The sequence below is a fragment of the Pseudomonas taiwanensis genome (assembly GCF_013393345.1).
In the GTDB taxonomy this organism is placed as follows: Bacteria; Pseudomonadota; Gammaproteobacteria; order Pseudomonadales; family Pseudomonadaceae; genus Metapseudomonas; species Metapseudomonas resinovorans_C.
The window spans coordinates 396856-452797 of record NZ_QJRF01000061.1 but is presented as its reverse complement, the minus strand read 5'-3'; the positions used below and the strand labels follow the sequence as shown (position 1 = coordinate 452797).

54 protein-coding genes and 1 riboswitch (2 of these 55 running past the window's edge) are annotated in these 55942 nt (G+C 64.8%); of the genes, 30 read left to right on the top strand and 24 right to left on the bottom strand.

Annotation, left to right across the window (positions count from 1 at the left end; translation table 11 throughout):
* On the top strand, positions 1-768 hold the 3' portion of the coding sequence (locus DM872_RS16545; protein WP_179060498.1) for an NAD-dependent epimerase/dehydratase family protein. Its footprint begins 216 nt before the window's first position; the window shows 768 of its 984 coding nt (coding positions 217-984); its start codon lies off the left edge, out of view; it ends in the stop codon at positions 766-768.
* Here the strand turns inward: DM872_RS16545 and DM872_RS16540 are convergent, their stop codons facing one another.
* The 5 genes from DM872_RS16540 to DM872_RS16520 all read right to left on the bottom strand — a co-directional run bounded on the left by DM872_RS16540 (position 769) and on the right by DM872_RS16520 (position 5815).
* The gene (locus tag DM872_RS16540; protein WP_179060497.1) at positions 769-1212 is read right to left on the bottom strand and encodes a ketosteroid isomerase-related protein; all 444 of its coding nucleotides are present in this window, start codon (positions 1210-1212) and stop codon (positions 769-771) included.
* A gap of 177 nt (positions 1213-1389) precedes the next feature.
* Complete coding sequence (locus DM872_RS16535; protein ID WP_179060561.1) at positions 1390-1971, bottom strand: TMEM165/GDT1 family protein; 582 nt, start codon at positions 1969-1971, stop codon at positions 1390-1392.
* A gap of 93 nt (positions 1972-2064) precedes the next feature.
* Positions 2065-2185: riboswitch (yybP-ykoY riboswitch) on the bottom strand.
* 48 nt (positions 2186-2233) lie between these two features.
* Positions 2234-3712, bottom strand: a complete 1479-nt coding sequence (locus DM872_RS16530; protein ID WP_373273718.1) for an amino acid permease — start codon at positions 3710-3712, stop codon at positions 2234-2236.
* A 90-nt stretch (positions 3713-3802) separates the two neighbouring features.
* On the bottom strand, positions 3803-4801 hold the full coding sequence (locus tag DM872_RS16525) for a class I SAM-dependent methyltransferase (protein ID WP_179060496.1): 999 nt from the start codon (positions 4799-4801) through the stop codon (positions 3803-3805).
* Between the two features lie 51 nt (positions 4802-4852).
* Positions 4853-5815: a 2-hydroxyacid dehydrogenase gene (locus DM872_RS16520; RefSeq protein WP_179060495.1), complete on the bottom strand. Its 963-nt coding sequence runs from the start codon at positions 5813-5815 to the stop codon at positions 4853-4855.
* 78 nt (positions 5816-5893) lie between these two features.
* Here DM872_RS16520 and DM872_RS16515 point away from each other — a divergent pair, with 78 nt between their 5' ends.
* Positions 5894-6523: a LysE family translocator gene (locus DM872_RS16515; RefSeq protein ID WP_179060494.1), complete on the top strand. Its 630-nt coding sequence runs from the start codon at positions 5894-5896 to the stop codon at positions 6521-6523.
* Between the two features lie 137 nt (positions 6524-6660).
* On the opposite strand, the gene DM872_RS16510 is transcribed toward DM872_RS16515, so the two are convergent.
* Positions 6661-7440 carry an AraC family transcriptional regulator gene (locus DM872_RS16510; protein ID WP_179060493.1) on the bottom strand — a complete coding sequence of 260 codons (780 nt, stop codon included), beginning with the start codon at positions 7438-7440 and terminating at the stop codon, positions 6661-6663.
* 83 nt (positions 7441-7523) lie between these two features.
* Here DM872_RS16510 and DM872_RS16505 point away from each other — a divergent pair, with 83 nt between their 5' ends.
* Positions 7524-8708, top strand: coding sequence for an MFS transporter (locus DM872_RS16505; RefSeq protein ID WP_179060492.1), 1185 nt, complete (start codon positions 7524-7526; stop codon positions 8706-8708).
* A gap of 285 nt (positions 8709-8993) precedes the next feature.
* On the opposite strand, the gene DM872_RS16500 is transcribed toward DM872_RS16505, so the two are convergent.
* Positions 8994-10169 carry a thiolase family protein gene (locus DM872_RS16500; RefSeq protein WP_179060491.1) on the bottom strand — a complete coding sequence of 392 codons (1176 nt, stop codon included), beginning with the start codon at positions 10167-10169 and terminating at the stop codon, positions 8994-8996.
* A 179-nt stretch (positions 10170-10348) separates the two neighbouring features.
* On the opposite strand from DM872_RS16500, the gene DM872_RS16495 reads away from it, so the two are divergent.
* The 4 genes from DM872_RS16495 (at position 10349) to DM872_RS16480 (ending at position 18531) form a co-directional block, all read left to right on the top strand.
* On the top strand, positions 10349-12031 hold the full coding sequence (locus DM872_RS16495) for a fatty acid--CoA ligase (RefSeq protein WP_179060490.1): 1683 nt from the start codon (positions 10349-10351) through the stop codon (positions 12029-12031).
* A gap of 273 nt (positions 12032-12304) precedes the next feature.
* The gene (locus DM872_RS16490) at positions 12305-14257 is read left to right on the top strand and encodes a DUF1302 domain-containing protein (RefSeq protein WP_179060489.1); all 1953 of its coding nucleotides are present in this window, start codon (positions 12305-12307) and stop codon (positions 14255-14257) included.
* 31 nt (positions 14258-14288) lie between these two features.
* Positions 14289-15656 (top strand): DUF1329 domain-containing protein, encoded by a 1368-nt coding sequence (locus DM872_RS16485; RefSeq protein WP_179060488.1) that lies wholly within the window; start codon positions 14289-14291, stop codon positions 15654-15656.
* A gap of 151 nt (positions 15657-15807) precedes the next feature.
* A complete protein-coding gene (locus tag DM872_RS16480) occupies positions 15808-18531 on the top strand; it encodes a LuxR C-terminal-related transcriptional regulator (protein ID WP_179060487.1) in 2724 nt (907 codons plus the stop codon).
* On the opposite strand, the gene DM872_RS16475 is transcribed toward DM872_RS16480, so the two are convergent.
* Entirely contained in the window at positions 18520-19380 is an 861-nt protein-coding gene (locus DM872_RS16475) for a hypothetical protein (RefSeq protein ID WP_179060486.1), read from the bottom strand. The genes DM872_RS16480 and DM872_RS16475 overlap by 12 nt on opposite strands.
* Positions 19381-19470: 90 nt before the next feature.
* Here DM872_RS16475 and DM872_RS16470 point away from each other — a divergent pair, with 90 nt between their 5' ends.
* Together DM872_RS16470 and DM872_RS16465 are read left to right on the top strand one after the other, a co-directional pair.
* Positions 19471-20133 (top strand): TetR/AcrR family transcriptional regulator, encoded by a 663-nt coding sequence (locus DM872_RS16470; protein WP_179060485.1) that lies wholly within the window; start codon positions 19471-19473, stop codon positions 20131-20133.
* A gap of 89 nt (positions 20134-20222) precedes the next feature.
* Positions 20223-21164: an alpha/beta fold hydrolase gene (locus DM872_RS16465; RefSeq protein ID WP_179060484.1), complete on the top strand. Its 942-nt coding sequence runs from the start codon at positions 20223-20225 to the stop codon at positions 21162-21164.
* 277 nt (positions 21165-21441) lie between these two features.
* Here DM872_RS16465 and DM872_RS16460 read toward each other — a convergent pair whose 3' ends face one another.
* Positions 21442-22278, bottom strand: coding sequence for a metal-dependent hydrolase (locus DM872_RS16460; protein WP_179060483.1), 837 nt, complete (start codon positions 22276-22278; stop codon positions 21442-21444).
* Between the two features lie 122 nt (positions 22279-22400).
* On the opposite strand from DM872_RS16460, the gene DM872_RS16455 reads away from it, so the two are divergent.
* The 6 genes from DM872_RS16455 to DM872_RS16430 all read left to right on the top strand — a co-directional run bounded on the left by DM872_RS16455 (position 22401) and on the right by DM872_RS16430 (position 31375).
* Positions 22401-23420, top strand: coding sequence for an AraC family transcriptional regulator (locus DM872_RS16455; protein WP_179060482.1), 1020 nt, complete (start codon positions 22401-22403; stop codon positions 23418-23420).
* Positions 23421-23470: 50 nt separating this feature from the next.
* The gene (locus tag DM872_RS16450; protein WP_179060481.1) at positions 23471-24112 is read left to right on the top strand and encodes an MBL fold metallo-hydrolase; all 642 of its coding nucleotides are present in this window, start codon (positions 23471-23473) and stop codon (positions 24110-24112) included.
* 80 nt (positions 24113-24192) lie between these two features.
* Entirely contained in the window at positions 24193-24894 is a 702-nt protein-coding gene (locus DM872_RS16445) for an OmpA family protein (RefSeq protein ID WP_179060480.1), read from the top strand.
* 198 nt (positions 24895-25092) lie between these two features.
* Positions 25093-28821 (top strand): response regulator, encoded by a 3729-nt coding sequence (locus DM872_RS16440; RefSeq protein WP_179060479.1) that lies wholly within the window; start codon positions 25093-25095, stop codon positions 28819-28821.
* On the top strand, positions 28802-30958 hold the full coding sequence (locus tag DM872_RS16435) for a putative bifunctional diguanylate cyclase/phosphodiesterase (protein WP_179060478.1): 2157 nt from the start codon (positions 28802-28804) through the stop codon (positions 30956-30958). Before DM872_RS16440 ends, DM872_RS16435 begins: the two co-directional genes overlap by 20 nt.
* Before the next feature lie 102 nt (positions 30959-31060).
* On the top strand, positions 31061-31375 hold the full coding sequence (locus DM872_RS16430; protein WP_179060477.1) for an EthD family reductase: 315 nt from the start codon (positions 31061-31063) through the stop codon (positions 31373-31375).
* A 43-nt stretch (positions 31376-31418) separates the two neighbouring features.
* On the opposite strand, the gene DM872_RS16425 is transcribed toward DM872_RS16430, so the two are convergent.
* From DM872_RS16425 to DM872_RS16410, 4 genes are all read right to left on the bottom strand, one after another.
* Positions 31419-32324 carry an acyltransferase gene (locus DM872_RS16425; RefSeq protein ID WP_179060476.1) on the bottom strand — a complete coding sequence of 302 codons (906 nt, stop codon included), beginning with the start codon at positions 32322-32324 and terminating at the stop codon, positions 31419-31421.
* 289 nt (positions 32325-32613) lie between these two features.
* The gene (gene pta, locus DM872_RS16420; protein WP_179060475.1) at positions 32614-34650 is read right to left on the bottom strand and encodes a phosphate acetyltransferase; all 2037 of its coding nucleotides are present in this window, start codon (positions 34648-34650) and stop codon (positions 32614-32616) included.
* Between the two features lie 22 nt (positions 34651-34672).
* The gene (locus tag DM872_RS16415) at positions 34673-35839 is read right to left on the bottom strand and encodes an acetate/propionate family kinase (RefSeq protein ID WP_179060474.1); all 1167 of its coding nucleotides are present in this window, start codon (positions 35837-35839) and stop codon (positions 34673-34675) included.
* Positions 35839-36165 carry a DUF3565 domain-containing protein gene (locus DM872_RS16410; RefSeq protein ID WP_179060473.1) on the bottom strand — a complete coding sequence of 109 codons (327 nt, stop codon included), beginning with the start codon at positions 36163-36165 and terminating at the stop codon, positions 35839-35841. Before DM872_RS16410 ends, DM872_RS16415 begins: the two co-directional genes overlap by 1 nt.
* Here DM872_RS16410 and DM872_RS16405 point away from each other — a divergent pair.
* The 5 genes from DM872_RS16405 (at position 36134) to DM872_RS16385 (ending at position 40444) form a co-directional block, all read left to right on the top strand.
* Positions 36134-36619, top strand: a complete 486-nt coding sequence (locus DM872_RS16405) for an FKBP-type peptidyl-prolyl cis-trans isomerase (RefSeq protein WP_179060472.1) — start codon at positions 36134-36136, stop codon at positions 36617-36619. The two genes, DM872_RS16410 and DM872_RS16405, sit on opposite strands and share 32 nt — an antisense overlap.
* A gap of 126 nt (positions 36620-36745) precedes the next feature.
* The gene (locus DM872_RS16400) at positions 36746-37228 is read left to right on the top strand and encodes a glutathione peroxidase (RefSeq protein WP_179060471.1); all 483 of its coding nucleotides are present in this window, start codon (positions 36746-36748) and stop codon (positions 37226-37228) included.
* A gap of 190 nt (positions 37229-37418) precedes the next feature.
* Positions 37419-38009 carry a TetR/AcrR family transcriptional regulator gene (locus DM872_RS16395; RefSeq protein ID WP_256873415.1) on the top strand — a complete coding sequence of 197 codons (591 nt, stop codon included), beginning with the start codon at positions 37419-37421 and terminating at the stop codon, positions 38007-38009.
* A gap of 57 nt (positions 38010-38066) precedes the next feature.
* The gene (locus tag DM872_RS16390; protein ID WP_179060469.1) at positions 38067-39176 is read left to right on the top strand and encodes an NADH:flavin oxidoreductase; all 1110 of its coding nucleotides are present in this window, start codon (positions 38067-38069) and stop codon (positions 39174-39176) included.
* A gap of 308 nt (positions 39177-39484) precedes the next feature.
* Complete coding sequence (locus DM872_RS16385) at positions 39485-40444, top strand: DegV family protein (RefSeq protein ID WP_179060468.1); 960 nt, start codon at positions 39485-39487, stop codon at positions 40442-40444.
* Here DM872_RS16385 and DM872_RS16380 read toward each other — a convergent pair.
* Positions 40441-41628 carry a glycosyltransferase family 4 protein gene (locus DM872_RS16380; RefSeq protein WP_179060467.1) on the bottom strand — a complete coding sequence of 396 codons (1188 nt, stop codon included), beginning with the start codon at positions 41626-41628 and terminating at the stop codon, positions 40441-40443. The genes DM872_RS16385 and DM872_RS16380 overlap by 4 nt on opposite strands.
* A gap of 387 nt (positions 41629-42015) precedes the next feature.
* Here DM872_RS16380 and DM872_RS16375 point away from each other — a divergent pair, with 387 nt between their 5' ends.
* Positions 42016-42378 (top strand): hypothetical protein, encoded by a 363-nt coding sequence (locus DM872_RS16375; protein ID WP_179060466.1) that lies wholly within the window; start codon positions 42016-42018, stop codon positions 42376-42378.
* Between the two features lie 55 nt (positions 42379-42433).
* Positions 42434-43108, top strand: coding sequence for a hypothetical protein (locus tag DM872_RS16370; RefSeq protein WP_179060465.1), 675 nt, complete (start codon positions 42434-42436; stop codon positions 43106-43108).
* A gap of 138 nt (positions 43109-43246) precedes the next feature.
* On the opposite strand, the gene cysZ is transcribed toward DM872_RS16370, so the two are convergent.
* Positions 43247-44014 carry a sulfate transporter CysZ gene (cysZ, locus tag DM872_RS16365; protein WP_179060464.1) on the bottom strand — a complete coding sequence of 256 codons (768 nt, stop codon included), beginning with the start codon at positions 44012-44014 and terminating at the stop codon, positions 43247-43249.
* A gap of 298 nt (positions 44015-44312) precedes the next feature.
* Here cysZ and trxB point away from each other — a divergent pair, with 298 nt between their 5' ends.
* Positions 44313-45260: a thioredoxin-disulfide reductase gene (gene trxB / locus DM872_RS16360; RefSeq protein WP_179060463.1), complete on the top strand. Its 948-nt coding sequence runs from the start codon at positions 44313-44315 to the stop codon at positions 45258-45260.
* Between the two features lie 542 nt (positions 45261-45802).
* Here trxB and DM872_RS16355 read toward each other — a convergent pair.
* The 7 genes from DM872_RS16355 to DM872_RS16325 all read right to left on the bottom strand — a co-directional run bounded on the left by DM872_RS16355 (position 45803) and on the right by DM872_RS16325 (position 49598).
* Positions 45803-46390 (bottom strand): putative glycolipid-binding domain-containing protein, encoded by a 588-nt coding sequence (locus DM872_RS16355; RefSeq protein WP_179060462.1) that lies wholly within the window; start codon positions 46388-46390, stop codon positions 45803-45805.
* A 170-nt stretch (positions 46391-46560) separates the two neighbouring features.
* Complete coding sequence (locus DM872_RS16350; protein WP_179060461.1) at positions 46561-46902, bottom strand: HopJ type III effector protein; 342 nt, start codon at positions 46900-46902, stop codon at positions 46561-46563.
* The gene (locus DM872_RS16345) at positions 46899-47192 is read right to left on the bottom strand and encodes a DUF1244 domain-containing protein (protein WP_077525889.1); all 294 of its coding nucleotides are present in this window, start codon (positions 47190-47192) and stop codon (positions 46899-46901) included. The genes DM872_RS16350 and DM872_RS16345 overlap by 4 nt, the downstream gene beginning before the upstream one ends.
* A gap of 87 nt (positions 47193-47279) precedes the next feature.
* Complete coding sequence (folX, locus tag DM872_RS16340) at positions 47280-47651, bottom strand: dihydroneopterin triphosphate 2'-epimerase (RefSeq protein ID WP_077525888.1); 372 nt, start codon at positions 47649-47651, stop codon at positions 47280-47282.
* A 3-nt stretch (positions 47652-47654) separates the two neighbouring features.
* Positions 47655-48215 carry a GTP cyclohydrolase I FolE gene (folE, locus tag DM872_RS16335; protein WP_179060460.1) on the bottom strand — a complete coding sequence of 187 codons (561 nt, stop codon included), beginning with the start codon at positions 48213-48215 and terminating at the stop codon, positions 47655-47657.
* Between the two features lie 22 nt (positions 48216-48237).
* Positions 48238-48948 carry a dihydromonapterin reductase gene (folM, locus tag DM872_RS16330; RefSeq protein ID WP_179060459.1) on the bottom strand — a complete coding sequence of 237 codons (711 nt, stop codon included), beginning with the start codon at positions 48946-48948 and terminating at the stop codon, positions 48238-48240.
* 80 nt (positions 48949-49028) lie between these two features.
* Entirely contained in the window at positions 49029-49598 is a 570-nt protein-coding gene (locus tag DM872_RS16325; protein ID WP_179060458.1) for an antibiotic biosynthesis monooxygenase, read from the bottom strand.
* A gap of 233 nt (positions 49599-49831) precedes the next feature.
* Here DM872_RS16325 and DM872_RS16320 point away from each other — a divergent pair, with 233 nt between their 5' ends.
* Complete coding sequence (locus DM872_RS16320) at positions 49832-50779, top strand: MerR family transcriptional regulator (protein WP_179060559.1); 948 nt, start codon at positions 49832-49834, stop codon at positions 50777-50779.
* Between the two features lie 64 nt (positions 50780-50843).
* Here DM872_RS16320 and DM872_RS16315 read toward each other — a convergent pair whose 3' ends face one another.
* The gene (locus DM872_RS16315; RefSeq protein ID WP_077525874.1) at positions 50844-51290 is read right to left on the bottom strand and encodes a PAS domain-containing protein; all 447 of its coding nucleotides are present in this window, start codon (positions 51288-51290) and stop codon (positions 50844-50846) included.
* A 103-nt stretch (positions 51291-51393) separates the two neighbouring features.
* Between DM872_RS16315 and DM872_RS16310 the strand changes: the two genes are divergently transcribed.
* Positions 51394-51843 carry a flavodoxin gene (locus DM872_RS16310; RefSeq protein ID WP_179060457.1) on the top strand — a complete coding sequence of 150 codons (450 nt, stop codon included), beginning with the start codon at positions 51394-51396 and terminating at the stop codon, positions 51841-51843.
* Positions 51843-52301 (top strand): cupin domain-containing protein, encoded by a 459-nt coding sequence (locus DM872_RS16305; RefSeq protein WP_179060456.1) that lies wholly within the window; start codon positions 51843-51845, stop codon positions 52299-52301. Before DM872_RS16310 ends, DM872_RS16305 begins: the two co-directional genes overlap by 1 nt.
* Before the next feature lie 241 nt (positions 52302-52542).
* Here the strand turns inward: DM872_RS16305 and DM872_RS16300 are convergent, their stop codons facing one another.
* The gene (locus DM872_RS16300; RefSeq protein ID WP_179060455.1) at positions 52543-53481 is read right to left on the bottom strand and encodes a LysR family transcriptional regulator; all 939 of its coding nucleotides are present in this window, start codon (positions 53479-53481) and stop codon (positions 52543-52545) included.
* Between the two features lie 96 nt (positions 53482-53577).
* Between DM872_RS16300 and DM872_RS16295 the strand changes: the two genes are divergently transcribed.
* From DM872_RS16295 to DM872_RS16280, 4 genes are all read left to right on the top strand, one after another.
* Positions 53578-53964: a CidA/LrgA family protein gene (locus DM872_RS16295; protein ID WP_179060454.1), complete on the top strand. Its 387-nt coding sequence runs from the start codon at positions 53578-53580 to the stop codon at positions 53962-53964.
* Complete coding sequence (locus tag DM872_RS16290) at positions 53954-54640, top strand: LrgB family protein (protein ID WP_179060453.1); 687 nt, start codon at positions 53954-53956, stop codon at positions 54638-54640. Before DM872_RS16295 ends, DM872_RS16290 begins: the two co-directional genes overlap by 11 nt.
* Before the next feature lie 94 nt (positions 54641-54734).
* A complete protein-coding gene (locus DM872_RS16285; RefSeq protein ID WP_179060452.1) occupies positions 54735-55517 on the top strand; it encodes a class II aldolase/adducin family protein in 783 nt (260 codons plus the stop codon).
* A gap of 50 nt (positions 55518-55567) precedes the next feature.
* Positions 55568-55942, top strand: partial view of an alpha/beta fold hydrolase gene (locus DM872_RS16280; protein ID WP_179060558.1) — the beginning only. It continues 450 nt past the right edge of the window; 375 of the gene's 825 nt are visible here — the first part of the coding sequence; its start codon is at positions 55568-55570; its stop codon lies beyond the right edge, outside the window.

Genomic DNA, 55942 nt, shown 5'->3' with positions numbered 1-55942 from the left:
GCCGGCTACCCGAAACGGCCGCGTCGCTGGCAGGAGGAAGTCTCCAGCGCCCTCGACCAGACCAACCATTTCTACGCGGCCTGCCTCGCTGCCCATGTCCCGCGCATTCTCTATACCGGCGCCGCGATTGCGCTGCCGCGACATCCCGAAGGCCTGCCGGGCCACGAAGGACTGTTCTACGAAGGAATGCCGCGCTGGAAGAACCCCTACCTGTTGAGCAAATGGGCGCTCGATGAGCAGGCCCGTGAGCAGGCGCGCAGTGGCCTGCCGGTGATCATCGGGATTCCTGGCATGTGCCTGGGCGAGTTCGACGTCGGGCCGAGCACGGGGCGCATCATCACCGCCATGGCGCAAGGCTGGATGACCCATTACGTACCCGGCCGGCGTAACTTGCTGGATGCCGCCGACGCCGGGCGCGGTCTGCTGCTGGCGCTGGAGAAGGGGCGGGTAGGCGAGCGCTACCTGCTCACCGGGCAGAACATTGAGCTCGCCGAGCTGACTGAACGTATCGCCAGACTGCTCGGGGTCCAGCCGCCGCAACCCATGCCGCTGGCGATGGCCAAGGGCATTGCCGTGCTCGGGCGTTTGCGCTATCGGCTGTCTGGCGAAATGCCGAAACTGGATGACACCGCCATCGCCGTAATGGCGGGTGGGCAGTTCCTCGATGGCAGCAAGGCGCGCAATGAGCTGGGATTCGTTGCGGAGACGCCGCTGGAGGTCACCCTGGAACGCACCATCGGGTGGTTCCGGGCCAACGGCTATCTCTAGTCAGGGGAGGGCTTTCTCGGCCAGGGGCTGGGTCGCAAGACCGAGTTGGGCGCGGAAGCTTTCCATGTCGAACATGGTGCAGATCTCCTGCACTTCACCCACGCTGTTCAGGGTCCAGAAGGCCATGGCCGAGATACTGAGGATCTTGTCGCTGGGCGGATATCCCAGGGCGGGCTTCTGGATGCTGCCGATCAGGGTGCACCAGGTCACCACCTTGTTGCCTTCGGCGATGCATTCCTCCACCACCACTTCCAGGTCCGGCATGGCGTCGCGGATGTTCGCCACCATCTGGCCATAGGCGGCGCTGTTCAAGGCGCGGCCGATGAAAGAGCTCTTGTAGAGGAAATCCTTGCTCTGAAGCTGCTCGGCCAGGGCCAGGCGACCCTTGTTCCACGACAGCTCGATGTGCTGGCGAACCAGCCGCTTCATATCGTCCAGTGACACGATGCGCTCCCCTGCGCCTTGATCCAGCGCGCCACTTTACCAGTACGGCCGTTCCAGCCATTGGCCGAAACGCCGCCGGTTGGTGGCAATTTCGCAGGATGTGGCGGGTTGCGCTCAACTTGAGCGGAGCGATACCCATCAATCCAAGCGGCTGATGGGTATCGCTGCGAGGGGCCGTCAGATGATTCCGCTGAGCTTCAGCGCTTCGTACACGGCGTAAACGGCCAGGGCCGCGAAGGCGACGGCAGCCAGGCGGCGGATCAAGGTCAGCGGCAGGCGGTCGGCGGCGAAGTTGCCGGCCAGCACCACCGGCACGTTGGCGATCAGCATGCCGAGGGTGGTCCCCATCACCACCATGACGAAATCCGGGTACTGGGCCGCCAGCATCACCGTCGCGACCTGGGTCTTGTCGCCCATTTCCGCCAGGAAGAAGGCGATCAGCGTGGTGACGAAGGGGCCGTACTTCTTCAGGCCGGATTCTTCGTCGTCATCCAGTTTGTCCGGCACCAGGGTCCACAGGGCCACTGCGGCGAACGAGGCGGCGAGGACCCAACTGAGGGTGGCGGCGGAGAAGAAGCTGGCAACCCAGGAGCCCACGGCGCCGGCGGCGAAGTGGTTGGCCAGGGTGGCAGCGACGATGCCCCAGATGATCGGCCAGGGTTTGCGGAAGCGGGCGGCGAGCAGAAGCGCGAGCAACTGAGTCTTGTCACCGATTTCGGCGAGGGCAACGATCAGCGTCGGGACGAAGAGGGATTCCAGCATCAGGGTTCCTACGGGGGCGGGTCGACTAATCACCATGACACACGCAATCTGCCCACCCCGGGTCAGGTTGTGTGTGTCATAGGTCTTGTCAAACCGCTGGCCTGTCTGTGCAGGCTCGGGGTCGCATGCGCCATGGTCTGTGGACCAAGTATGTTGACGCACGCCGGGCGAGCAGGGCGCTCGCGGGAGACTACTCCCCTAGGACGGGGCGCATTTTGCACAAGCCGGGTCGCCCCGGCAAGCACGAAATGCCGGTCGGTCAGTCGTCGCCGCCGCCGCGCACATCCATCTCCGAATAGCGCACCAGGCGGCTGCCTTTCTTCATGCGATAGCCCAGCCAGATCACGAGGAACAGCGGCAGGCTGATGTAGGTAGCGGCCAGGCCGGCCCAGTCGATCTTGTCGCCGAAGAAGGCCTGGTAGTTCTGCCCGAGGGTGATCAGCAGGCACAGGGTGAAGGCGAACAGCGGCCCGAAGGGGAACAGCTTGGCGCGATAGGGCAGGTCTTCCAGTCGCCCGCCCTGGGTCAGGTAGCCCTTGCGGAAACGGTAATGGGAGATGGCAATGCCCAACCAGGCGATGAATCCGCACATGCCGGAAGTATTCAGCAGCCAGGTGTAGAGGGTGCTGTCGCCCACGATGGAGGTGAAGAAGCACAGCGCGCCCACCAGGGTGGTGGCGTAAAGGGCGTTGCGCGGAACGCCGTTGGCCGACAGGCGTCCGAACAGCTTCGGTGCCTTGCCCTGCAGCGCCAGGTTGTAAAGCATGCGGGTGGACGCATACATGCCGGAGTTGCCGGCGGAGAGGATGGCCGTGAGGATCACCGCGTTCATCACGCTGGCGGCGGCAGCGAAACCGGCACGCTCGAAGAGCAGGGTGAAGGGCGACACGCTGATATCGCTGGCGTCGTTCTTCAGCAGGTTCGGATCGGTGTAGGGAATCAACACGCCGATCACGAAGATCGCCAGGATGTAGAACATCAGGATGCGCCAGAACACCTGGCGGATGGCGATGGGAATGTTCTTCTTCGGGTTTTCCGACTCGCCCGCGGCGATGCCGATCAACTCGGTGCCCTGGAACGAGAAGCCCGCGATCATCGCCACCCCGACCATGGCCTGCAGGCCGCCGACGAAGGGCGCGTCACCTTGGGTGAAGTTGCTGAAACCGGGCGATTCGATGCCGCCCATGATGCCGAAGATGGTGGCCAGGCCGATGCCGATGAACACCACGACCGTCACCACCTTGATCAGGGCGAACCAGAACTCGCTCTCGCCGAATCCCCTCACCGAGACGAAGTTGAGCAGGAACATCAGCCCGAGGAACAGGGCGCTCCAGTACAGGCCCGATACCTCTGGCAGCCAGAAACTCATGATCAGCTGCGCCGCCACCAGTTCCGCGGCGATGGTCACCGCCCAGTTGTACCAATAGTTCCAGCCCAGGGCGAAGCCGAAGCCATCGTCGACGAACCGGCTGCCGTAGGTGCTGAACGAGCCGGAAACCGGTATGTGGGCGGCCATCTCGCCGAGGCTGGTCATGAGGAAGTAGACCATCAGGCCGATCAGTGCATAGGCCAGCAGGGCGCCACCCGGGCCGGCGGTGGCGACGGTGGCGCCGGAGGCGACGAACAGACCGGTGCCGATGGAGCCGCCGATGGCGATCATGTTCAGGTGGCGGGGTTTGAGGGAGCGGTGCAGCCCATCCTTGGCGGGAGTGGCGCTGGCAGTGTTCAGATCGGTCACGAAAATCTCCAGGTCCCCCCGGTCGAAACCAGGAGGAGGGCGGCTATCGGGTGCCGCTTGAGTATGGATAAAAGGGCGGGGCCCGCCAGGTCAGCCCCGGCGGGCGCGGTAGATGCGGAAGCCATCACCCTCGGCGAGGGTCTGGCAGGGGCCGAGATGGTACTCGATAAGCGGTGGGTATTTGAGGAAGCTGTTGGCCACGATGCGCAGTTCGCCACCGGGCAGCAGGTGATTGCGAGCCTCCCGGAGCAGGTCCTCGCTGGCCTGGTAGTCGGTATGTACGCCCTGGTGGAACGGCGGGTTGCTGATGATCGCCGTCAGGTCGGCAGGAGCGCCGTGGATACCATCGGTGGCGATCACGTCGCCTTCCAGGCCATTGGCGATCAGCGTCAGGCGGCTGCTGGCAACGGCGAAGGCGTCCACGTCCAGCAGGGTCAGTTGGCTCTGTGGATAACGTCGCTTGAGCCACGCACCCAGCACGCCGGCACCGCAGCCGAAGTCCAGCAGGTGGCCATTGGGCAGGCCGTCCAGTTGCTGCAGCAGCAGGGCGCTGCCGCGGTCCAGCCGGCCATGGCTGAACACGCCGGGCAGGCTGACCACTTCCAGCGGGCCGTCGGCCAGGTCCAGCGAGTAGTGCTGGGCCAGGGTTTCCAGGTCGGGGGCGGCGGGGGCCTGTTCGATGTGCACCTGCCAGAGTTGGCAATGGCGCGCGCTGTCCAGCTTGCGTGGCTTGCCGAACGCAGCCAGTTGTTTGGCCGCGCGTTCGATGCCGCCGCGTTTCTCGCCGACGAGGAAGAGCTCGCCGCCGGGCAGGCGGGCCGCAAGCGCGGCGAGCAGGTAGTCGGCCAGCTCACGCGACTTGGGCAGGAAGAGCACCGCAGCGGTGAACGGGGTTTCCGGCGGCGTGGTGCCGAAATGGCTACGCCCGGCGAAGCGGGCTTCGAGGACTGCCTGGTCGCCGGCGTGCCAGCTCCAGCCGCTGGCCTGCGGCAGGGTGCCGAGCAGGTCGTCGGAGGGTAAACCGGCCAGCAATACTGCGCCTTGGAACAGATCGGCCTGTCGAAGCAGGACTTCGCTGCGTGGGTCCATCTAAAGGAGATCCTGATAAAAGCAGCGAATTTTATCAGGAAGTTGTAGGAACTAGCTGACGACTCTGACAGGCGATTCCTTCAACCAAGCAGCGCCGTTCTCCGCAAGTTGCTGCACGATGCGCTGCCGGGCCTCGCGACTGCCCCAGGCACTATGCGGGGTGACGATCAGGCGCGGGATATCGGGGGCCAGTAGCGCGTTGCCATCCCGAGGCGGTTCCTGGGTCAGCACATCCGTCGCGGCGCCGCCCAGATGGCCGCTGCGCAGCGCGGCGGCCAGGGCGTCTTCGTTCACCAGACCGCCACGGGCGGTGTTCACCAGCAGGGCACCCGGCTTCATCAGGGCGAGTTCGGCGGCGCCGATCATGTCGCGGGTCTGCTCGTTGAGCGGGCAATGCAGGGTCAGGGCATCCACCTGGGGCAAGAGTTCGTGCAGGGGCAGGCGATCGGCGCGAGGCGGGCGGCCCGGTAGCTGGCCAAGCAGCACGCGCATGCCGAAGGCCTCTGCAAGCTTTGCCACCGCGCCACCCAGTTCACCGTGGCCGAGCAGGCCGAGGGTCTTGCCTTCCAGCTCGAAGATCGGGAAATCCAGGAGGCAGAACTGGCTGGACTGCTGCCAGCGACCAGCGCGCACGGCCGCTTGGTAGTCCGGCAGGCTGGTGGTCAGGGCCAGCAGCAGCGCCAACGTGTGCTGGGCCACCGAGGGCGTGCCGTAGGCCTGGCAGTTGCAGACCGTGATGCCATGGGCGCGTGCCGCATCGAGGTCGATGTTGTTGGTGCCGGTGGCGGCCACCAGGATCAGCTTGAGGTCCGGATTGGCGGCCATGGCGGCGGCATCGATACGGACCTTGTTGCTGATCGCCACCTGGGCGCCGCGCAAGCGTTCGGCGACTTCATCAGTAGCAGTCTGCGCGTGCAGCTCCAGTTGGCCGAAGGCCTGCCGCAGCGGAGCCAGGTCGAGGTCGCCGAGGTCGAGGGAGGCGTGATCGAGGAAGACGGCGCGGCTGCTGTTCATGCGGGGCTGTACCTTTTGCGAGTCCGTGGGAAGGCGTAAGGTTGCCAGCCTACCAAAGCTTGTTACATCGGAGGTCGCATGTACTGGACGGAATTCCTCACCGTCGCCCTGATCCACCTGCTGGCTGTGGCCAGCCCCGGACCGGATTTCGCCATCGTGGTACGCGAGAGCGTGGCCCACGGGCGCCGCGCCGGTACCTGGACCGCGCTGGGGGTAGGCACCGGCATCTTCGTGCATGTGGCCTATTCGCTGCTGGGCATCGGCCTGATCGTGTCCCAGTCGATCATGCTGTTCAACGCGCTGAAGTGGGCGGCGGCAGCCTATCTGCTGTACATCGGCATCAAGGCCTTGCGGGCCAAGCCGGCTGACCCCGTTGCCGCCGAGGCCGCGCTCATGGCCGGCGAACGCAGCCCGCGCGGAGCCTTCGTTACCGGCTTCGTCACCAATGGCCTGAATCCCAAGGCGACGCTGTTCTTCCTGTCGCTGTTCACCGTGGTCATCAACCCGCACACGCCGCTGGCGATCCAGGCCGGCTACGGCGTCTACCTGGCCTTCGCCACCGCAGCCTGGTTCAGCCTCGTGGCGCTGCTGTTCAGCCAGCGCCGGGTGCGCGCCGGCTTCGCGCGCATGGGGCACTGGTTCGACCGGCTGATGGGGACGGTGCTGGTGGGGTTGGGCGTGAAGCTGGCCTTTACCGAGCTGAAGTGATTCCGCATCTGGCGGTCCTTCGGCCCGCTTGGCGAATGAATTTTCTTTTCTGTAGGAGCGAGCTTGCTCGCGAAAGAGCGTGCTCGGACGGTTCGCGAGCAAGCTCGCTCCTACAAGTCGGGTCAGGAGCCAGGCTTTTATTCCTTCTCCAGCGCGGCCAGCTGCCCCAGGCTGGCCACATATTCCCTCGGATTCTTGCCCAGCAGGCGCCGGAACATGGCGCTGAAGGCACGGCCGCTGCCGTAACCCAGATCGACGGCCACTTTCTGCACGCTCTGGCCTGACAACAGGCGGGGCAGTGCCTCGGTCAGTCGCAGCTGCTGGCGCCAGTCGTTGAAGCTCATGCCCAGCTCTCGGGCGAACAGCCGGGCCAGGGTGCGGCTGCTGGCGCCGACTTCCAGCCCCCAGTCTTCCAGCGTGCGGTCCTGTTCCGGCGCCTTCAGCAGGGCCAGGCAGATGGCACGCAGGCGCCGGTCCTCCGGCACTGGCAGGTGCAGGGGCATATGCTCCAAGGCGGCGATTTCGTGGAGCACCAGCCGTTGCACCAGGAGCCTGTGTTCGGCGGCGTCCATCTCTTCCAGTTGAACGGCGCGCAGGATCAGTTCCCGCAGCAGCGGTGAGACCGCCAGCACGCAGCAACCATCGAGGGAGACGGGGGCTGCCCCGGCATCGATGAACAGGGTGCGCATCTGCACCTGCCCGGCCATGAAGATCTGGTGCTCCACGCCCGGCGGAATCCACACCGCCTGGGTCGGCGGTATCACCCAGGCGCCGGCCGCGGTAACCAGGCGCATCAGGCCGCGTGCGGCGTAGAGGAACTGCGCTTCGTCATGGCGGTGAAGTTCGACATGGGCACCGTCCTGATAGTCGCGCGCGACTGCGCTCAGGCGGCCTTGTTGGTGGAGTCTGATCAGCATGTCCGATTCGATGACTTCTATGGCCGGTTGCTTTGTTGTGGACAATCTAGCATGACCCTTCCTCCCATAAGAACGTCGCCGTCATGAATCGCCCCCGCACCGTTATCCGCTTCATCAACGCCGCCCATGTGATCGACCACATGTTCATGCTCATCTTCCCGGCTGCCGTGCTCGGCATGGGGCGTGACTTCGGACTTGCCTACGGCGAGCTGATCGGCCTGTCGCTCGGCGGATTCATCGCCTTCGGTGCGTGCTCGCTACCTGCCGGGTGGTTGGGTGATCGCTGGAGCCGGCGGCAGATGATGCTGCTGTTCTTCCTGGGGATTGGGACCGCGGCCATCTTCACGGGTCTGAGTACCTCGGTTTCGGCCCTGGTGGCGGGCCTTACCCTGGTCGGGGTGTTCGCCGCCATCTATCACCCGGTGGGCACGGCGATGCTGGTGGCCCATGCGGAGAATCGCGGACGGGAGATCGGCGTCAACGGCATGTGGGGCAATCTGGGCGTGGCCTTTGCGGCGTTGCTGACCGGCTTTCTTACGGCGCGCTTCGGCTGGCGCGTGGCATTCATCCTGCCGGGCGCTGTGGCCATCCTGTTGGGCTGCTGGTTCGCCTGGTGCGTGAAGGACGAAGCCCCACCGGCCCTCGCCGCCGGAGCCAAGCGCACGGGGAGCGGCATGCGCGTGTCGATGCCGCTGGTATTCGGCGTGCTGGCTCTGGTCACCGCCACGGGTGGAGTGGTGTTCAACGCGTCCACCGTGACCTATCCCAAGCTGTTCCAGGAGCGTCTGCATGACCTCTTCGCTGCACCGGAAACCCTCGGCCTGGTGGTCAGCCTGGCCTATGCCTTCGGCGCCATCGCGCAGTTGCTGATCGGCCGGGTAATCGACCATGTCAGCCTGAAAGTGCCCTTCGTCCTGCTGACCCTCTGCCAGGCACCGCTTTTGCTGGCGATGGCCTGGGCTGACGGCTGGGTGGTGATCCTGCTGGGCGCGGCCTTCATGTTCGTGGTGTTCGGCCAGGTGACGGTGAACGATTCGATGGTGGCCAACTTCGTCGCCCCGCAGTGGCAGGCCCGGGTGTTCGCGCTGCGCTACTTCGTTTCCTTCGGCGCCAGCGCGGCGGCAATCCCGATGATCGCGTTCATCGAACCGAGGGAGGGCCTGACGGGCTTGTACCTGGTGCTGGTCGGGTTTGCCGTGCTGACCTTCGCGGCAGCGCTGGTGTTTCCGAGGACACCGGCGCATGTGCCGAAGGTCGTGGCAGCCTGACGCTTCCCTCACCCCCGGCCCCTCTCCCAGAGGGAGAGGGGTCGCTCGCGCCTGAAACTTCGAGAGATTCTGCCGTTCATCAATGGCCTGGATATGCGACGGGACCAAGGCGCGCTCGGAGTGTCGACCCCCTCTCCCTGAGGGAGAGGGTTGGGGTGAGGGGGCGATGTAGCTGCGCGGCTCGGTGCATCTACTGGAGATGGCGGCCTTGCGTGTCCATCGCGCGGTGATGGTCCATAAAAAAAGCGCAGCCAAAGCTGCGCTTTTTTCTTCCAGCAATCGCTCTTACAGCAGCTCGATCGCCACCGCAGTCGCTTCACCGCCGCCGATGCACAGCGAGGCGATGCCGCGCTTGCCGCCCTTGTTACGCAGGGCGTTGATCAGGGTGATGATGATGCGCGAGCCGGTGGAGCCCACCGGGTGGCCCTGGGCGCAGGCGCCGCCGTAGACGTTGACCTTGGCATGGTCCAGGCCGTGCTCGCGCATGGCCAGCATGGTCACCATGGCGAAGGCTTCGTTGATCTCGAACAGGTCCACGTCGTCCTTGTTCCAGCCGGTCTTCTTGAACAGGTTGGTCATGGCGCCGATGGGGGCGAGGGTGAACTCGGCCGGGTCCTGGCTCTGGGTCGCGTGGCCGACGATCTTGGCCAGCGGCTTGAGGCCACGGCGTTGGGCTTCTTCGGCAGTCATCAGGACCAGTGCGCTGGCGCCATCGGAAATGGAGCTGGCGTTGGCGGCGGTGATGGTGCCGTCCTTGCGGAAGGCGGGTTTCAGGCCGGGGATCTTGTCGAGATTGGCGGTCAGCGGTTGCTCGTCGTCCTTGACCACGACCTCACCCTTACGGGTGGTGACGGTCACCGGAACGATTTCGGCGGCCAGGGAACCATCGGCGATGGCGGCCTGGGCACGCTTGAGGGATTCGATGGCGTAGGCGTCCATCTCTTCACGGGTGACGCTGTACTTGTCGGCGGTTTCCTGGGCGAACGAGCCCATCAGGCGGCCGGTGCGGGCATCTTCCAGGCCATCGAGGAACATGTGGTCCTTGATTTCGCCGTGGCCCATGCGCAGGCCGGTGCGGGCCTTTTCCAGCACGTAGGGGGCGTTGGACATGCTTTCCATGCCGCCGGCCACCATCACCGAGTTGCTGCCGGCCTTGAGCAGGTCGTGGGCCAGCATCACGGCCTTCATGCCGGAGCCGCAGAGCTTGTTGATGGTGGTGCAACCGGTGGCGGCGGGCAGGCCGGCGTTCAGGGCCGCCTGGCGGGCCGGGCCCTGCTTGAGGCCGGCGGGCAGCACGTTGCCCATGATCACTTCCTGCACGTCGGCCGGCTGGATGCCGGCGCGGCTGACGGCCTCGCGTATGGCCAGCGCTCCAAGGTCCACGGCGGAAACGCCGGACAGGCTGCCCTGGAAGCCGCCCATGGGAGTACGGGCGCCACTGACGATAACGATATCGGACATCTCGAACCTACCTATCTGGATAACTGGCCGCGACCGGCCGGAGCCTCGAATTCTATCTCGTGACCAGAAAGCTAAAAAGAGTCACCCATCAAATCACTCTTTTGACTGATTTGCGGCTGGCCGATGCGACCTAAAGTCGAGAACAACCAAAAAGTCCTCAACCTCGCCAGGTGTGCCTCATGCTTCAGACCCGCGTCATCAAGCCCGCCGAAAACGCCTACGTCTATCCCCTGCTGATCAAGCGCCTGCTGATGTCCGGCAGCCGCTACGAGAAGACCCGCGAGATCGTCTACCGCGACCGTATCCGCTACAGCTACGCGACCTTCAACGAGCGCGTCGCGCGCCTGGCCAACGTGCTCACCGAGGCGGGTGTGAAGGCCGGCGATACCGTTGCCGTGATGGATTGGGACAGCCACCGCTACCTGGAATGCATGTTCGCCATCCCGATGATTGGCGCGGTGTTGCACACCATCAACATCCGCCTTTCGCCGGACCAGATCCTCTACACCATGAACCACGCCGACGACCGCTTCGTGCTGGTCAACAGCGAGTTCCTGCCGATCTTCAACGCCATCGGCAGCCAGCTGACCACGGTTGAAAAGACCCTGCTGCTCACCGACGGCAGCGACCACGACGCCGACCTGCCGAACCTGGTAGGCGAGTACGAGACCCTGCTGGCCGCCGCGAGCCCGAAGTACGACTTCCCCGACTTCGATGAGAACTCGGTCGCCACCACCTTCTACACCACCGGCACCACCGGCAATCCCAAGGGCGTCTACTTCACCCATCGCCAGCTGGTGCTGCACACCCTGTCCATGGCTTCCACCATCGGCGCGCTGGACAGCATCCGCCTGATGGGCACCGATGATGTCTACATGCCCATCACCCCGATGTTCCACGTGCATGCCTGGGGCGTGCCCTACGTGGCCACCATGCTCGGGGTGAAGCAGGTGTATCCCGGCCGCTACGAGCCGGACATGCTCTGCAAGCTGATCCGCGAAGAGAAGGTCACCTTCTCCCACTGCGTACCGACCATCCTGCAAATGGTGATGAATGCGCCCACTGCCCAGGGATACGACTTCGGCGGCTTGAAGCTGATCATCGGCGGCAGCGCGCTGAATCGCACCCTGTACGAAACCGCGAAGTCCCGTGGCATCCAGCTCACCGCCGCCTACGGCATGTCCGAGACCTGCCCGCTGATCTCGGTGGCGCACCTCAACGAAGAATTGCTGGCCGGCAGCGAGGATGAGCGCATCACCTACCGCATCAAGGCTGGTGTGCCGGTCCCGCTGGTCGAAGCGGCCATCATGGATGCCGAGGGCCAGTTCCAGCCGGTGGACGGCGAATCCCAGGGTGAGCTGGTGCTGCGTGCGCCCTGGCTGACCTACGGCTATTTCAACGAAGCACAGAAGAGCGAGGAGCTCTGGGAACACGGCTGGCTGCACACCGGCGACGTGGCCACGCTGGACGGCATGGGCTACATCGATATCCGTGACCGCATCAAGGACGTGATCAAGACCGGCGGCGAGTGGATCTCTTCCCTGGAGCTGGAAGACCTGATCAGTCGTCACCCGGCGGTACGTGAAGTGGCCGTGGTGGGCGTACCCGATCCGCAGTGGGGTGAACGTCCGTTCGCCCTCGTGGTGGTTCGTGACAATCAGGCCCTCGACGCCAAGGTTCTGAAGGAACACCTCAAGCCGTTCGTTGAGCAAGGTCACATCAATAAGTGGGCTATTCCCAGCCAGATCGCCGTTGTTACTGAAATTCCCAAGACCAGCGTGGGCAAACTGGACAAGAAACGCATTCGTGTCGACATCGCCCAATGGCAGGCCGCCGGAAGCACTTTCCTGTCCGCACTCTGACCGTTCGTCTCCCGTTCCTGAGAAGCCCAGGCCGCGCCTTGCGCGGCCTGGGCTTTTTCTTGCCCCGCCAACCAAGCAAACGCTTGGCTTGTTAATTGCTGCGTTCCGACAATTACTGGCTATCTTTCCTACCGAAGGATCGGACTAGTCCGTCGGAAGGTGCGAGCCAGAGTGCCTGGGGGTTCCAAATCACACTTTCGAGGGATCAAGCGCTAATACCCGCTGGCTATAGTCCGCAACCATCAATAACAAAAAACACATGGAGTAGCGTCGATGACAACAACCACAACGTTCTGGCGCCTGGCGAAATTGCCATTGGCCGTCAGCCTCGCTTCCACGCTTGCAGCTCCGGCATTCGGCGTGACGTTCAACATCGGTGAAATCGAAGGTCAGTTCGACTCTTCGCTGTCCGTGGGGGCCAGCTGGTCGATGCGGGGGGCCGACAAGGACCTGATCGGCGTGAACAACGGTGGGGACGGCCTGTCCCAGACCTCCGACGACTCCCACCTGAACTTCAAGAAGGGCGAGACCTTCTCGAAGATCTTCAAGGGCATCCATGACCTCGAACTGAAATACGGCGACACCGGCGTCTTCGTTCGTGGCAAGTACTGGTACGACTTCGAGCTGAAGGACGAGAGCCGTCTGTTCAAGGACATCGACGACAGCAACCGTAAGGAAGGCGCCAAGTCTTCTGGCGCCGAACTGCTCGACGCCTTCGTCTACCACAACTACAACATCGCCGATCTGCCGGGCAGCGTGCGTCTGGGCAAGCAGGTGGTGAGCTGGGGTGAAAGCACCTTCATCGGCAACAGCATCAACTCCATCAACCCGGTAGACGTGTCCGCATTCCGTCGTCCGGGCGCCGAGATCAAGGAAGGCCTGATCCCGGTGAACATGTTCTATGTGTCCCAGAGCCTGACCGACAACCTGTCCGCCGAGGCCTTCTACCAGCTCGAGTGGGACCAGACCGTCGTCGACAACTGCGGCACCTTCTTCGCCCAGCCGGACGTGATCGCCGACGGCTGCGACCAGAACCTGGCGGTGCTGCGTACCCAGCAAGGGCTGAACAATGCCCTGCAGGCTGCCGGTCTGCCGGCCGCCGCGCGCAACAACGTCATCAACACCCTGCAAGCCCGTGGCGTGCAGTGGGGCAACCCGGACGAGGGCGCCATCGTCAAGCGTGGTCCGGACCGCGATGCCCGCGATGACGGTCAATGGGGTACCGCCTTCCGCTACTTCGCCGAGGAACTGGATACCGAGTTCGGCCTGTACTTCATGAACTACCACAGCCGCAACCCGTACTTCAGCGGTCGTGGCGGACCGGCCGCAGCCTACTCGCCCACCGCACTGGGTCAGGCGCTGGGCGGCGCGCTCGTCGGTACCATTCCGGGTGCTGCGATTCCGGGCACGGTCAATGCCCTGGTACCGCAACTGCTGCCGCTGGTCGTTGCCGGCAACAGCGAGTACTACGTCGAGTACCCGGAAGACATCCGCCTCTATGGCCTGAGCTTCTCCACCACCCTGCCCACCGGTACCGCCTGGAGCGGTGAGGTCAGCTACCGTCCCAACCTGCCGGTACAGCTGAACACCACCGACATCCTGTTCTCCGGCCTGAGCCCGCTGAACCCGAACGTATCGGTACTCTCCGGTCGCCCGAACACCGACCAGCCCGGCTACCGCCGCAAGGAAGTCACCCAGTTCCAGACCACCTTCACTCACTTCTTCGACCAGGTCATGGGCGCCAGCCGTCTGACCCTGGTGGGCGAAGTTGGTGTCGTTCACGTGGGTGGCCTGGAGCACACGACCGAAGCGCGCTATGGCCGTGATCCGGTATATGGCCCCGGTCCGCTGCCGGCTGGTCAGTGCCGTGCGCTCAACCTGAGCACCCTGGGTAGCCCCACTGCCGAAAACCTCACCAAGTACTGCGAGGACGACGGTTTCGTCACCACGACCGCGTGGGGCTATCGCGCCCGTGCCGTGTGGGACTACAACGACGTGTTTGCCGGTATCAACCTGAAGCCCAGCATCGCCTGGTCCCATGACGTGGACGGCTACGGCCCGAACGGCGTGTTCAACGAAGGCAACAAGGCCGTGAGCCTGGGCCTGGATGCCGAATACCAGAACACCTACACCGCTAGCCTTGCCTACACCGACTTCTTCGGCGGCACGTACAACACCTCGATCGATCGCGATTTCCTCGCGCTCAGCTTCGGCGTGAACTTCTAAGCGGTCTGGAAATTTGAGGAAGACGATGAAAATGAAAACAACAAAGAGTCTGCTGCAAACCGGCGTTCTGGCGCTGTCCATGCTGGCCACTGGTGTCATGGCTGCGGTATCCGCCGATGAAGCGGCCAAGCTGGGTTCCACCCTGACCCCGCTGGGCGCGGAAAAGGCCGGCAACGCCGATGGTTCCATCCCCGAGTGGACCGGCGGCCTGCCGAAGAATGCCGGCAACGCCGATGGCCGTGGTTTCCTGTCGGACCCCTTCGCCAGTGAGCAGCCGCTGTTCACCATCACCGCGCAGAACGTCGATCAATACAAAGACAAGCTGACCCCCGGCCAGCTGGCGATGTTCAAGCGCTACCCCGACACCTACAAGATGCCGGTGTTCAAGACTCACCGTTCGGCCACCGTTCCGGCGGACGTGCTCGAGGCCACCCAGTACAACGCCACCCACACCAAGCTGGTGGAAGGCGGCAACGGCCTGGAAGACTTCCGCACCGCCAACCCCTTCCCGATTCCGCAGAACGGCCTGGAAGCGATCTGGAACCACATCACCCGCTATCGCGGCGGCAGCGTGCGTCGTCTGGTGACCCAGGCCACCCCGCAGCCGAACGGCTCCTACAGCCTGGTGTACTTCCAGGACGAGTTCACCTTCCGCGACAAGCTGAAGGACTACGACGCCAGCAAGCCGAGCAACGTGCTGTTCTACTTCAAGCAGCGTGTGACGGCTCCGTCCCGCCTGGCCGGTAACGTGCTGCTGGTGCACGAGACCCTCAACCAGGTGAAGGAGCCGCGCCTGGCCTGGCTCTACAACGCCGGTCAACGTCGCGTGCGCCGCGCACCGCAGGTGTCCTACGACGGTCCGGGTACCGCCGCCGACGGTCTGCGTACGTCCGACAACTTCGACATGTACAACGGTGCGCCGGACCGCTACGACTGGAAGCTGGAAGGCAAGAAGGAGATCTACATCCCATACAACAGCTACAAGCTGGATGGCCCGAACCTGAAGTACGCCGACATCATCAAGGCCGGCCACATCAACCAGGACCTGACCCGCTACGAGCTGCACCGCGTATGGCATGTAGTGGCCACCCTGAAGCCGGGCGAGCGCCACATCTACGCCAAGCGTGACTTCTACATCGACGAAGACACCTGGCAGGCCGCCGCCATCGACCATTACGACGGTCGCGGCACCCTGTGGCGTGTAGCCGAGGCCCATTCCCAGTACTACTACAACCACCAGGTGCCGTGGTACACGCTGGAAAGCCTCTACGACCTGCTGTCCGGCCGCTATCTGGCGCTGGGCATGAAAAACGAAGAGAAGCAGTCCTACGACTTCGGCTACACCGCTGGCGAAAGCGATTACACCCCGGCGGCCCTGCGCCAGGCGGGCGTTCGCTGATAGCTGCAACACCCTGTTGCGAAGCCGGCCTCCGGGCCGGCTTTTTCTTGTCTGTACTTCCTTCCCGGTGGGGCTTCTATTGGCTTCCCCGAACAGCTAGGCTCGTTCGAGCTCGCTCCCCCGCACGTACAACATTCCTAGAAGCTGGGTGATGACCGTACTGACCAGTTCGCGCTCCATTTCGTCGACCGCTGCCATCGTGGCGGACGCACGCTTTTTCCGCCCGCCGCGTCCTGCCGGCCATGTCCCGCGTCCGCGCCTCTGCGAGCGGCTTGCCGCCGGCCTCGACGGCCGCCTGCTGATGCTCAGCGCCCCGGCCGGCTTCGGCAAAAGCTCCCTGGCCATCGAATTCTGCGAAGACCTGCCCGAAGGCTGGCAAAGCCTCTGGCTCAGCTTGAGCCGGCGCGATAGCGATCCGGGGCGTTTCCTCGAACGCCTGCTGGATGGCCTGCGCCAGTTCTATCCGGGCCTGGGTGACGAGGCCATGGGGCACCTGAAGATGCGCCAGCGCCACCAGCCCTTCGCCTTCGAGCAATGGCTGGATGGCCTGCTCGACGAAGTCGCCGAGCGCCTGGATGCCAACCAGCCACTGCTGCTGGTGCTGGACGACTATCACCTGGCGCAGAACGCAGTGCTCGACCGCTGCCTGCAATTCCTCCTCAACCACCTGCCCGATGGCTGGGTACTGCTGGTCACCAGTCGCCAGCGCCCGGACTGGCACCTGGCGCGCTTGCGTCTGTCGCGTCACCTGCTGGAACTCAACGAACAGGACCTGCGCCTCACCGAGGAGGAGTGCCTGGCGCTGCTGACCAGCCAGGGCGCCAAGCTGGACGGCGACGACCTCGAAGGCCTGCTGCAACGCAGTGAAGGCTGGGTCGCGGGTCTGCGCTTGTGGCTGCTCGCCGGCCAGGAAGCGCCGGCCGTCGCGGGGGGGGAGCAAGCCGCCCATGGCGATGAAAGCCTGATTCGCGAATACCTGCTGGAGGAAGTCATCGAGCGCCAGCCGCCCGAAGTACAGGGCTTCCTGTTCGAGACCGCCCGCTTCGAGCGCTTCTGCGCGGAACTCTGCGATGCCGTGCGTGAAAGCCACGACAGCGCCTCGATCCTTCGCCACCTGCAGGCTCACCAGGTGTTCCTGGTGCCGCTGGATGAGCAGGGCCAATGGTTCCGCTACCACCACCTGTTCTCCGACTTGTTGCGGACTCGCGGAACCCCGAGCCTGACGCCTTCCGGCATGCACTTGCGCGCCTGCCGCTGGTTCAGCGCACGCGGGCTGCTGGATGAAGCGGTGGAACAGGCCTTGCGCGCCGGCCAGCCCGATGTGGCGGCCTCGCTGGTGCAGAACCTGTCCGAAGAGCAGCTGCTGGCCAACCAGAACATCGCCATGCTGCTGCGCTGGAAGATGGACTTGCCTGACAGCCTGCTGTCCAGTACGCCGCGCCTGATCGTGCTCTACAGCCTGGCCCTGGGCCTGGCCTGCCAGCTGGATGCCGCAGAAGAACTGGCCGGCAATCTGGCGCGCTTCCTGCCAGCACCGGACGCCGCGCAACAACGCAGCCTGCTGGTGCAATGGCAGGCAATCAACGGGCTGATCGCCCGTGGCCGTGGCGACATCGAGCGCGCGGAGAATTCCTGTACCGAGGCCCTGACCGCGTTGTCGCCGGAAAACTACGGCCAGCGTCATCTCTGCCTGTCCCTGCTGGGCAACATCGCCCTGGTGCGCGGCGATCTCTGGCGCGCCCGTGGCCTCAATCGAGAAGCGCTGGAAATGGCCCAGCGCGGCGCCAATCCGCTGTTCGAGTCACTGGTCCATTACGACCGTGCCCGCGTCCTGCAGGTGCGGGGCGAAACGCTGCGGGCCCAGGCCGAAGTGCAAAAGGGCCTGGAGCGCCTACGTGGTGTGGACGTCCCACGGGCCTGTGTGGCCAGGGCACGGCTGATGCTCTACCAGGGCTTCCTGCTGTGCATGCGCATGGAGCATCAGGCCGCGCGCGTCAGCCTGCAGTCGGGCATCGCCGAAGCCCGTGCCTGCCGCGATATCAGCCTGTTGATCGGGCACTGCGCCCTCGCCGCTCTCGAAGGGCGCGAAGGGCGTTTCGCCGCCGCGTTCGCGCAACTGGCCGAGGCTGAGCGGCTGATGCACATCTGGGACGTCCCGCCGGTGTATTACCTGGCGATGATCACCCTGTCCAAATGCGAACTCTGGCTGGCGCAGGGGCAGCTCGAACTGGCGGAAGCCTGGCTGCCGCGCCTCGAAGAAACCTATGCGGGCGAACAGGCGGCCGCGGCGCCGGAGTTCCACCCGTTGCTACCGCTCTGCATCGAGCAGCAATCGGCTGCGTTGTGCCGGGCGCAAGGCAAGGCTGCCGAAGCAGAGACACGGCTCCGGGCCTTGCTGGAGAAGTCCGAAAGCCAGGGAATCATGCATGTGGCGTTGGGGGCTCGCCTGCAACTGGTGAGCCTGCTGCGCTCCAGTCGCGAGCGAGAAGCGGCGGCCTTGCTCGATCGTGCCCTGGAAACCCTGCAAAGCGGTGCCCTGCTGCCTTATCGGGAATTGCTGGAACAGCATCCGCAGTGGTTGCGTGAGCAACTGGCGACCCGCTCGCCGGACACAGTGCGGGAGTTGCTCGACCTGCTGCCGGGTGCCGAGGTTGTGCTTCCGGTGGATGCCGGTGCCGCCGAGGCATTGAGTTCGCGGGAACTGGCGGTGCTGCAACTGATCGCCCAGGGCTGCTCCAACCAGGAGATCAGCGAGCGCCTGTTCATTTCCCTGCATACGGTGAAAAGCCACGCCCGCCACATCAACAGCAAGCTTGGCGTGGAGCGCCGTACCCAGGCGGTGGCCCGGGCCAAGGCGCTCGGTCTACTGCGCTGAGGCCGCTGGCGGTACCGAGAGGTCGAGTGCCGGCCCGGCCGGTTTTGTCGGAACGGGCTTGGCCAACTGGGCATCCACGTCCTGCTGGATGCTGACCAGCACCGGCAGCAGGTCGGCCATGTTCGCGCGCACCTCATCGTATCGATGCTTCTCCGCCAACTCGGCCACCCGCGCCAGCAGTTGCCCACGCACATCCGCCGGCAAGTGCACGAACAGCTCCGGCAATTGCTTGGCCAGTTCGGCGCTGTAGAGCACCAGGTCCTCACGATTGAACTGGCGAGTCAGGCCCAGGTAGTCCAGCGCGCTGGAAGCCAGCATGGCGGCGGCGGCCTTGGTTTCCTGCAGGCCCTGAAGGCGAATCTGGCTGGTCTGTTCCTTCTCGGAAAGCGTCATCCAGAACTCCACCGTAAGGGTGAAGAGGATGGCCTGTTGGCGCAGGGAATAGGTCATCAGGCCCAGCGCCTCGGCACCGTAGGGTTGTTGTGCGGCCTTGAAGTCGAAGTACAGGCGCATCAGCTCCTTGAGCTGGAAGAGCACTTCGCGCGCCTCGTTCTGCCGCAGCTCCAGTGGCGCGTAGATGTTCAACTGCGGCTTGAAGTTCGCCTCGCTGACCATGCGCGTGTAGATGGGACCGGTGAACTCGCCGCTGCGCCGCGGCAGGGCGTTGACCTGGGTGGTATCGATTTTCTGCAGGGCCTGGATCAACTGGTGGTAGTCGGCGCTGGACCAGGGGCGCTGGATGTCCGGGATCTTCTGCCCCAGGTAGAAAAGCTCGGCGGCCGGCGCGCGCAGGGCGAAAACCAGCAAAAGGATGGCCAGCGGCCAGAGCAGGGGGCGTGATAGCGTCATCGATCTGGACAATCCTGCGGGGAAGGGCCGGCCAAGAGTAGCGAGGCCGCAATGCGCCGTCACCCGCGCCTTGGTTGGGGAAGCGGGCTGATGGAAACGAGCGAGCAGGGCGCCGTACGCGCGGTGTTCGAGGACCTGGGCGGTTTCAATGCCGTGCGCCAGCAGGGCGAAGGCGAAGGGCCGCTGGTGGGGCACCTGCTGCGGGCCAATATCCAGCTGGCGGCGATCCCGGTGTTCGCCCGCAAGGGCATTGCCGAAACCACGGTGAACGACCTGCTGGACGCCGCCCAGGTGTCCCGGCGGACGTTCTACAAGTACTTCGCGAACAAGATGGATGTGCTGGAAAGCATCTACCGCACGGCCGTCGTCCTGCTGCTGGCGCGCTTTCGCGAGATGCAGGGCGATGCCGGCAGCGCCGACGCCTGGCTGCGCGGCATGGTGGCGCGGTTCTTCGACTACCACCTCGCCGTTGGCCCCATCATCCGCCTGATGCAGGAAGAAGCCCTGCGCGCCGATTCTCCCCTCGCCAGCCATCGCCAGCGTGCCCACGAGGAAATGGGCCGCCTGCTCGCCGAACGCCTGCATGGCGAAGGCGAAGCGCGTGATCCGCTGACCTATCGTGCGCTGATCTGGGCGATGGAGGCGGCCTCCCTGGAACTGCTCGCCAGCGCCGCCTCCGCCAGCGGGATCGAGCGGGCCAAGACGGTACTGGGGGATCTGCTGATCGCCGCGCTGCGCCCACGCACGGCTTAGCGCAACGGACACATCCTAGGTTGGGCGCGGTCATCGGGGCCGCGTGCTGTGATAGGCCTTCGACAACAACAATCACGAGGTGCCCCCGCATGTCCGCATCCAGCTTGCCGCTGTCGCCGCCGCTAGCCGCCGGTTTCGCCCGCCTGGGTTTCGGCTCCCTGCCGCTCGACCGCCTCAAGGCGCGCTATGCCAGCGCCGACAGCGGTTCGCGTTTCATCGAGCTGGATGGTTTCAACGTCCACTACCGTGACGAGGGCAGTCGCGACAAACCGGCCCTGGTGATGATTCATGGTGTGGTGGCTTCCCTGCACACCTGGGACGGTTGGGTCGAGGCCTTCGCCCCGCATTACCGCATCATTCGCTTCGACGTGCCGGGCTTCGGTCTCACCGGGCCCAAGCGCGGCGGCGACTACTCGGCCGAACGCATGATCGGCATCCTCGGCCTGCTGCTGGATTACCTGGGCGTGACCAGGGCCTCCATTGCCGGGAACTCCCTGGGCGGCTACATCGCCTGGAACTTCGCCCTGACCCAGCCGCAACGCGTCGACAAACTGGTGCTGATCGACCCGGCCGGCTACCAGATGCGCAAGGTGCCCTGGATGATCGCCTCCGCCGCGCTTCCCGGTGCCACCCTGGCCATGCCGCTGTGGATGCCGAGGGCACTGATCGCCCAGGGCATCAAGGAGGTCTACGGCGAACCGGGTCGGATCAAGCCGGGCGTGGTGGACCGTTACTACGACCTGAGCCGCCGCCCCGGTAACCGCCGGGCAATGATGGACATCTTCCGGGTGCTGCTGAAGGTCAACCAGGAGGAGCTGGACGGTACCGGCGAGCGCGTGGCACAGATCAAGGCGCCGACCCTGCTGCTGTGGGGCGAGAAGGATCGCTGGATTTCGCCGAAGCACGTGCCGCTGTGGCAGCGCGATCTACCGGGCATCCAGGTGAAGACCTATCCGGGCGTGGGGCATGTCCCCATGGAAGAGATTCCGCAGCAGAGCGCGGCGGATGCGATGCGGTTCTTGTTGGGGTGATATCTGCGCGGCGCTCTTCTTCCCTCACCCCAACCCTCTCCCAAAGGGAGAGGGGGCCGTCCGCGCAAGTGGTAGGTCCTGAGTCACCCCTCGCCCTCTGGGGCGAAGAGACACGTTTTTGGAAGCACCGCTTCCGGTGTCGATGAGCGACTGAGCGCGAAGCGATCAAGCCGGGGCGCAGGGCGGGGGCCGGGGGTGAGGGTTGCATCAGCCACTTCAGATTCTCCCGCAGAAACAAAACGGCCCCGAAGGGCCGTTTTTCATATCCACACATCACTCAAGCCGCACTCGCCTGCGCCACATCGAACTCTTCCCGCGTCTTGTACAGCAGGTCCAGGTTGTCGTGCTGCCAGGGGTGGAAACCTTTCTTGAAGAAGTCCAGATAGGTGCGCACCAGCGGACGGAAAATGCCATTGCGGCCCCACATCCAGTTCAGCCCGTCGCGCCAGACGCGCCAGTTCCACAGCAGGCCGTCGCGCTTGAGCATGTGGGCCAGACCGCGGGTGGTGTCGAGGACGAAGAAGAAAGTGCCCATCACCATCGCCCGGCGCAGCAGGCGGTGGCTGCCGCAGACCTGGTTGTACACGTCGAAGGCCACTGCCTTGTGCTCGGTTTCCTCCAGCGCATGCCAGCGCCAGAGGCGGGCCATCACCGGGTGGGCGCCGGCCATGTATTCGGGGTTCTTCAACAGGCCATCGGCCATGATCGCGGTGATGTGTTCCAGGGCTGCGGTGGCGGCCAGTTGGCGGCGCGCGGAGAACTTCTTCTGGGTGAAGCGGATGCGCGCCTGGGCGCGACGCTCGATGGCGCCGATGTCGTAGCCGAGGTCGCGCAGGCGGTTGCTGTATTCCAGATGCTCGCGGCTGTGGTGGCCTTCCTGGCCGATGAAGCCGCGGATCTGCTCCTTCAGGACCGGGTCGTCGATCTCGTCGCGGAACAGGCGCACCGAGTCGATGAAGAAACGTTCGCCATCCGGGAAGAGCACCGACATCGCATCGAACAGGTGGCTCTTGAAGGCGTCGCCGCTGTGCCAGTGGCGGGGCAGCGGATCGGGAAACTCGAAATCCATGTGGCGCGGACGGATAACCAATCCTTCGGGTGTGGTGCTGGCCATGGGGGCTCCTTGAGGCTGTATGGACCATGGTCCCAATATCCGCTTGCCGGGTTTTGTAGGACAAGGTTATCTTCTGCCAACCTTCGGGTCATATCCGGCCACAACCAGAACAAGACGCCTATATGAAGCAACCGCTGACCTTCTCCGCCGAACTGGTTCCCGTCGCCTACGCCGAGTCCTTGCTGGGATTGGCGGAAGAACTGGGTGTGACACGCGAGGCGCTGCTGAGCGGCGCTCGGGTCCGGCCGGAACTGCTCGGCAATCCCAATGGCCGCCTGTCGTTCCTCGATTTCAACCAGCTTGCCGGCACCGCCCTGCAGTTGTGCGGCGAGCCGGCCCTCGGTCTGCTGCTGGGCCAGCGCCTCAACGTATCTACCCACGGAATCCTCGGGTACGCGGTGCTCTCCAGCGCCAACCTCGGTCGTGCCTTGCAGTTCGCCCTGAAGTACTACCGCGTGCTGGGCCTGGCTTACGAGCTGGAACTGGCGGAGCAGGGCGATTGCCTGCAACTGCGGGCCATCGAATCCTTCCCGATGGGCCCGCTGGGACGATTCGCCGGAGAGGGGTTGCTGGCCAGCTTCTTCAGCATTGCGCGCTTCCTGTTGGGGGAAGAGTTGCGCGGGCAGCAGGTGGGGTTTGCCCATCCAGCGCCGCCCTATGCCGCACGTTATGCAGAGGTATTCGGTGTCGCGGTGCAGTTCGAGCAGTCCTGCCACTGGCTAAGCCTGCCCAAGAACTACCTGGAACGGCCCATGGCCCTGGCCAACCCGGCCACGGTGCAGATGTGCGAACAGCAGTGCGAGGCGTTGCTGGCCACTCTGGATGTGCAGGATGCGCTGCTGACTCGCGTGCGCCGCCTGCTCATGGCCCGGCCCGGCGACTTCCCGGACCTCGACGGCGCTGCCCGCGCCCTGCATACCAGCGGCCGCAGCCTGCGTCGGCACCTGGCGGCCATGGGCACCAGTTATCAACAGGTGCTGGACGAAGTGCGCAAGGGCCTTGCGCTGCAATACCTCAGCACGACGCATTTGCCGCTGTTCGAAATCGCCGGCCTGCTGGGCTTCAACGACCCCTCCAACTTCCGCCGGGCTTTCAAGAAATGGACGGGCAGGGTGCCAGGCGATTATCGTGCCGGGCCGTGATGCCCATTCCCCGAGCGCCGCAGAGCGCACCGCCGTACCGGAGATGCCCGATGACCCAGCCCACCGCCCTGATCCGCGAAACCTTCCCCGTCGGCCCCTTGCAGTGCAACTGCACCCTGATCGGTGACCCGATCAGCAAGAAAGCCATCGTCGTCGATCCGGGTGGCAACCATGAGCAGATCCTGGCGCGCCTGGAGGCCCATGGCCTGAAGCTGGTCAGCATCATCCACACGCATGCGCACCTTGATCACTTCCTTGCCTCCGGCGAACTGAAGAAAGCCACCGGCGCGACCCTGCACCTGCACAAGGAAGACCAGTTCCTCTGGGACAACCTGGAAATGCAGTGCCGCATGTTCGGCGTGCCCTACAAGCCGGTTCCGGCGCCCGACCAGTGGCTGGCCGACGATGAGGAACTCGCCTGTGGTTGCGGTGTTGCCCTCCACACGCCAGGACACACACCGGGCTCCATGAGTTTCTGGTTCCCGGAGGCCAAGCTGCTGATCGCCGGTGACACCCTGTTCCGTCGGGGCATTGGCCGTACCGATCTGTGGGGCGGCGACTACGGCACCATCGAGCGTTCGATCAAGCAGCGCCTCTACAGCCTGGACGAGGACGCCACCGTGGTAACCGGTCATGGTCCGGACACCCGCCTGGGCGACGAGATGCGCGAGAATCCGTTCGTGCGGGCGTGATCCACGGAATTTTTACGCGTTCTAATGTCTAATTGCCCGCAGCCACACCGGCTAAAAGAATTCTCAGGAGTAAATCGTCCATGTTCTCCCCGCGTCGCCTGATCATCGCCGCCACCGCTTTCGCCATGCTCTCGGGTTGTGCTCAGAACCCCTACAACCAACAGGGTGAAGTCCAGGCTCCCGCCGAAGGCGGCATGAGCAAGACCGCCAAGTACGGCGCCCTGGGTGCCCTGGCTGGTGCCGTAGCTGGCGCGGCGATCAACCACGACAATCGTGGCAAGGGTGCCCTGATCGGTGCTGCCGTGGCTGGCGCGGCCAGTGCGGGCTACGGCTACTACGTCGACAAGCAGGAAGCCGAACTGCGCCGCAGCATGGAAGGCACCGGCGTGCAGGTACAGCGCCAGGGCGACAGCATCAACCTGATCATGCCCGGCAACATCACGTTCGCCACCAATTCGGCGAACATCGCCAGCAACTTCTATGCACCGCTGAACAATCTGGCGACTTCCTTCAAGCAGTACGACCAGAACAACATCGAAGTGATTGGCCATACCGACAGCACCGGTAGCCACCAATACAACATGAACCTGTCGCAGCAGCGCGCCCAGAGCGTGGCCAACTACCTGACGGCCCAGGGCGTCAACGGTACCCGCGTGAGCTCCCGTGGCATGGGGCCGGACCAGCCGGTCGCGAGCAATGCCAATGAGGCGGGCCGTTCGCAGAACCGCCGCGTGGAAGTCAAGCTGACCCCCATCCCCGGCGCCCAGGCTCCGCAGCAGTAACCGCTACCGCTCCATCTCCACGAGGCCCGCTGTTGCGGGCCTCGTCGTTTCTGCCGCTCGTCGTGCGATTACTGGCGCAACGCCAGTTGCCACTTTCCTGTCTAGACTGCGTTGCAGGGCTCCGAGGAGCCCGGCCCGGGTCGTAGGCCAGCGCCCCCCAGAGGCGATGTCGAGGCCATGGAAAGGACAGGAGCGTGCATGGACGATCATCAATTCCCCGTATCCCGCAAATACCTTCTTCCGCTGCTGGTAACGCTCGCATTGATGCTCGTTTCCGGTGGCCTGGTGCTATGGCAATGGTTGGCCCTCGAAGCGCGCAACAGTGCTGAGTACGAGCAGCGATTCAGCATCGAGGCAGAGGAAATTGCCCAGCGTGTCAGCATCCGCATGCGTGCTTACGAGATGGTGCTGCGCGGCATGTCCGGCCTGATGGTGGGTAGCTCCGCTGTCTCGGCCGAGGAATGGGCACGGGCCACTGACCAGTTGCAGTTGCAGGAGCGCTATCCAGGGATCCAGGCATTGGCCTGGGCGCGCTACCTGAAGCACGAGGAACTCAACGATTTCGTCGCTGAGATCTGGGACCAAGGGCGCCGCGAATTCCGGGTTTTCCCCTCGGAACCTCGAGAGGAATACCTCGTGGTGCAGTACAGCAGCCCCATGGATTGGCGAAACCGCCGCACGCTGGGTTTCGACATGCTTACCGAAACGGTGCGCATGGAAGCCATCAATCACGCCCGCGAAAGTGGCGAGGCCATCCTTACCGGACCGGTGAAACTTCGGCAGGAAACCGACCAGCAGGTGCAAAGCGGTTTGCTTCTGTACATGCCGGTGTATCGTCCGGACGCTCCCAGTAGCACGGTCGAGGAACGCCGTGCGGGACTGATTGGCATGGTGTGCGGTGCATTTCGTGTGAATGATCTGATGGAGGGCATCCTCGGGACCCAGGGCAGCCTTTACAGCATCGAGCTCAAGGACATGGGAAGCCCGGAGGCCCCCATGCTGGATGTGGCAGATGCAAGCCACAAACCGCGATTCCACCGGGTCGAGGAGTTGAAGCTGTTTGGCCGTACCTGGGCCTTGGGCGTGGGCAGCACGGCAAAGTACGAAGCCATGCTGGGCAACAGCCGCATAGCGTTCAGCCTCTGGACCGGTCTTGCCGCTGCCGTGCTGCTGTCCCTGCTGGTGGGGGGCTACCTCTACCAGCGCGAGCGGCGTCTGCAGCTCAGCCTCTCCACCACCTCCAAACTCGCCGAGCGCGAAGAGCGTTTCCGCTTGCTGTTGCAGCATCTGCCAGTGGCCACGTTGACCTGCTCGGAAGATGGTCGAATCGAAATGGCCAATGCCCGGGCGGGGGAGTTGTTCCGTTGCACGGTGGATGAACTGGTAGGGCAGAATCTGCGCCGCTTCGTACCCGGCCTGGTGAACTTGCCGCAACAGCTCGCGAGTCAGACGCCCGCCGAGCTGACTGAAGTGCAGGCCCAGCAGGATGACGGCGAGCGTATTGCGGTGGCCTACAGCCTCAGTACCTTCAATCACGGCAATGACCTGCGGTACCTGTTGAGCCTGGTCGACCTGCAAGCACGCAAGAGTGCCGAGGAGCGTTTCCGCCTGGTGGTCGAAGCCTCCCCCAACGCCATCGTCCTGGTGGACACCCGGGGGCGCATTGCCATGGTCAACCGCCAGGCCGAACAGCTCTTCGGCTACAGCCGCCAGGAATTGCTCGAAGAGCCGGTGGAAAAACTGCTTCCCGAGGCCTTGCGCGAGGCCCATGTGGCGATGCGCGAAGGCTTCCAGCGCAAACCCGAGCAACGGCGCATGGGCAGCAACCGCGAACTCTTCGGCCAGCATCGCGACGGCACCATGATCCCGCTGGAAGTGGGCTTGTCCCCGATCCGGTCCGGCCGCGAAACCCTGGTGCAGGCGGTGATCATCGACATCACCGAGCGAAAGGCGGCGGAGCAGCGACTGCGCGACCAGGCCGAACAACTGATGTTGGCCAACCGCTACAAGTCGGAGTTCCTCGCCAACATGTCCCACGAGTTGCGCACGCCGCTGAACAGCATCCTGATTCTCAGCGACCAGCTGCGGCAGAACATGGTCGGTAACCTGACCGAGAAGCAGACCCGGCATGCCGACATCGTCCACCGTGCCGGCAGCGACCTGCTGCAACTGATCAACGATGTCCTCGACCTGGCCAAGGTCGAAGCAGGGCGCATGCAGCTCAAGCTCGAGCCGCTGAACGTCCAGGACATGCTTGCCGAACTGGATGGCAGCCTCCGGCCCATGGCCGAGATCAAGGGCCTGCGCCTGAACACCCACGTCCAGGCGGGCGTGCCGAGGGTTATCCACAGCGACCGTGTGCGCCTGCACCAGATCCTGCGCAACCTGTTGTCCAACGCCCTCAAGTTCACCGAGCAGGGCGAGGTGGAACTGTCGGTGGAACTGGACCCGGCAGCCGCGACCGACGAGCGCGAAGTGCTGCGCTTCGCCGTACGCGACACCGGCATCGGGATTCCCGAGGACCAGCACGACCGCATATTCCAGGCCTTCCAGCAGATCGATGGCTCCACCAGCCGGCGCTTCGGTGGCACCGGGCTGGGACTGGCCATCACGCGCCAACTGGTGCTCGCCCTGGATGGCGATATCACGCTGGAAAGCGTGCCGGGACGGGGCTCACGCTTCATCGTCCGGCTGCCGGTGGCGGTCGCCGCCAGCCAGCCGAAGGATGACGAGGAACCGGCGCAACCGGTGCGCACTGGCCAGGGGCCGGCGGTGCTGATCGTCGAAGACGACGTCAACTTCGCCTCGGTGATCGCCGACGAAGCCCAGACCCATGGCTTCTCCAGCGTCCATTGCCGCAGCGGAAAACAGGCCATCGCGCTGCTGCAGAACGAACGCTTCGCTGCGGTCATCCTCGACATCCTGCTACCGGACATCAGCGGCTGGCAGATATACCGGCGCCTGCGCAGCCACGCCAACCACCGCGCCACGCCGGTGAACATCATTTCCTGTGTGCCGCAGCCCCAGGACTGGAACGAGGACGCTACCCGTTACCTGGTCAAACCCATCGCCCGGGCAGACCTGGAGCAGGTGTTCCAGGACCTGGAAGGTGGGAGTCCGCCGGAGGAGCGCAAGCTGTTGCTGGTGGAAGACGTGGATGTGGAGCGCGAGCACTACCGCGAGCACCTGGAGCAACTGGGCTTCAACGTGGTGGCCAGCGCCAGTGGCGAAGGGGCTCGGCAGGCTTATGCACAGGACGAATTCTCCGCGCTGGTGATCGACCTCGACCTGCCCGACCAGGACGGTTTCGAACTGCTCGACAGCCTCGACCGGGAACGTCCGCTGGACGGCTCGCGAGTCGTCATCAACACCGGTGTAGACGTCAATCAGCAGAACCTTCAGCGCCTGCGCCGCTATTCGGCGGTCGTGGTGCGCAAGGCGGGCGAGGACCTCGACAACCTCAGCTCGGCGGTCCAGGGCTTCCTTGCCGCCGTACGCCAGCCACGCGGCAGCCTGGACATGGACCCGCTGGAAGGCAGCCGGGTGCTCCTGGTGGACGACGACGTGCGGAATATCTACGCCCTCAGTGCCTTGCTGGACGAGGCGGGCCTGAAGGTGACGGCCGCCGGTGACGGCCTGGAGGCGATCGAATGCTTCCAGCGTGAACCTTTCGATCTGATCCTGATGGACATGGCCATGCCCAAAATGGACGGCTACACGGCCACCCGCGTGCTCAAGCAGGAGCACGGTTGCGGTGTGCCGATCATCGCCCTGACCGCCCACGCGATGAAGGGCGACCGCGAGAAATGCATTACCGCAGGTGCCGACGACTACCTGGCCAAGCCGGTCAGTCGCCAGGAGTTGCTGGACATGCTCTACCGCTGGCTGGAACAACCAGGAGGTCGCCATGGCGCACCTGCAGCTTAAGGAGGCCACGGCGGCCAACATCCTGCTGGTGGTGGATGACCGCCAGGAAAACCTCGCAGCCATGGAGGCGCTGCTGGACGACGGCGAATGGCAGGTGCGCACCGTGGATTCGGGCGAGGCCGCTCTGAGATGCCTGCTGGAAGAGGAAGTCGGGCTGGTGCTGCTGGACGTGCAGATGCCGCGCATGGACGGCTTCGAAGTGGCGCGGCTGATGCGCAGCAGTCCGCTGACCCGCTTCACGCCGATCATCTTCATTTCCGCCATCGCCCATACCCAGGACGCGGTGCTGCGTGGCTATACCTCCGGTGCGGTGGATTTCATCCTCAAACCCTTCGACCCCCAGGTGTTGCGGCACAAGATCCAGTCACTGCTGGCCCACGAGCGCAATCGGCGCGATCTGCTGCAACTCAGCCAGCAGCTCGACAGCGCCCGCGCCTTCAACGCCTCGGTGCTGGAGAACGCCGCCGAGGGCATCCTGGTGGTCGGCGAGGACGGCCTGATCAGTTTCGCCAACCCGGCCATGGCGAAAATGCTCCAGGGCAGCGTGGACGACCTGGAGGGCCGGCCATTGCTGAGCCTGATCGCCCATCCCGAGATGACGGGCGAATGGAGACTTTCGGATTTCTACCGTCACTGGAAGCAGAACGAGACCTACCGCCTGCATGATGCCAGCCTCAAGACCATGGGCGGCGAGCGACTGCCAGTGGCGTTGTCCTCCTCGCCACTGCCGCGCTTGCAGCGCTCGATGGTGGTCATTGCCCTGGACATGTCCGTGGTACGCCAGCTGCACGCGCAACTGGAGTCCCAGGCGATCACCGATGCCCTCACCGGGCTGCTCAATCGCCGTGGCTTCCACCAGGCGCTGGAGGCGTCCCTGGCGCGCATCGAGCGCAATGGCAAGCGCATGGCAGTGCTTTACCTGGACCTGGACGGCTTCAAGCTGATCAACGACTCCCTCGGCCATGAAGCCGGCGACCGTGTGTTGCGGCGGGTGGCGGAACAGTTGAAAAACTGCCTGCGCCCTTACGACATCCTGGCGCGCATGGGCGGCGACGAATTCACCGCGCTGCTGGATACCCTCGACCACCCCGAGGACGCCGCGCGGGTGGCGGAGAAACTCATCGAACTGGTCTCGGTGCGCCACCGTATCGAGGGCATCGACATCACCCTCGGCGCCAGTGTCGGCATTGCCTGCTTCCCCGAGTGCGGGCAGAGCGTGGACGGCCTGCTGCGCGCGGCGGACATCGCCATGTACGAGGCCAAGCGCGCTGGTCGCCAGCAGTACCGCTTCTACTCGCCGGAGATGAACGGCCGCGCTCGCTCCCGCCTGATGCTGGAGGAAAGCCTGCGCAATGCCATCGAGCAGAGCGACTTCCATCTGGTCTACCAACCGCAGGTCAACCTGGAGACCGGGCGCCTGCGCGGTTTCGAGGCGTTGTTGCGCTGGGAGCACCGTGTAGCTGGCACCGTGGCGCCCAATGTGTTCATCCCGCTGCTGGAAGAAACCCGCCTGATCAACCGCCTGGGTGACTGGGTACTGCGGGAAGGGGCCCGCCAGTGCAGCTCCTGGCAGTCGTCGTTCGGCGACGACCTGGTGGTGAGCCTGAACGTCAGTCCGGTGCAGTTCGGCATGCCGCAACTGGTGGATGACCTGCGGCGGGTGCTCGGCGAGTTCGGCCTGCGCCCCGAACAGCTGGAGGTAGAGGTCACCGAAAGCGCGTTGATGCAGGACCTGGAGCTGACCCGCGAGCAACTTCGGCAATTGCGAGCGCTGGGGGTACGCATCGCCATCGACGACTTCGGCACCGGCTATTCGTCCCTGGCTTATCTGCGGCACTTCGAGCTGGACACGCTGAAGATCGATCGCCTGTTCATCTCCAACATGCTGGAGTCGCGGCGCGATGCAGCGGTGGTCAGCACCATCATTGACCTCAGCCGCCACCTGGGCCTGGAGGTCATCGCCGAAGGGGTGGAAACCCTGGCCCAGCGCGACTGGCTGCTGGAACACGGCTGTACCTTCATGCAGGGCTTCCTGGTGGCGCCAGGGCTGCCGGTGGTCAAGGCCGAGGTCTTTCCACGGGTGGTGGACTGGGTCGCGTTGCGCGAAGGCGCAGACAGCGTTGTGGTCTCTCCCTGACATTGGGGTGAGGCCATCGCGCACACCGGAAATCGCGGGCCTACACTTCATTTGTCAGGGCATCGGGCGCGCGCCCCCTGCCTATTGAGAAAAGGAGGCTCCATGTACTGCTTTGTTGTGGCGTATCCCAATGCACCGGGCGCCAAGTTCGACTTCACCTACTACTGTGAGGAACACATCCCACTCCTGGCCCGCCTGATCGGCGAAAACCTGGTGAAGCTCGAAGTGCGCAAGGGCCTGGCTGCAGTAGATGGCGCCGTGGCGCCGTTCATCTGCATGGCCAATATCTGGGTACTGTCGGTGGATGAATTGCGCAGCACGCTGGAACTGAACGGCGACGAGATCAGCGCCGATATCGTCAACTACACCAACCTGGCGCCCCTGCTCCAGGTGGATGAGGTGCTACAGACGCCCTAGAGCAAGAAAAAGCCCGCCGATCGGCGGGCTTTTCGTATCCGGCTCAGGCTGCCGGGAATTGCTGGTGCAGCCGGGCGAGCTGGGCGTCCTTGGCTTCCCACAGGCGGTTCACCCATTGCTGGAAGGCGAGGCGGTACTGCTCATCCTGGTCGTAGTTCTTGCCGATGAACTCGCGGGGGATATCCAGCTTCTCGATGCGTACCACGACCTGGCGCAGGCTACCGGTCAGGAGGGTCCAGAAGTTCGGGTTGCCGTCCGGGTAGTGGATGGTGACGTTGACCAGCGAATGCAGTTGTTCGCCCATGGCGTCGAGTACGAAAGCGATGCCGCCTGCCTTGGGCTTGAGCAGGTACTGGAAAGGCGAACCCTGTTGGTCGTGCTTGGCGCGGGTGAAGCGGGTGCCTTCGAGGAAGTTGAAGATGCCCACCGGATTGTCGCGGAACTTCGCGCAGGTGCGACGGGTGGTTTCCAGGTCCTTGCCCTTCTTCTCCGGGTGCTTGGCCAGGTAGGCCTTGGAGTAGCGCTTCATGAAGGGGAAATCCAGCGCCCACCAGCACAGGCCGATTACCGGGACCCAGATCAGTTCCTGCTTGAGGAAGAAGCGCAGCAGGCGGATGCGGCGGTTGAACAGGTGTTGCAGGACCAGGATGTCCACCCAGCTCTGGTGATTGCTGGTGACCAGGTAGCTGTGCTGGTAATCCAGCCCGGCCAGCCCGTCGACGTCCCAGCGGGTGTCGCGCACGAGGCGCATCCACAGCTTGTTGCAGCTGATCCAGCCCTCGGCGATGAAGCTTGCAGCCCAGTTCAGCGCGCCCTTGGTGGCACGGAAGGGCAGCAGCAGCTTCAGCAGCGTGACGGCGAAGAGCGGTATGCACCAGAACAGGGTGTTGAGCGCCAGCAGGACAGCTGCCAGGGCACCGAGCAGGGGAGAGGGGATAAAGCTGAGCATGGAAGGGTGGAGCCTCACCGTGGGTGGTCGTGGCCACCGCGTCATTGGATAGGGCCCGCTGCATTCCATGACTGCGGGCAGAATGGTGGCAAAGGTTAACGGTTGTTCACTCAACTGCAAGCGCGAAGGGTGACCGGGTGGTCGAAGTCGCTCGCAGGTGAAGCTCTTCGCTCTTCTGTGGGGGCGAATTCATTCGCTATGGGCTGCGTAGCAGCCCCTCTGCGGTTAACCAGGGCAGACCTGCGGCCTGCTTAGCGAATGAATTCGCCCCCACATGGAGTGCAAACGCTCAGCTTTCGTTACTGCAAGCCGCCTGGATCGCCGTCAGGGCGACGGTGTGGATGATGTCGTCCACCTGCACATTGCGCGGCAGGTCGTTCACCGGCTTGCGCAGGCCCTGGAGCATCAGGCCGGCGCTGGCCACGTGATCGGCCAGTTGCGCTTCCTTGTAGGCCGCATCGCCGTGGGCGAGGTCGGGGAAGACGAACACCGTCGTGCTGCCATCGCGGCTGGCGGTGGCATAGGGCAGGGGGCCTTCGATGGGAAGGTCGGGGCGGGCGGCGCGGGCCAGGCGGGCGGCTTCGCGGACCTTGGCCAGTTCTGCTTCATCGGTCGAGTCGCAGATCATCGCTACCCGCGGCGTTATCCCCAACGCCTCGGCGGAGTCCGCACTTTGCAGGGCGATTTCCGCCAGGTCGCTGGCGTCGGGGTCGGGGTTCACCGCGCAGTCTCCGTAGACCACCACCTGTTCCGGCATCAGCATCAGGTAGACGGAGGAGGCGATGCGGTAGCCGGGCGCCGACTTGATCAGCTGCAGCGCAGGGCGAATGGTGTTGGCCGTGGGGTGGATGGCGCCGGACACCAGCCCGTCCACTTCATCCAGGGCCAGCATCATGGTGCCGAGCACCACGTTGTCTTCCAGCTGGGCCGTGGCCATGGGGGCGTTGAGGCTCTTGCTCTGGCGCAACTCCACCATGGGCTGGACATAGCGTTCGCGAACCTTGTCCGGATCGAGGATTTCCAGGCCTGCGGGCAATTCGATGCCCTGCGCCTTGGCCACGGCATGGACATCGTCCGGCCTGGCCAGCAGTACGCAATGGGCGATGCCCCGTGCCTGGCAGGCGGCGGCGGCCTGCACGGTGCGCGGCTCGCTGCCTTCAGGCAGGACGATGCGCTTGCCGGCGAGCTGGGCCTGCTGGATCAGGCGGTGGCGGAACGCCGGGGGCGACAGGCGCGGGGTCGCGCTGGGAGCGCCGCAGCGGGCGCGCAGCCAGTCGAGGTCGAGGTTGCGGGCGACGAACTCGGTGACCTTCTCCGCACGCTCCCGGTCGTCCACCGGGATTTCCTTGTTCATCCGGTTGAGGTTGGTGGCCGTGTCATAGGTGCCGGTAGCCACGCCCAGTACCGGCAGCCCGCCTTGCAGGGCGCCACGGCAGAGTTCCAGGGTGCGCGGGTCGGGCTGGATGTCGCTGGAGAGCAGCAGGCCGGCCAGCGGCACGCCGTTCATGGAGGCCAGGCTGGCGGCGAGGATGATGTCGTCGCGATCGCCCGGCGTCACCACCAGCACCCCCGGCTTGAGCTGCTGCACGGTATTGGGCACCGTCCGCGCGCAGACCACGATCTTCTGCACGCGGCGCTGGTCGAAGTCGCCGGCATTGATCACCTGGGCCTTCAGCAAGTCGGCGACGTCGCGGGTCCGCGGGGCATTCAGCTCGTCCAGCCAGGGCACACTGCCCAGCAGGCGGAAATCGTCACCGCGCAGCAGGGGCGACTGCTCCTTCAGCCGGCGGGAGAACTCGTCGTCGCGCACCTTGTTGAGTATCACCCCGAGGACCTTCGGGTCGCGTGGTCCGCCGAATTGCTGAGCCTGGATCTCCAGGCGGTCGGACAGCTCCGAGAGGCTCTCGTCTTCCGGCGCCGACACCAGGATCACATCGGCATCCAGGCTCTTGGCCAGATGGAAGTTGATGCGCGCGGCGTAGCTGGCGTGGCGGGTCGGCACCATGCCTTCGACGATCACCACATCCTTGTCCTGCGCGGCCTGCTGGAACAGGCCGGTGATGTCTTCCAGCAGTTCGTCCAGCTGGCCGTCGGCGAGCATCCGCTCCACCTGGGACTGGGCCAGCGGCATCGGCGGTTTCAGGCCGTGGGTGCGCGCCACCAGCTCGGTGGAGCGCTCCGGGCCGAGGTCGCCAGGATGGGGCTGGGCCACCGGCTTGAGGAAACCGACCTGCAGGCCGGCCAGTTCCAGGGCGCGCACCAGGCCCAAGCTGGTGGAGGTCAGGCCGACGCCGAATCCGGTCGGGGCGATGAAAAAGCAGTGCATGGGGCTCCTTGGTGAAATCGGTTCAGGCGAGCAGGCCTAGGGTGTCGAGGGCGATCTGGCGTTCTTCGTTGGTCGGCACCACCAGCACGCGCGGATGGCCGCGCTGGTGGATGGGGCCGGCGATGCCGCGCACGCAGCGGGCGTTGGCTTCGCGGTCGATGGCCAGGTTGAGCAGCTTCAGGTGGTCCACCGTGCGGCTGCGCACAAGGGGTGAATTCTCGCCGATCTCGCCGGTGAAGATCAGCCCGTCCAGCTGCGGCAGGGCGCAGCTTACCGCCGCCAGGGTCTTGGCCAGGCGGTAGCAGAAGACTTCGATGGCCAGGGTGGCGCCGGCGTGGCCCTGGTCGCGGGCCGTCTCCAGGCTGCGCATGTCCTTGGTCAGCTCGGAGAGACCGAGCAGGCCGCTTTCCTGGCGCAGCACCTGGTCGATCTTCTCCAGGCTCCAACCCAGGCTGCGATGCAGCTGGGTATAGAGATGCGGGTCGATATCGCCACAGCGGTTGGCCATCACCAGGTTCATGCTGGCGTCGCGGCTCTGGCCGTTGACGATGGCGCAGGCCGAGCTGTGCTCGCCGATGTGCGCGGAAAGCCAGCAGCTGTCGCCGAGGGCGAGTCCGGCCAGTTCTGCGGCACGGCGGCTGACGAAGCGGTGACTGTTGCCGTGGAAGGCATAGCGGCGCAGGCCGTGGTCGCGGTAGACGGCATCCGGCAGGGCGAGGCGGTAGACGTGCTCGGGCATGCTCTGGTGGAAGGCCGTATCGAACACCGCCACATGGGGCAGGTTCGGCAGCAGGTGCATGGCGGCTTCGATACCGATCAGGCTGGCCGGCATCTGCTGCGGCGCCAATGGCACCAGGGCCTGCAGTCGACGGATCACCTGGGCATCCACACGGCAGGCGGAGTTGAACAGCTCGCCACCGTGCAGCACGTGGTGGCCGACGCCGTGCAGCTTGCCGCCGGCCGAAGCCTGGACGATGGGCATCAACTGCGACAGCGCGGAGCGATGGTCGGCATTGGGGATCATCAGGCTGTCCTTGTCGCCACCGCGCTGCCAGCGCAGTTCGGCATTGCGGGTGCCGAGCCCGTCGGCCATGCCGTGGAGGATGAATTGACTGTGAGCCTCGTTGACCAGGGCGAAGCGCAGGGACGTCCTGCGGGCGTGGATCACCAGGATGTTGCGTGCAGGCATCAGGTTTCCTCGGTGGGAACGGCCGCCAGCCCCTGGGCGCACCAGCCGCAGGGAAAGAGGCGACCCAACTGGTCGGCGCGTTTCGCGGGGTCGAGTACCCAGGCGCGCGACTGCCAGGGCGGCTGGTGCCGCAAGTGCTGAGTATGGCCGCAGGAAAGCACTGCCACCCAGTGACCGTCCTCGTCTTGCCTGTAGCCGACCAGGCGGGGCCGCCCGTCAGCGTTCGGGTCGCAATCGACTGGCCGCGCGGTTAAACTTGCTCGTTCATCATTCATTTGCAGAAGGTCTCGCACCATGCTGATCGCCGCCAACAAGGCCGTGTCCATCGACTATACCCTTACCAACGACGCCGGTGAGGTGATCGACAGCTCCGCCGGCGGCGCCCCGCTGGTGTACCTGCACGGCGCCGGCAACATCATTGCAGGCCTGGAGCGCGCTCTGGAAGGCAAGCAGGTGGGTGACGAGCTGAACGTTGCCGTCGAGCCCGAAGATGCCTACGGCGAATACAGTGCCGAGCTGGTCGCCACCCTGGACCGTGCCATGTTCGAAGGCGTCGACCAACTGGAAGTCGGCATGCAGTTCCACGCTTCCGGCCCGGACGGCAGCATGCAGATCGTCACCATCCGCGATATCGACGGCGACGACGTCACCGTTGACGGCAACCACCCGCTGGCTGGCCAGCGCCTGAACTTCAAGGTCAAGGTCGTTACCGTGCGTGATGCCAGCGACGAAGAGATCGCTCACGGCCACATCCACGGCGAAGGCGGTCACCACCACTGACCGATCGTCCGCGACTGTCGTCCCGGCAAATCGCGAATCGGCTGCTAAGCTGAGAAAACCGAAAAGGCGCCCCGGGGCGCCTTTTTTGTCCGCTGTGAAATCCCTGAGATTTTCGAGGAGTCAGTCATGAGTGCCTTTCACGACCTCAATCTACGTGCGCTCGACGGTCAGGACCTGCCGTTGGCGCCGTACAAGGGCCAGGTGGTGCTGGTGGTCAATGTCGCCTCCAAGTGCGGCCTGACACCCCAATACGCCGGGCTGGAAAAGCTCTATCAGCAATACCGTGACAAGGGCTTCACCGTGCTGGGTCTGCCGTGCAACCAGTTCGCCGGGCAGGAGCCGGGCAGCGAGGACGAGATCCGCGAGTTCTGCAGCCTGAACTACGGCGTGACCTTCCCGCTGGGCAGCAAGATCGAGGTCAACGGTTCGGCTCGCCATCCGCTGTATCGCCTGCTCGCGGGTGAGGGCGCCGAGTTTCCCGGCGAGATCACCTGGAACTTCGAGAAGTTCCTCGTCGGCAAGGACGGCCGCGTGCTGGCGCGCTTCTCGCCGCGCACCGCACCGGAAGACCCCGCGCTGATCCAGGCAGTCGAAAAGGCCCTGGCCTGACCCAACCCCCGCACTCATGAACGCTTGACCGTAGGAGCCAGCTTGCTGGCGAATGCCTCACCCGGGACGTTCGCCAGCAAGCTGGCTCCTACGTTTTCCCCGGCAGTATCTTTTCCCCGGCTTTTAGTGCCCGATCAGCGTCGTCAATAGTGCTGGGCGGAGCGAGACGACCGGTCATATGCTCGCCGCCATGACCAGTATCCGACTCGACAAACGCGACCTCATCCTCGCCAAGGGCTCCCAGGTGATGACCCGCCGTGGCTACCACGGCACCGGCGTGCAGGAGATCGTCCAGGCCGCGGGCATCCCCAAGGGCTCCTTCTATCACTACTTCGCCAGCAAGGAAGACTTCGCCGTCCAGGCGCTGGAGTACCTCTACCTGCCGCGGCTGGATCGTTATGCACAGGCCCTGGACAATTCCGCACTGAGCCCGTGCCAGCGCATCCTCGGCTATTACCGCGAGCTGCTGGCGCATTTCGCCGGGCGCGAGAAACCGGAGTACCACTGTTTCATTGGCAGCCTCGGTTACGAGATGGCCGAACTCTCGCCTGCTATCGGCGAGCAGGTGGAAAGCATCCTGCAAGGCTCGGTGGACATCCTCCAGGCTTGCCTGGAAGAAGCCGTGGCCGCTGGCGAGCTGTCGGCCGATGAAGACTGCGCCAACCTCGCGGCCTTCATCGCCAACGCCTGGCAGGGCGTGCTCACGCGCCTGAAGGTAGGCGGTGGCACCGCACCCATGAACGCATTCGTCGACCGCTTGGAGCTGCTGCTCCGGGCCTGATTTTTCAATGCCTTGAAACCGAGACGACCGGTCATATGGCCGGCCACAGGAGAACCCATGACCGCTCCCGTACAAGCCCTCTTCGAACCCTTCCGCCTCGGCGGCCTGGAACTGCCCACCCGCGTGGTGATGGCGCCCATGACCCGCTCCTTCTCGCCGGGCGGCGTGCCCAACGCCAAGGTGGTGGAGTACTACCGTCGCCGTGCCGCTGCGGGCGTCGGCCTGATCATCACCGAGGGCACCACCATCGGTCACAAGGCCTCCAACGGCTATCCCCATGTACCGCGATTCTTCGGTGAAGACGCCCTGGCTGGCTGGAAGGAAGTCGTCGACGCCGTACACGCCGAAGGCGGCCGCATCGTTCCGCAGCTCTGGCACGTGGGCAACGTGCGCCGTCTGGGCACCGAGCCGGACGCTAGCGTTCCCGGCTACGGCCCGACGGAAAAAGTGAAGGACGGCCAGGTCGTAGTCCATGGCATGACCAAGGACGACATCCAGGAAGTGGTCGCCGCCTACGCCCAGGCCGCGCGTGATGCCCAGGCCATCGGCATGGACGGCGTGGAAATCCATGGTGCCCACGGCTACCTGATCGACCAGTTCTTCTGGGAAGGCACCAACCAGCGCACCGACGAATACGGTGGCAGCCTGGCCAACCGCTCGCGCTTCGCCATCGAAGTGATCCAGGCCATCCGCGCCGCCGTCGGCCCGGACTACCCGATCATCTTCCGCTACTCCCAGTGGAAGCAGCAGGACTACACCGCGCGCCTGGTGACCACCTCCGAAGCCCTGGGTGATTTCCTCAAGCCGCTGTCCGATGCTGGTGTGGACATCTTCCACTGCTCCACCCGCCGCTTCTGGGAGCCGGAGTTCGAAGGCTCGGAGCTCAACCTCGCTGGTTGGACCCGTCAGCTCACTGGCAAGCCCACCATCACCGTCGGCAGCGTCGGCCTGGATGGCGAGTTCCTGCAGTTCATGGTCAAGACCGACAAGGTCGCCCAGCCGGCCAATATCGAAGGCCTGCTGGAGCGCCTGAACAAGGAAGAGTTCGACCTGGTCGCCGTGGGCCGCGCCCTGCTGGTGGACCCGGACTGGGCCGTGAAAGTGCGCGAAGGCCGCATGCAGGACATCCTGCCGTTCAGCCGGGATGCGCTGGGCAGCCTGGTGTAAGGCACTGGAATGAAGAAGCCCCGCTTAGGCGGGGCTTTTTTTGCCCGGATGGAGCTACTGCCTGCCCCATTGCCCCCTCACCCCCGGCCCCCTCCCGCAAGCGGTAGAGGGGTGACTCGCGCCTGGCACGCGGCATCCATCCTGCCCTCACCCCAGCCCTCTCCCTCTGGGAGAGGGCTGGGGTGAGGGCAGCATCCGCCACTCCGACTTCCACCAAACCCTCTTTCAGTTGGGCTGACATCACACCCTCCCGCGGTCACTGTGCGCGCACCACAACAAGCGCCGGCACACCGGCCGAAGGAGTCACCATGCGCATTGGCCTGGTAGTGGATGCCACCTGCGACCTGCCCCAGGATTTTCTCCTCACACACCGCATCCCCGTGCTGCCCATTCGCATCCGACTGGCTGAGCATTCCCTGGTGGATCGCCGGGTCCCCCAGGCGACCCAGGCCTTCTACCGCGAACTGCTGCCCAAGGTTGGCGCGGCCGATCGTAGCGAGCCGCTGCAAGTGGTGGAGATGCAGGAGTGGTTCCTGGAAGAGCTGGTCACCCGTTTCGACCATGTGATCTGCCTGACGATTTCCGCCCAGCGCAGCGCGATCTTCGAGCACGCCACCCAGGCTTCCTTCGGCCTGCTGCAGCGCTATCGCGACCGTCGTGCGGCGGCGGGAGTAGCCGGGCATTTCGCGATGCGCGTGGTGGATGGCGGCAATATCTTTGCCGGCACCGCGGTGCTGGCCGCCGAGGCAGTGCGATTGATCGGCGATGGCGCCCACCCCAATGCGGTGCGTGCGCGGATAGAGCAACTGGCGGGCCAGGTCTGCACCTTCCTCCTGCCGGACGATCTGGGCCATCTGCGCCAGCGTGGATTCCAGAAAGGCGAGCGCAGCGGCCTGCTCGATCGCCTGCGGGGTGCGGCACTGGGGCTGGGGTCGCTGCTGGATGTGAAACCGGTGATCAGCGTGCAGCAAGGGGAGGACAAGCCCGTGTCGCTGGCCCCCAGCTTCGACAAGGCGGCGGAGAAGTTGCTGGCCCACGCCTGCGCGCGGGTATTGGCGGGTGAGCTGCTGGCGCCGCAGTTGTGCATCAGTTATGCCGGGGAGCTGTCGCTGGTACGAGACCTGCCGGGCTTCGCCGAACTGGAGGCAGCCTGTGTCGAGCGTGGGGTTGCCCTGCATCTGGCGATGCTGAGCCCAACCGGCGCGATCAACCTGGGGCGTGGCGCGCTGAGCCTGGCCTACGCCGCGCCACCAGCGGCGTTCTCCTAGGCCTGCGGGGGCAGGCTGCTGCCGGCCGGGACATCCGGCTCCGGTCGGCGTGCATGTGCCAGGTACTGCTCGAACTGCTGGACGATGGCCTCCCAGCCCTGACGGCCGGCGTGCATGCGCGCATTGAGGCGCACGCGGCGCAGGCATTCCGGGTCTTCCAGCAGCCAGGTCGCTGCCTCGACGAAGCTGCCCGGCTCGTCCGGCAAGGCCAGTGCGCCGTTGTGCCCATGGCGAATGTGCTGGGCTGCGGCCGCCTGGTCGAAAGCGACCACAGCCAGCCCGGAAGCCAGGGCTTCCAGCACCACATTGCCGAAGGTTTCCGACAGGCTCGGGAAGAGGAACAGGTCACCGGATGCATAGTGCCGGGCCAGCTCCTCGCCGCGTTGCACGCCACAGAAGATGGCGTCCGGCAGCGCGCGTTGCAGAACGGTGCGTTGCGGACCGTCGCCCACCACCACCAGCTTCAGTCGCAGCTGTGGATAACGTTCCTGCAGACGCTGGAAGGTCTCGCCGAGCAGGCCGAGGTTCTTCTCCGCAGCCAGCCGCCCGACGTGGATCACGGCGATCTCCTGATCCCCCACGCCCCACTCTGCGCGCAATTCCGGGCAGCGGCGGGCGGGGTTGAACAGCTGGCCGTCCACGCCTCGCGACAGCAGTTGCAGGCGCTCGAAGCCGCGTCGGGTAAGGTCCTGCAACTGGCTCACGCTGGGCACCAGGGTCAGCCGCGTGGCGTTGTGGAACCAGCGCAGGTAGTTGGTCAGCAAGCGGGTCAGCAGGCCCGCGCCGTAGTGGCCGGTGTACTGCTGGAAATTGGTGTGGAAGCCACTGACCACGGGAATCCCCAGGCGCCGGGCAGCGCGCAGCGCGGAGAAGCCAAGCGGACCTTCGGTGGCGATGTAGAGCACATCCGGCTTTCGCTGGCGCCAGCGCCTCAGCAGCTTGTGCAGGCAGGATTGGCCCCATTGCAGGCCGGGGTAGCCCGGCAGCGGCCAGCCACGGATCAGCAGCAGGTCATCGTCACTTCGGCGGCCCTGGTCGCAGGACTGGCGCGGACGCACCAGCTGCAGCCGGTGTCCGGCGGTGCGCAAGCCATCACAAAGGCGGCCAAGGGTATTGGCCACACCGTTGACTTCGGGCAGGAAGGTTTCGCTGATCAGCGAGATGTACAGGGGCGCTATGGTCATGGCGCCAGTGTCGGTACTGGCGATGTAGCCCGTGTGACAGCTGGATGACCGATGAATGACGTAGCCTTCGGGGGCAGTTCACGGGGCGGTAGGACCCGTCCTGGAGGGACGCCTGTCGCCCCCCGCCGGGTGCTCCACTGGACCCTCCTAGACTTGTTAGGGCATGTCCCTCATGCCGGCGGGGCCCCGTAATCCTTTGCTTCCAGGCACAGGCCAGCGGATGGCCCGGCAGTGACCACGTCCCTCCTGACGTGATGGGCAATGCATCTGCGCCGGACCCTTACCGGCAGCGGATCGATCCAGCCAACGGACTTTTCCCGTCCGGGGCTGGGTGCCCCGCCTCTACGGCCAGGTAGAGGCTCACTCTGAATCTCCCGGAGGTTCGAGATGAACAAAGTGCTCGTTATAAGCGGCTTCGCGGCATGCCTGCCGCTGATGGCCTTCGCCGACGCCAGGATGGAGGCTGAACTGAACGGCCTCGATATTGATCTGGCGCTGAGTGCGCCGTTGATCCAGCCGGTCAATGCTTCTGCCATCAGCCGGGGCGCCAGTCAGGTTCTCAAACTCACCAACCGCGGTACGCAAGCTGCCCACTGTGGGGTTGTACCGGGCGTGGCGGACGCCATGCGCCCGGCGGGCAAGCGAGTGCGGCTCGAGCCGGGCGCCAGCGCGTTGATTATCGTGGACAGCCGGCCAATAGGTCGGAGCACGAATTCCAGGCTTTCCTGCACCCCTGAACGGAGCTCATAGCGCCATCGCCGGCAGGGTATCCACGGGCTCACTGGGTACCTTGCCGCGACGCGTGGTGCCGTTCCCAACTTTGGGCACCAGCGGCAAGACTTTGCCGCCTGTTCTGCGCGGGGAATACCGCGAAGCCTTTGTTTTCAAGGCCTTGGAGCAGGGCGCCGAAATGGCATGGTACTTGAGTGCCAATGCGCGGAACCCTCTTGAAGGAGCGGCAAAGGTGGCAATCAACTCGATCGGCGGGGCGGGCGCGGTGAGCGCCTTGTCAGGCCTTGGATTCCGTAACAGCAAATCGTCAAAGGAGGGTGAAGATCCTTTTGGGATCGACACCAGGGACGCGCCTCGACGTACCACGTCATCCGGTTCGGAACGCGACTACCGGACCTGGCAGGCGACCGAGGAGGGCTTTGCCCGCATGCGGGTAGAGCTGCAGAACTCCGCTGGGAAGCTGCAAATGAGCAACAAGGACCTGCCGGATGATCTGGGATTGGGTGGCAAGACAGCGGTGGAGAAGTTCCAGGAGTACATGGACAAGTCACCGGCCGAGAAGATGCGCGATGCCATCCTCGCGGAGATGGGGCTGACCCAGGAAGAACTCGACGCCATGCCGCCGGAACAGCAGGAAGCGGTGGAGAAGGAAATCGCCGAGCGCTTCCAGCAGAAGATGGAAATGCAGGCCAAGGAAGCGGAGGAGGAGCGGCAAGCGCGGGAGAATCCGATCAGTATCCAGGCGTGAGCTGCAGTTGCTCCGAGTTCGGACTGCCTGTAGGAGCGAGCTTGCTCGCGAAGCATCGTGCATGCCCGTTCGCGAGCAAGCTCGCTCCTACAAGTCAGTAGCCCGCCTGTACCAGATTCCTCGTTCTGGAACATGCACTCAGCGCATCACCTGACTGGACTGCTTCTGCAGGGCAAAGTCGCCCTGCTCACGGACCCAGAACAGGGTCGCACCAGCCACGGCAGCCGGCATCATCAGGATGTTCACGAAGGGAATCATCAGCGCCAGGTAGGTGATGCCGCCAAAACCCAGGCTCTGCCAGCGCTTCTCGCGCAGCCAGGCGAGCATTTCGTTCCAGCCCAGCTTGTGGTTGTCCGCCGGGTAGTCGATGTACTGCACCGCCATCATCCAGATACCGAAAACTATCCACAGCGGCGCGGCCAGCAGGTTCACGCCCGGAATGAAGGACAGGATCAGCAGGGCGCCGGCACGCGGGAGGAAGTAGGCCAGCTTGCGTAGCTCGCGGCCCACGGTGCGCGGGATCATCGCCATCAGCTCGGCCCAGCTGAAGGCGGGGAAGTCGTCCTGGCCGCGAACCACCACTTCGACCTTTTCCGCGAGGAAGCCGTTGAAGGGTGCGGCGATGATATTGGCCAGCATGGTGAAGCTGAAGAACACCAGCACCAGTACCAGCAGTACGAAGAGCGGCCAGATCAGGTACTGGAGGAAGCTCAGCCAGTCCGGAAGGCTGGGCATGAAGGCATCGACCCAGCCGCTGAATTCCCCTACGGCGAAGCCGATCAGCCCGGCGAACAGCAGCAGGTTCACGCTCAGTGGCAGCAGGACGAAGAGGCGCAGTCCGGGGCTCAGGACCAGCTTCAGTCCTTCGCCCAGGTATTGCGGCCCGGATAGTGCGGGTGCAGGCATGGTGGTTCCCCAAGGTTGCAAACGCGCCGACCTTAACGGCTTTGCCGGCGCCATGGAAAGCCCGGAAAAAGCTCGGAACAAATTTGCTCGCGGTTATGCAAATAGCTGCGTCCTATGGCGTGGATTGAGAGCGGGTATTTCCGCTATCGAAGGGCGCTCGGTAAGCTTGCGCCCATTCCTGGCCAATCGCTAATCGCCAATCGGTGGCCAGACCCGGTTCAACGGGGCCACTGCATCCAAAGCCTTCCCCAAGTGCCGCAGTGGCCCCTTTTTATGCCCAGCTGGGCGGGAGTCAGCCATGTCCGAAGCACGTCATTCGCGGGTCATCATCCTCGGTTCCGGTCCTGCCGGTTACTCCGCGGCTGTCTACGCCGCCCGCGCCAACCTCAAGCCGCTGCTGATCACCGGTATGCAGGCGGGCGGGCAACTGACCACCACCACCGAAGTCGATAACTGGCCGGGCGATCCCCACGGCCTGACCGGCCCGGCGCTGATGCAGCGCATGCAGGAACACGCCGAGCGATTCGAGACCGAGATCGTCTTCGACCACATCAATGCCGTGGACCTGGCCGGCAAACCCTTCACCCTGGTAGGTGACAGCGGCACCTACACCTGCGATGCCCTGATCATCGCCACCGGCGCCAGCGCCCGTTACCTGGGCCTGCCCTCGGAAGAGGCGTTCATGGGCAAGGGCGTTTCCGCCTGCGCCACCTGCGATGGTTTCTTCTACCGCAACCGCGAAGTGGCGGTGGTGGGTGGCGGCAACACCGCCGTGGAAGAGGCGCTGTACCTGGCCAACATCGCCAGCAAGGTGACCCTGGTGCATCGCCGCGAGACCTTCCGTGCCGAGAAGATTCTCCAGGACAAGCTGAAAGCGCGCATCGCCGAAGGCAAGATCGAGCTCAAGCTGAATGCTGAAGTGGACGAAGTGCTGGGCGATGCCATGGGCGTCACCGGCGTGCGCCTCAAGCGCAACGATGGCGGCACTGACGAGCTGAAGGTGGACGGCCTGTTCGTCGCCATCGGCCACACCCCGAACACTTCGTTGTTCGAAGGCCAGCTGACGCTCAAGGACGGCTACCTGGTGGTCAACGGCGGCCGTGACGGCAATGCCACCGCCACCAATATCCCCGGCGTGTTCGCAGCCGGCGATGTGGCCGACCATGTCTATCGCCAGGCCATCACCTCGGCCGGCGCCGGCTGCATGGCTGCCCTGGACGTCGAGCGCTACCTCGACGCGCAATAAGATTCAGCCTGATGCAGAAAAGCCCCGCCGATGCGGGGCTTTTTCTTTCCGGTGGCATCGGAGATCGACGTTGGGCCGCGCTGCGCTTGGCCCAACCTACAGGGAGCTCCGTGCCGATTTCGTAGGTTGGGCTGAGCTCGGCGAAGCCCAACGCAACGGGGCCCAAATCCGGCACCGACGTTGGGCCGCGCTGAGCTTGGACCAACCTACAGGGAGCTCCGTGCCGATTTCGTAGGTTGGGCAGAGCTCGACGAAGCCCAACGCAACGGGGCCCAAATCCGGCACCGACGTTGGGCCGCGCTGCGCTTGGACCAACCTACAGGGAGCTCCGTGCCGATTTCGTAGGTTGGGCAGAGCTCGACGAAGCCCAACGCAACGGGGCCCAAATCCGGCACCGACGTTGGGCCGCGCTGAGCTTGGCCCAACCTACAGGGAGCTCCGTGCCGATTTCGTAGGTTGGGCAGAGTTCGACGAAGCCCAACGCAGCGAGGTCTGCATCGGGCACTGACGTCGGGCCGCGCCAACCTACAAGCAGGTCTGCATCAAACCCACGTATTCAACGACAGCGTCCGCGCACTCATGCGCCGGTACAACCCCTGGGCTTCCAGCAGCAGGGCTTGCCGGTCCACGGTCAGTTCGATCGCCTTGCGACCCTCCGCCTCGCAGCGATACAGACTTTGCTGGGGCTGCTGGCGCAGGCATTGGTAGCGCATGCGGCGGGCTTCGACGCGCATGGTCGACAGGTCGATGTAGGCGACATGCAGCTGCTCGCTCTGGCCTGTTCCCAGGTCGCAACGATGCAGCGCCGGCGTGTGGGTGAAGGGCGTGCCGGAAAGCATCACCAGCTGGCATGGATCGAGATCGCGGCGGTGCTGGCCGTCGAGCAGCCAGCGACCGCGGATATCACGGCTCAGGCGCAGGCTGCGCGAACCCTGGTTTTCCACTTTCAGCCAGAGATGGCGGAAGCGCCAGCGCGGATCGCTGTCCAGCACGTAGGTGGCGGCGATGCTGTGGCCATTGCGGTTCTGCAGCAGATGGCTGCTGGCATGGATTCCGGTTTCATCCATGGACAGGCGCAGGCTTTCCACGCCGGGCGTCGACAGGGGTTTCCATACGAGGGTCTGCTGCATCCGTGCGCTCCGGCAGAGAAGTGATGCTTTTCCTGTGGGAATTGCACTAGCGCCACAGCTATTTGATGAGAATCTTACGCGTTTGAGGGGAAGATTGATGTCAGCCTTTGCTGACAGAAAGCGGAAGCCAAAGCGTAAGAATGCCGCCCCGGACGGGGCGGCGAGGGGCATCAGGCCTTGCGTTGCAGTGACTGGCGCTCGAAGCGCACGCCCGCCAGGCCGGTATTCATCAGGGCGCGGATATTGCCGTGGTCGCTGCCTTCAGGGGTGGCCAGCACGGCGCGATAGTGCTCGCCGAAGGCCAGCAGGGTTTCTTCCAGGCTGAAGCCTTCCAGCAGCGCGAGGCCGAGGGTCTTGCAGGAGCCTTCGTTCTGGCCGGCGGCGTTTTCCACCGGACCATTGCTGAAGGCGCTCTGCTGGTAGTCGTAGCCCTCGGCGATGAAGGCCAGGGTTTCGGCGAAGACGTGCTGGTCGCTGTGCAGGCGGGCGCGGAAGTCGTTCAGGTTGCTCATTCTTTGTTCGCTTTGTTGAAGGCCGCTTGCTGCTCGGCACTGGCTTCTTTCTGGTACTTGGCTTTCCAGTCCGCGTAGGACATGCCGTAGATCTCTTCGCGCGCCTGGTCCGGAGTGACTTCCAGGCCCAGGTCGTCGGCAGCGGCCTTGTACCACTTCGACAGGCAGTTGCGGCAGAAGCCGGCGAGGTTCATCAGGTCGATGTTCTGGACATCGGGGCGGCTGCGCAGGTGTTGCACCAGGCTACGGAAGGCGGCGGCCTCGAGTTCAAGGCGTTCTTGCTCGGTCATGGCAGGATTCTCCTGGGGCTTTCGGGAGGGGATGGCCGGCATGATAAGAGCCCTCCGTGGCACCGGCAAACAGGTCCGCTCAAAGGCTTATCTATGGCTGGACAGGGTGATCGATACCGACTCGGCGAAGCGCAACGCATGGGGCTTGTCCACTTCGACTTCGGCATAGCGCACGCTGGGATTGGCCATCACCAGGTCGAGGATTTCCTGGGTCAGGCGCTCCAGCAGGGCGAAGCGGTTTTCCTCGACGTGACGGATGATCGCCTTGGTGATGGTGCGGTAGTTCAGCGCGTGGTCGATGTCGTTGTCGCGCACCGCTTCGGTGGCCGGGTAGAGGATGGTGAGGTTGATCAGCACATCCTGCTTGTTGAGGATTTCCTCCTCCTTGATTCCGATGAAGGTGCGCAGGCGCAGGTCCTTGACGCGGATTCGCGCCATTCCAGGCTCCAGTCTCGGCATGCTCTAGTTGCTCCGATTGATCAATTTCAGGAATTCGTGGCGGGTGTTCTGGGACTCCCTGAAGGCGCCCAGCATCACCGAGGTGCTCATCACCGAGTTCTGCTTCTCCACGCCGCGCATCATCATGCACATGTGCTTGGCTTCGATCACTACCGCCACGCCGGCGGCGCCGGTCACCTTCTGCAGCGCATCGGCGATCTGGCGGGTGAGGTTCTCCTGGATCTGCAGGCGGCGGGCGAACATGTCGACGATCCGCGCGACCTTCGACAGCCCCAGCACCTTGCCGGTGGGAATGTACGCCACATGGGCCTTGCCGATGAAGGGCAGCAGGTGGTGTTCGCAGAGGGAATAGAGCTCGATGTCCTTGACCGTGACCATCTCGTCATTGTCCGAGGCGAACAGCGCACCGTTGACGATCTCCTCCAGGCTCTGCTCGTAGCCGTGGCAGAGGTAGCGCATGGCCTTGGCGGCGCGCTTGGGCGTATCGCGCAGGCCCTCGCGGTCCGGATCTTCGCCCAGGCCCAGCAGGATTTCCCGGTAGTGCCGGGGCAGCTCGTCGCTCATGGTGGCAGTCCTTGCAGTCGCCTTACTTGAGATGGCGGCCGCCGTTGAGGGTCAGTGTCGTTCCAGTGACGTAGGGGTTGTCCAGGAGGTAGCGCAGGCCCTGGTAGACCACCTGCGGGCCGGGTTCGATGCCCAGCGCCGATTTTGCCAGGGTCTTCTTGCGATAGGCGTCGTCGTCATCGGCATTGAACATCACCAGTGCCGGGGCGATGCCGTTGACCTTGATGTACGGGGCGAAGCGCGAAGCAAAGGATAGCGTGAGGTTGTCCAGCCCGGCCTTGCTGGCGCAGTAGGCGATGCGCTTTTCGCTGCCACGGCGCGCCACGTCGTCACTGAGGTGGATGATGTCCGCCGGGCTGCTGCGGCGCAGCAGTTCCTCGCAATGCAGGTTGATCAGGTAGGGCGCCAGCATGTGCACGCTGAACATGCGCTGGAAGGCCTCGGCTTCATGCCCCGGCGCCTCGGTCAACCAGTCCGAGGCGTTGTGGACGATGGCACGCAGGCCGTCGGTGCAGCCCTTGAGTTCAGCAATGAACGCGAGGATGCCGGCTTCGCTGGAAAAGTCCGCCTGCAGCGCCAAGGCGCCGCGTTCGCGCAGGTGCTGCACGCCGTCGCGCTCGGTGCGGTAGCTGATGATCACTGGCTGGCCCTCGTCCAGCAGCCGTTCGGCACAGTAGAGGCCGACGCGCTGGCTGGCGCCGGTGATCAGGATGGGGGCAGCGGGTCGGCTCATCGACGCCTCGAAATCTGAGGACCATGGCCGGCCACGTTATACCAGGGGTGGGGGTTGTACAAATCCCCAAACGGCGAGCTTCAGCGTGGCTGCGCTGCCGTCTGATTGCGTGCGATGGCGGCGCGATCACCCCGCAGCCAGGGCGCCAGCAGACGGGTTGAAAGTGGGATGAACCAGTAGGTCATCAGCGGCGTCAGCACCAGGGTGCTGAGCAGTATCCGCATGGCCAGCGGCAAGTCGCCCAGCCAGCCGCCGAACAACAGGTTGAAGGCCAGGGAAACGGGGAAGAAGGCCAGCCAGATGGCCACGCTCTGCTTCCAGCGCGGCGGCCGTTGTTCGGCCTTGCCGAACCAGGCGTCCAGGCCCAGGGCGCGATGCTCGTGCGGCTGCTCGAACAGGCCGGTGCCGCGTGCAAGCCAGGCGCGGCGAGAAGCGGAGTGCTCCCAGGCAGCCAGGGTCGGCTCATCGGCGAAGCGGAAGATCATCTGGAATTCGTCATCATCCGGCGGCGGCGCCAGCACGCCCGAACCAAGATAACCAGGGAAGTCGGCGGCCAGTAGCTCGCCTTCGCGCAGCCAGGCCATGAAGTCGCGGTAGCGCTCGCGGGCGACGCGGCGGGCCACCATGAGGGTGACGGGATCGGCAGACATTGTGTATCTCCTTGCAACCGGTGCCCGCCCGGATAGGGCAGTGGCACATCACGCAGCGCCGGGGTGGTGGGCTGCGTTGAAATTGAGGCAAGGATTATTCCGTTTTTTCCGCAAAGCGCCAGCGCGAAGGATGACCGGCAGGTCGTGCCGCGCCTGCCGTGGCCTGCAGCCAATTGGAATCCCCGCAACAAGGATTAAACTGCGTGAATCTTCCCCCTGACGATTCCGCTGCCATGACCGAATCCGGTGCATCCCTCGCGTCCCGCGCCCTGAAACAGGAAGACCTTTTCCCGATCCGGGAAGTGTCGCGCCTGACGGGCGTGAACCCGGTCACCCTGCGGGCCTGGGAGCGGCGCTACGGGCTGATCCAGCCGACACGCACCGACAGCGGCCACCGGCTCTATTCCCTGGCGGACGTCGAGGCGGTGCGTAGCATCCTCGCCTGGATCGAGCGCGGTGTTTCGGTGAGCAAGGTGGGCAAGTTGCTGGCGCGCAGCAACGCGGCCAGGGCGCCATTGGCACCGATCCTCCAGGATTCGGCGGTGGGAGAGTGGAGCGAGCGGCGCGCCCAGGTGCGCAGCGCCGTGTCGAGCCTGGACGAAGCCGAGCTGGAACGGGTCTATGGCCAGGTGTTTTCCACCTATCCCTTGCATGTGGCATTCGCCGATGTGCTGATGCCGGTGTGGCAAGCATTGTTGTTGCGTCAGGACGAATTCGGCCGTGGCAGCGAGTGGGTGTTCTTCGACAGCTTCCTTCGCGCTCGCGTCCTGCAGCGCTTGCAGCTGGCCCGCACTGGCCAGCAGGCGCGGGTGCTGCTGGCGCCGTTGCCCGGGCAGGGGCGTGAGCTGGAGCTGCTGGTGGCGGGCCTGCTGCTGGGCAGCAGCGAGGTGGCGATCAATGTACTGGGTCTCGGCCAGCCGCTGGCCGAACTGCCGATGGTCTGCGGCAAGCTTCAGCCCCAGGCGCTGGTGCTGTTCTCCAATCAGCCTCCGGCCGACGACCTGGCCCAGCAGCTCAATCGCCTGGCCCTCGGGCTCGACTGCCCCCTGGCGCTGGCGGGCGAAACCGCCGATCTGCTGAGTGAGGAACTCGATGGCACGCCGGTGGCCTGCTTGGGCAGTGAGGGACGCCTGATGCAGCGGCGTTTGCGCCAATTCCTCTCCGGGCACCTGGATACCTGACCTTGTAGGAGCGAGCTCTGCTCGCGAATGACCCAGTCACAAGGCTTCGCGAGCAAGCTCGCTCCTACGCTTTGAGTTCTGCAAGTTCTGATCTGAGCGCCGCCACTTCCGCTTCCAATTCGCGCACGCGCTGGCGGGCTTCGACCTGCTCGGTGACGTCCTTCTGGATGCCGATGAAATAGGTGAGCTGGTCGGATTCGTTGAGCACGGGGGTGATGGACAGCTCGTTCCAGAAGGCGCTGCCGTCCTTGCGGTAGTTGCGCAGGATCTGCCGGCACGGTTGGCCGCTGCGGAGTGCCTGGCGGATGGCGGCAAGGCCCAGCTGGTTGCGGTCCTGGCCCTGGAGGAAGCGGCAGTCCTGGTAGAGGATTTCGTCGCGGGGGTAGCCGGTCAGGCGCTCGAACGCGGCGTTGGCATAGATCAGGATGTTGTCCTCACCCTCCTGTTCGGCGACCACGATGCCGTCGTTGGAGGCGTCTATCACCAGTTGCAGCAGCTTGGCGTTGATCATTTTCCCGGCTCGTTCGACCTGACCGGGAGCAGTCTAAGGCATCCTGCGCGCCCTGCCAGTTGCGGCATAATGCGCGGCATTTCGCCCCAGACTCGGAGTACCCATGAAAGTCGCCATCCTGTCCGGTTCGGTCTACGGCACCGCCGAAGAAGTCGCCCGTCACGCGGAGAAGCTGTTCAAGGCCGCTGGCCTGGACGCTCGTCACCTGCCGCGCGTGAGCCTGGATGACCTGGTCGCCTTCGACCCCGAAGCGCTGCTGACCGTAACCGCCACCACCGGTATGGGCGAGCTGCCGGACAACCTGCTGCCGCTGTTCCACGAACTGCGCGACCGCCTGCCCAACTGGCGGGGCCGCCCCAGTGCCATCCTCGCCCTGGGTGATTCCAGCTATGACGTTTACTGCGGCGGTGGCGAAATGATGCGCGAGCTCTATGCCGAGCTGGGCCTGCGCGAAGTCGTGGAGATGCAGCGCCTGGACGCCAGCGAAACAGTCACCCCGGAACTGGATGCCGAGCCTTGGCTGAATAGCGTCATCGCGGCGCTGAAAGCCTGATGCACCCGCGCGCCGAAACCCTGATCCGCGAACTGCAACTGCTGCCGCACCCGGAGGGAGGCTTCTACCGCCGGGTGTTCGAGTCGGCCCAGGCTTTGCCGGGTGGCCGTGCGGCGTCGTCAGCGATTTTCTTCCTGTTGCCGCAGGGCGGTGTTAGCCGCTGGCATCGGGTGGATGCCGACGAGATCTGGCATTTCTACGAGGGCGAGCCGCTGGAATTGCTGATTGCCGAATCTCCCGACGAGGTCCGTCGGGAAATCCTGGGTCCGGTGGAGGAGGGCAGTCTGCCCCAGCGCACCGTACCCGCCCACGCGTGGCAGGCCGCCCGCGCGCTCGGTGCGTACACCCTGGTGGGTTGCAACGTGGCGCCGGGCTTCGAATTCGCCGGCTTCCGCCTGCTGGCCGATGACCCCCAGGCCCAGCGGGGCTGGCCGTTGCTGGATCGCGCGCTGATCTGATCCTGCTTAGCTTTGCTGTGGGGGCGAATTCATTCGCGAATGGAGGTGGAGCCCGCTTCGCGGTCCTTCGCGAATGAATTCGCTCCTACAAAGGTGCTTGGCCTTCATTCGGTGCCCGTCCAAACTCCCAAATGGTGGACCGGTGAAGCGTGGTCCACCCTACGATCTCGCTTTTCCTGTGGGAGCGAATTCATTCGCGATTGCAGGACGAAGTCCTGCCGTAGGGTGGATGACGCTTTTTTCATCCACCGTTCGGAGCCAGACCAACCCCACGCAGTTGTGCCGTGCCATCGGGCCGGTTCAGCGGCGAATACTCCCGCAACAACTCCAGCCACGCCTGCGCGGCCCGTGACAGGTAGGCGCCGCGTCGCCAGACGAAAGCGATGTCCCAACGCAGGTCCGGCTCGCGCAGCGGCACCAGGCGCAGGCCGGGGCGCTGCAGCGGGCGGGCGACGATGCGCGGCAGCAGCACCACGCCCTGGCCAGCGGCGACCAGCGCGGCGAGGAAGTCCGCCTGGCCACTGCGGCCCACTTCGCGCGGCGTGAAGCCGGCCTGTTGGCAGGCCAGCAGCAAGCGATCGTTGAGGGTGAAGCTCTGCTGATAGAGCAGGAAAGGCGAGTCGGCCAATTGAGCGAGGGCCAGGCTTTCCTCGCCGGCCAGCGGATGATCCTCAGGCACGAGGATATCCAGCGGTTCGTTGCAGAAGGGCTGGTACTCCAGGGCCGAATCGCTCGGCGTGAGGCTGCCAGCCAGTTCCAGCTCCCCCTGCAGCAACGCCTCTTCCATCAGCTTGCTGCCACCTTCGAACAGCCGCACCACGATGTTCGGGTAACGCCGCCGGTACTCGGAGAACAACTCGGCGAACAGCACTTCACCGCCCAGCAGCGGTAACCCAAGGCGCAGCTCGCCTCGCCGCAGCTGGCTGAGATCGTCCAGCTCGCTATGCAGGTCCTGACGCTGGCGCAACATGTCCTCGGCATGGCGCAGCACCACGGCGCCGGAGTCGGTCAGGCGCAGGTGCGGACCACTGCGCTCCAGCAGTTGCACGCCCAGCCGCTGCTCCAGCTGGGCCACCTGCTTGCTGATGGTGGATTGGGTGGCATGCAGGGTCTTGCCGGCCTGGGTGAAGCCGCCCTGGCGGACCACCTCGACGAAGCTGCGTAACTGGCGGAATTCCATGGCTATTCCAATCTCGAATGGCTGCAAGTCGAACAATTCGCTTTTGGGATGATAGGCGCGGACCTAATCTGGCCACCAGTACCGAGGGTCACCGCCATGAACCGTTCCCGCCTGCTCCATATCACCCGTCTCGCCGCTGAACTCGTCGTGCTCCTGGGCCTCTACGTCCTGGGCTGCACGCTGGCGACGGCGCTGGGCTGGCCGATTCCGGGTGGCGTGATCGGCCTCGGCCTGCTGCTGACGGCCTTCGCGACTGGCTGGGTGAAACCTGCGGCGCTGCAACTGGGTGCCGGACTGCTGATGGCCGAGATGCTGCTGTTCTTCATCCCGGCGTTGATGAGCCTGCTCGACTACGGCGCGCTGCTGCGCCAGGAGGGACTGCGCATCCTGCTGGTGATCGGCGCCAGCACCTTGCTGGTCATGCTGGCCACCGCGCTGACCGTGGAAGTCGTTTGCCGCTGGAGGATGCGCCATGAACATTGAACCCATGTCCTGGTTCTGGCTGGCGCTGACCCTTTCCGGGTACCTGGCCAGCCGCTGGATGTACCGGCGTACCGGCCGCTACCTGCTGTCGCCGCTGATCTTCGTGCCGGCGCTGCTGCTCGTCGTGGCCGTGCCGCTGCATACCGCCTACGCCGAATACGCCGGTGCGACCCACTGGCTGATGGCGCTGCTGGGGCCCGCAACCGTGGCCTTCGCCGTGCCGATCTGGCAGCAGCGCAATCTGCTTGCCCGTCACTGGCCGGCGCTGCTGCTGGGCATGCTGGCCGGCAGCGCGGTCGCTATCGCCAGCTCCTGGTGGCTGGCCAATGCCCTGGCGCTGGAGTCGCAGGTGAGCCTGTCGCTGGTGCCACGTTCCATCACCACGCCTTTCGCCATGCCGGTGGCCGAGGACCTGGGCGGCGTACCCGAGCTGACGGCCGTGTTCGTCATGCTCACCGGGGTATTCGGCGCACTGGCCGGTAGCCTGCTGATCCGCTGGCTGCCCCTGCGCAGCGCCCTGGCCCGCGGCGCCCTGTTCGGCGTGGGAGCCCACGGTGCGGGCGTGAGCCGGGCACAGGAAGTTGGGCGTGAAGAGGGCACCGTCGCCGGCCTGGTGATGGTCCTCATGGGCCTGCTCAACCTCTTCGCCGCGCCGCTGGTGGCCTCCCTGATCTGACCCGCAAGGCCATTAAGCTGGCTGCCAAGGCGACTATCGTCGTGGCAGCCCGTGGCTAGACTCCCCGGACACATAACAACAACGAGGTTTCGCCATGACCGCCGCCCAAGCCCTCCCGTCACTCCACCTCAAGGACCAGGTGTCCGCCGCCGAATGGCAGACCCGTGTCGATCTGGCCGCCTGCTACCGCCTGATCGCCCTGTACGGCTGGGATGACCTGATCTTCACCCACATCTCCGCCAAGGTGCCCGGCACCGAAGATTTCCTGATCAACCCTTACGGGCTGATGTTCCATGAGATCACCGCGTCCAGCCTGGTGAAGATCGACCTGGCCGGCAACAAGCTGATGGACAGCCCCTACGACATCAACCCGGCCGGCTACACCATCCACAGCGCCGTGCACGAAGTGCGTCCGGACGTGGGCTGCGTACTGCATATCCACACCTCGGCCGGTATCGCCGTGTCGGCGCAGAAGAACGGCCTGCTGCCGCTTTCCCAGCAGTCGCTGTTCGTCCTCGCCAGCCTGGCCTATCACGGCTACGAAGGCGTCGCGCTGAACCACGATGAGAAGGCCCGCCTGCAGGCCGACCTCGGCCAGGCCAACTTCATGATCCTGCCCAACCACGGCCTGCTCACTGCCTTCGGCTCCATCGCCGACGCCTTCCTCGGCATGTTCACGATGCAGCGCGCCTGCGAAATCCAGGTGATGGCCCAGGCCGGTGGCGGCGAACTCATCCACATCCCGCAACAGATCCTCGACGGCGCCCGCGCGATGATTGCCGGCGTAATGAAAACCTCCACCGGCATGGGCGGCGCCTTGCCCTGGCCGGCGCTGCTGCGCAAGCTCGATCAGCAGATGCCCGGATACGACCAGTGACGGCGCTGTCCGGGATCCCCCTGGGCGACTGGCGCGCCCAGGCGCGGGAGATGGATTTCCGCGGGCAACGCATCCGCTTCTGGATGGCGGGGGAGGGCGAGCCGCTGTTGCTGATCCACGGCTTCCCCACGGCCTCCTGGGATTGGCACTACCTCTGGGCACCACTGGCGAGGCGCTTTCGCGTCATTGCCTGCGACATGCTCGGCTTCGGTTACTCGGACAAGCCGCGCGGCCATGATTACCGACTGCTGGAACAGGCGGACCTGAAGCAGGCGCTGCTCGTCCATCTGGATGTGACTGGACCGGTGCACCTGCTCGCCCACGACTACGGCGACAGCGTCGCCCAGGAACTGCTGGCGCGGCACCACGAAGGGCGGTTCAACCTGGCCAGCTGCGTCTTCCTCAACGGCGGCCTGTTCCCGGAA

Bases quoted from the DNA above. Each gene is read 5' to 3' on its own strand.
- DM872_RS16465 (WP_179060484.1), top strand. From the start codon at position 20,223: ATGTCCGCATCCAGCTTGCCGCTGTCGCCGCCGCTAGCCGCCGGTTTC.
- DM872_RS16495 (WP_179060490.1), top strand. From the start codon at position 10,349: ATGCTTCAGACCCGCGTCATCAAGCCCGCCGAAAACGCCTACGTCTAT.
- DM872_RS16445 (WP_179060480.1), top strand. From the start codon at position 24,193: ATGTTCTCCCCGCGTCGCCTGATCATCGCCGCCACCGCTTTCGCCATG.
- DM872_RS16430 (WP_179060477.1), top strand. From the start codon at position 31,061: ATGTACTGCTTTGTTGTGGCGTATCCCAATGCACCGGGCGCCAAGTTC.
- folM (WP_179060459.1), bottom strand. From the start codon at position 48,948: ATGAGCCGACCCGCTGCCCCCATCCTGATCACCGGCGCCAGCCAGCGC.
- DM872_RS16485 (WP_179060488.1), top strand. From the start codon at position 14,289: ATGAAAACAACAAAGAGTCTGCTGCAAACCGGCGTTCTGGCGCTGTCC.
- DM872_RS16460 (WP_179060483.1), bottom strand. From the start codon at position 22,278: ATGGCCAGCACCACACCCGAAGGATTGGTTATCCGTCCGCGCCACATG.
- folX (WP_077525888.1), bottom strand. From the start codon at position 47,651: ATGCCGAGACTGGAGCCTGGAATGGCGCGAATCCGCGTCAAGGACCTG.
- DM872_RS16525 (WP_179060496.1), bottom strand. From the start codon at position 4,801: ATGGACCCACGCAGCGAAGTCCTGCTTCGACAGGCCGATCTGTTCCAA.
- DM872_RS16510 (WP_179060493.1), bottom strand. From the start codon at position 7,440: ATGCTGATCAGACTCCACCAACAAGGCCGCCTGAGCGCAGTCGCGCGC.
- DM872_RS16355 (WP_179060462.1), bottom strand. From the start codon at position 46,390: ATGCAGCAGACCCTCGTATGGAAACCCCTGTCGACGCCCGGCGTGGAA.
- DM872_RS16455 (WP_179060482.1), top strand. From the start codon at position 22,401: ATGAAGCAACCGCTGACCTTCTCCGCCGAACTGGTTCCCGTCGCCTAC.
- DM872_RS16470 (WP_179060485.1), top strand. From the start codon at position 19,471: ATGGAAACGAGCGAGCAGGGCGCCGTACGCGCGGTGTTCGAGGACCTG.
- DM872_RS16300 (WP_179060455.1), bottom strand. From the start codon at position 53,481: ATGGAATTCCGCCAGTTACGCAGCTTCGTCGAGGTGGTCCGCCAGGGC.
- trxB (WP_179060463.1), top strand. From the start codon at position 44,313: ATGTCCGAAGCACGTCATTCGCGGGTCATCATCCTCGGTTCCGGTCCT.
- DM872_RS16505 (WP_179060492.1), top strand. From the start codon at position 7,524: ATGAATCGCCCCCGCACCGTTATCCGCTTCATCAACGCCGCCCATGTG.
- DM872_RS16345 (WP_077525889.1), bottom strand. From the start codon at position 47,192: ATGACCGAGCAAGAACGCCTTGAACTCGAGGCCGCCGCCTTCCGTAGC.
- DM872_RS16285 (WP_179060452.1), top strand. From the start codon at position 54,735: ATGACCGCCGCCCAAGCCCTCCCGTCACTCCACCTCAAGGACCAGGTG.
- DM872_RS16305 (WP_179060456.1), top strand. From the start codon at position 51,843: ATGCACCCGCGCGCCGAAACCCTGATCCGCGAACTGCAACTGCTGCCG.
- DM872_RS16385 (WP_179060468.1), top strand. From the start codon at position 39,485: ATGCGCATTGGCCTGGTAGTGGATGCCACCTGCGACCTGCCCCAGGAT.
- DM872_RS16320 (WP_179060559.1), top strand. From the start codon at position 49,832: ATGACCGAATCCGGTGCATCCCTCGCGTCCCGCGCCCTGAAACAGGAA.
- DM872_RS16375 (WP_179060466.1), top strand. From the start codon at position 42,016: ATGAACAAAGTGCTCGTTATAAGCGGCTTCGCGGCATGCCTGCCGCTG.
- DM872_RS16310 (WP_179060457.1), top strand. From the start codon at position 51,394: ATGAAAGTCGCCATCCTGTCCGGTTCGGTCTACGGCACCGCCGAAGAA.
- DM872_RS16400 (WP_179060471.1), top strand. From the start codon at position 36,746: ATGAGTGCCTTTCACGACCTCAATCTACGTGCGCTCGACGGTCAGGAC.
- pta (WP_179060475.1), bottom strand. From the start codon at position 34,650: ATGCACTGCTTTTTCATCGCCCCGACCGGATTCGGCGTCGGCCTGACC.
- cysZ (WP_179060464.1), bottom strand. From the start codon at position 44,014: ATGCCTGCACCCGCACTATCCGGGCCGCAATACCTGGGCGAAGGACTG.
- DM872_RS16440 (WP_179060479.1), top strand. From the start codon at position 25,093: ATGGACGATCATCAATTCCCCGTATCCCGCAAATACCTTCTTCCGCTG.
- DM872_RS16475 (WP_179060486.1), bottom strand. From the start codon at position 19,380: ATGACGCTATCACGCCCCCTGCTCTGGCCGCTGGCCATCCTTTTGCTG.
- DM872_RS16425 (WP_179060476.1), bottom strand. From the start codon at position 32,324: ATGCTCAGCTTTATCCCCTCTCCCCTGCTCGGTGCCCTGGCAGCTGTC.
- DM872_RS16395 (WP_256873415.1), top strand. From the start codon at position 37,419: ATGACCAGTATCCGACTCGACAAACGCGACCTCATCCTCGCCAAGGGC.
- DM872_RS16350 (WP_179060461.1), bottom strand. From the start codon at position 46,902: ATGAGCAACCTGAACGACTTCCGCGCCCGCCTGCACAGCGACCAGCAC.
- DM872_RS16415 (WP_179060474.1), bottom strand. From the start codon at position 35,839: ATGCCTGCACGCAACATCCTGGTGATCCACGCCCGCAGGACGTCCCTG.
- DM872_RS16520 (WP_179060495.1), bottom strand. From the start codon at position 5,815: ATGAACAGCAGCCGCGCCGTCTTCCTCGATCACGCCTCCCTCGACCTC.
- DM872_RS16290 (WP_179060453.1), top strand. From the start codon at position 53,954: ATGAACATTGAACCCATGTCCTGGTTCTGGCTGGCGCTGACCCTTTCC.
- folE (WP_179060460.1), bottom strand. From the start codon at position 48,215: ATGAGCGACGAGCTGCCCCGGCACTACCGGGAAATCCTGCTGGGCCTG.
- DM872_RS16295 (WP_179060454.1), top strand. From the start codon at position 53,578: ATGAACCGTTCCCGCCTGCTCCATATCACCCGTCTCGCCGCTGAACTC.
- DM872_RS16435 (WP_179060478.1), top strand. From the start codon at position 28,802: ATGGCGCACCTGCAGCTTAAGGAGGCCACGGCGGCCAACATCCTGCTG.
- DM872_RS16405 (WP_179060472.1), top strand. From the start codon at position 36,134: ATGCTGATCGCCGCCAACAAGGCCGTGTCCATCGACTATACCCTTACC.
- DM872_RS16325 (WP_179060458.1), bottom strand. From the start codon at position 49,598: ATGTCTGCCGATCCCGTCACCCTCATGGTGGCCCGCCGCGTCGCCCGC.
- DM872_RS16490 (WP_179060489.1), top strand. From the start codon at position 12,305: ATGACAACAACCACAACGTTCTGGCGCCTGGCGAAATTGCCATTGGCC.
- DM872_RS16450 (WP_179060481.1), top strand. From the start codon at position 23,471: ATGACCCAGCCCACCGCCCTGATCCGCGAAACCTTCCCCGTCGGCCCC.
- DM872_RS16315 (WP_077525874.1), bottom strand. From the start codon at position 51,290: ATGATCAACGCCAAGCTGCTGCAACTGGTGATAGACGCCTCCAACGAC.
- DM872_RS16480 (WP_179060487.1), top strand. From the start codon at position 15,808: ATGACCGTACTGACCAGTTCGCGCTCCATTTCGTCGACCGCTGCCATC.
- DM872_RS16500 (WP_179060491.1), bottom strand. From the start codon at position 10,169: ATGTCCGATATCGTTATCGTCAGTGGCGCCCGTACTCCCATGGGCGGC.
- DM872_RS16410 (WP_179060473.1), bottom strand. From the start codon at position 36,165: ATGGACACGGCCTTGTTGGCGGCGATCAGCATGGTGCGAGACCTTCTG.
- DM872_RS16390 (WP_179060469.1), top strand. From the start codon at position 38,067: ATGACCGCTCCCGTACAAGCCCTCTTCGAACCCTTCCGCCTCGGCGGC.
- DM872_RS16380 (WP_179060467.1), bottom strand. From the start codon at position 41,628: ATGACCATAGCGCCCCTGTACATCTCGCTGATCAGCGAAACCTTCCTG.
- DM872_RS16515 (WP_179060494.1), top strand. From the start codon at position 5,894: ATGTACTGGACGGAATTCCTCACCGTCGCCCTGATCCACCTGCTGGCT.